Source organism: Acidovorax sp. GW821-FHT10E03 (assembly GCF_059415205.1).
The window spans coordinates 225445-281611 of the sequence record NZ_JBWKMU010000005.1 but is presented as its reverse complement, the minus strand read 5'-3'; the positions used below and the strand labels follow the sequence as shown (position 1 = coordinate 281611).

The following is a 56167-nucleotide window of genomic DNA, read 5'->3' as shown; positions in this document are numbered from 1 at the left end:
GGTGCGTCTGCGTGCCCGCCATGAAGCCCTTGCCCCACATGCCCCCGGAGCCGATGGCGATCATGCCCTGGATGATGTGGAATCCCTTGCCCAGCGGATCGCGCGTCGGGTCCAGCAGGGTGCAGATGCGCTGCTGCTGGTAGTCATGCAGCACCGACCAGCGCACGCCGTCCGCGCACAGCTGGTCGCCCAGGAGCACCAGCGCCAGCACGCCAATGCCCCCCAGCAGCACCGGCGGAAGCACCAGTTTCCAGGACAGGCCCGCGAAGAAGATCACCGACAGCCCCGCCGCCAGCACCAGCAGCGAGGTGCCCAGGTCGGGCTGCTTCATGATCAGCCCCACCGGCAGGGCCAGCAGCAGCCCCGCGGCGGCAAAGTCGAGCGGGCGCAGGGTCCCTTCCCGCTTCTGGAACCACCACGCGAGCATCAGCGGCATGGCAATTTTCAGGATTTCGCTGGGCTGGATGACGATACCGACGTTGACCCAGCGCTGCGCGCCTTTTTTGGTGATGCCGAACAGCGCCACCGCCACGAGCAGCGCCACGCCCGCCGCATACAGCGGCACGGCGAACACCATGATCTTCTGCGGCGGCACCTGGGCCACCATGAACAGGATCGCCCCCGCGATGAGCATGTTGCGCCCATGGTCCATGAAGCGCGTGCCGTGGTCGTAGCCCGACGAATACATGGCCAGCAGCCCGGCGCATGCCAGCAGCACCACCACCAGGAGCAGCGGCAGGTCGAACCCGCGAAACAGGGGAAGAAAACGCTGGGCGAGCGTGGGTTTCTCAAAAACAACGGACATCGCGGGATTATCGTGGCCCCGGGGCCCGCCCGCACCAGGCGGCGTTCACCCCGCCTGGCGAAAGGCCATCACCGCCTGGTTGCGCAGGGTGCGCAGCAGCCCGAGGGCCTTGTCGTCCACGACGATGCCCCCGGCCATGGACTGATCGGCGTAGATGAGCGCGAAGGTCTGGCCCTTGATCTGCAGCGGAAGCAGCAGGAACGAGGGTGCGTTGAGCCCCGTGCGGTACCACTCGGGCAGGCGGGACTGCATCCTGGGCTCGGTCGCGTCGTTGATGAGCGTGTCGGCGCCGCGCAGGCAGACGGCGGCGAACAGGTCTCCCTGGGCCTTGAGCGGCACTTTCATGGCACGCACGGCGGCCTCGCTGCCTTCGCCCAGGCCGAAGCGGCCGGTCAGCAGGTCAGTGCGCGCCTCGCGCAGGCAAAACACCATGCGCCGGAACCCCAGCGCGCGAAACATGGTCTCCAGGATCATGCGCAGCACGTCGTTGAGCTGAAAGCTCTCGACCATGGCGTTGGTGACATCCTGGATGCCCGCGGCCAGCACCTCGTTGACCTGCGCCACCGACACCGCGCCGCCGGCCTGGGACTCGAGCACCGCGGGCAGCGGCTGGGTTTCGCTGGCCCGCAGCTCGTGCGAGCCCAGGGGGTCGTCCTGCGGCATGGCGGCACCCGTCGGGGGCGGCAGCTTCAGCAGCCGCGCGGCGGGCGTGCCCGGGTCCACGCGCAGGTCCAGCGCCTCGGCCAGCGCCACCAGCTTGTGGCGGGCACGCAGGGTGGCATCGGAGATCGCGTCGGCGGACAACGCCAGCGTGCGCGAATAGCGCGTGCCGATCTGGCCAAGGCGCCCTTCCAGCGCGGCCGGCTCGCTCAGCAGCAGCGTGCTGGCCACCTCGTTGGCCGCCATGGCCACCCACCGCAGGCGCTCCACCCCCTGTTCCGGGGCGCGCTGCATCGGCGAGCCCAGGGGCTTTCGCATGCAGCGCTGCAGGCTCTCGGGCAGCCCCCAGACGCGGGCCACGCCCACGCCCAGGTCCTCGAACCCCAGGCCCAGCACCTGCAGCGCGGCGGCTTCTTCGCCGCCCTCCACGCGGCCCGACGCCAGCAGGCTGCGCACCTGCCGCGCCTCTTCCGGAAAATAGAACTCGCACAGCATGCGCCCCAGGTTCTGGAACATGGCCCCGATGAAAGCCTCCTCGGCCGCCTGCGCCGATGCGCACAGTTCGGCCGCCACCGAGCCGGCCATCATGGCGCGCAGGAACTCCTCGCGCATCTGGCTCGCATGGGCCTTGTCCTGCATGTGGTCCAGCAGCACCAGGCTGAGCGCCATGTTGCGCACGGCGTTGAAACCCACCAGGCTCACCGCCCGCGACACGGTGCTGATCGTGCCGCGCCCCGCATGGGCGTAGTGCACGCTGTTGACCAGGCGCAGCAGCTTGTTGGTGAGCGCCACGTCCTTCAGGATCTCGTGCGTGAGGTCGCTGATGCTGTCGTCCTCGGAGTTGGCGACGCGCTGGATGCGCGCCACCGAATCGGAGAGCGCCGGGAAATCGCTCTTGTGGCGCATGCGCCGCAGCAGGAAGTCGAGCGTGGCGTTGCTGGCCGCCGTGGGCGCGCTCGCGGGCGCGGCCCAGGCGCGCAGGGCATCGCGAAACTCCGCCGCCGAGGCGTAGCGCCCGCCCGGCTCGCGGGCCAGGGCGCGCTGCAGGATGGCCCGCAGCCCGTCGTCCACGCCCGGGCCCAGGTCCTGCGGCAACTGCAAGGCTTCATTGGCGATGTGGTACAGCGCCTGCCAGGTGTCTTTCTGGTGGACCAGCGGATGGCCGGTGAGCATCTCCACCAGCACCAGCGCCGCGGAATACACATCCATGGCGGGCGCGGGCGCCGCGCCCGCCGCGGCCTCGGGCGCCAGGTAGGCCGGGGTGCCGCTGGCCATCTGGGCATCCGGCGTGGCCTGCATGGGCGCCGCCATGCCGAAGTCCATGACCCGGGCGTGGCGCTGGGCGTCGATCATGATGTTGGACGGCTTGAGGTCGCGGTGCACGATGCCCGCCTGGTGCGCAGCCTGCAGGCCGTCGAGCACGTCCACCATCAGGGCCACGGCATCGTGGGGCGTGCAGCGCCCCTGCTGCGCCAGGTGTTCGGCCAGTGTCCTGCCCGGCACGTACTCGAAGACGATGTAGGGCTGGCGGCCCTGCACGTCCGCCTCGAACACCGGCACGATGAAGGGGTGCGCGAGGCGCCCCACGTGCCGGGCCTCGCGCAGCCAGTGCTCGAGCACCGACGGGTCCTGGTCCTGCACGGGGCGCATGAGCTTGATGGCCACCTCGCGCTGCAGGCGCGGGTCCAGCGCCAGCCACACCGTGGCCTGGGCGCCCCGGCCCAGAAGCCTTTTCAGCTCGAACCTCCCCAATGAAGCGGACGGCTTCTCGGCGGATCCCAGGGCCCAGCGTTTGGCGGTGGAAAGCGGGGCAAAATCAGTCATGGTGGGGATCAAGGCTGCGGGCTCCACCGTGTGGCGCCCATGCCACGCATCTTATGTCTGGGCCACCGCCCTTTGCAGCAGTGATTCCCCTGCCTTGTCGTTTTCCCCCTCCATGACCACCACCCACCTCCTGTACCTGCACGGCTTTCGCTCCTCTCCCCAGTCCGCCAAGGCCCGGCAGATGGCGGCGTACGTGGCGCTGCACCATCCGGGCGTCACCTTCTGGTGCCCCCAGCTGCCGCCGTCGCCCCGGGCGGCGATGGCGCTGGTGGCGCAGGGCATCGCCCACTGGCCCGGCGCGGCCATGGCGGTGGTCGGCTCGTCGCTCGGCGGTTTCTATGCCAGCTGGGTGGCGCACCACAAGGGCTGCCCCAGCGTGATGCTCAACCCCGCCGTCCACCCGGCGCGCGACCTGGAGCGCCACATCGGCGAGCAGACCTCCTGGCACGACCCGGCACAGCGGTTCTACTTCCAGCCGGAGTACATCGGCGAGCTGCGGGCGCTGGACACTTCGGACCAGCCCCCCGCCGCCCCGGAGATGGCCATCATCGCCAAGGGCGACGAAGTGCTGGACTGGCGGGAAATGGCGGCACGCTACCCGCATGCGCGGCGGATCGTGCAGGAGGGGGGCGAACACGCCCTCGCCAATTTCAGCGACCACCTGCCCCAGGTGGCGCAGTTCCTGCGCCTGGCCTGACCACCAGCGCCACGCGGGCGCCTGTGCTCAGCGGGCGCGGGACGCCCCGGCGCCACCCGCCCCCATCCAGCGGGCATGGTCGTCCGGGTAGGCGATGCGGTAGCGCTTCATGTGGAACGCGGCTTCATCGTCCTTGCCCAGCATCACGGCGCTTTCGATCAGTGCCTCGATGACGCGGGGCTCGGGAGAGTAATGGAGCAGCTCGTGGGCCAGGGCATTCATCTGCTGCGCGTTGTCCCGCGAGAGCGCCATCGTGGTGAGGCGCGCGAAGTCCAGCTGGCTCGCAAACATCACGGAAGAGGACACCCGGCCAGGGAGGTCATCCCGGTACGCCGGGGCCCTTTGCGCGCTGGGCTTGTAGAACTGGCTCACGCGGTGGTAGTCCCAGGCGGCAACGCCGCACACGGCGAGGACCGCCACGGCCACCACCAGCCCCGCAAGCCCCGCCCCCGGCGCGGGGCCGCCCGCCGCCCGCCGCGGCCAGGCCAGCAGCGCCACCGACAGCAGGGCCACCAGCTGAAAAGGCCCGTACCACAGCGGGTACTCCAGCATGCTGTGCAGCCCGATGATCGCCAGGGCACCCCAGGCCAGCTGGCGCGCGGGATCGGTCTCGCGCCACGGCCGGGCGTGCACGCACCAGGCCACGAACGCCCCGCACAGCGCCAGGGCCGCCGGCAGGCCCAGCTCCACGGCCAGGTGCAGGGGCAGGTTGTGCGCGTTGTCCAGCAGCACGCAAAAGCGCTCGCCGGGGAACAGCGTGATGTAGTGCGCATAGTCCAGCTCCCCCCAGCCCCAGCCCAGCCAGGGCTTTTGCGCGATCAGGGTGAACATGTTGGACCACAGCACCCGGCGGCTGGTGCACGCGTGCGCGCCATCGGTGAAGCGATGGAACAGCGCATCTGCACGGACGCCCTGGAACTGCCAGAGCAGCTCGGGCAGCAGCCATGCGGCCGCGAGAAAAATCGAAAGCCCGACCGCGCCCATGCGCAGCGCGCTGTCCCTGCCGGGCCCCCGCCACAGCACCAGCAGCCCCAGGATGAGCAGCCACTGCACGGCGACTGTCCGCGACGCCGTGGCGGCCTCGCCCACGGCGATCCCCGCCAGCGCTGCCGCAGCAAGCACGTTCGAGAGCGCGGTGGATGGCGGCCACCGCCCCGGGCCCGGCGCTTCCCCGCCGCGTTCCCCTGCGTGGGACGGCCGGGCATGCAGCGCCCACCACAGCCAGGCCCATGTGCCCAGGCTGAGCAAGGTCGCCTGCTGGTTGCGCTGGCGCAGATTGCCCACGGCCTGCCCGGGCACGGAGGCGTGGATCCAGGGGCCCAGGCCCACATCGCCCGCCACGTACTGGACAAGTCCGATGGCGCTGGCCACGACCGCGGCCGCGCCCAGCCCGCCCGCCAGCAGCATTCCCCACCAGGCGCGCCCTCCGCGCCGGGGTGCCTCCGCGTGCACCGACCAGGCCCCCAGCAGCAGGAGCACGGCCACGCACACCCACGACACCAGCACGGGCCAGAAATTGGAGATCGGGGAGTCGGTGAAGGCGAAGAGGAACGGCAAGACCACTGCGAGCAACGCCAGCGGTGCGGCAATGGCATCAAAAAGCATGTCGATAGAACCGTGCCATCATGAAGGACCCTGGATCATAGGGGCTGGTTTCGCACCCCGCACCCCGCGCGCCGCCGCCTGCCCGCACCTGCCCTGCCGTCCTCCCGCCTGGCGGGAGCTCCCGGGCCGCCGGTAACATCTCCACCAGGCAACTTCCTCGCACACCCCATGAGAATCGCCCTGCTTTCCGACCTGCACCTGTCCGTGCAGCCCCTGGCCCTTGCCGTGCCCGACACCGACGTGGTGGTGCTGGCCGGAGACCTGCAGCGGCCCGCGCAGGCCATGGCGTGGGCACGGCAGCTGGGACTGCCCACGGTCTTCGTGGCGGGCAACCACGAGTTCTACGGCTCGGACCTCGTGACCACCATGGCGCAGTTGCGCGCGCATGCCGAGGGCAGCGGCGTGCGGGTGCTCGAACGTGGCGAGTGGCGCCACGGCGGCGTGCGTTTCCTGGGGTGCACGCTGTGGTCGGACTACCGGCTTTTTGACTCGGCGCAGCAACGCGACGAGACCCTGGCCAAGGCCGTGGAGCTGGTGCGCGACTTCACCCGCATCCGCGTGGCGCCCGAATTTCCCCAGCCGTTCACCCCCGCGGTGTCGCAGATGCTCTTCGACCAGTCCGTCGCCTGGCTGGAAGAGCGTTTTGCCGAGCCGTTTGACGGCCCCAGCGTGGTCGTCACGCACTTCGCGCCGGCGCGCGGCAGCATTGCCAGCCAGTTCGCCGGCTCGCCGCTCAATGCCTGCTTCGTCTCCGACCTGGAGGAGCGCATCCTGCGCTGGCAACCCCGCCTGTGGCTGCACGGCCACGTGCACGACAGCTTCGACTACACCATCGGCGCCACGCGCGTCGTCGCCAATCCACGGGGCTACGCGCCCCAGGGCGTGGTGGAAAACAAGGCGTTCGCTCCCGGACTGGTCCTGGAGATCTGACAATCGGCGCCCGGCGCCCATGGGAGAATGCCGGCCATGCATGCATTGTTTGAAGAAGCCGGCAAGTTCATGGCCGGCCGTATCCTGTCCGAAGCCGACACCTCCGCCCAGGTCGAGCTCGACTCGGGCAAACGGGTCAAGGTCAAGGCCGCCAACCTCCTCCTGAAATTCGAGAAACCGGCTCCCGCCGAGCTGGTCGCCCAGGCCCAGGCCGTGGCCGAGACCATCGAGCTGGACCTGGCCTGGGAATTCGCGCCCGAGGACGAATTCGGCTTTGCCGACCTGGCGCGGGACTATTTCTCCGACAACGCCACGCTGGCCCAGCAGGCCGGTGCGCTGTTCCGCCTGTACGACGCGCCCCACTATTTCCGCCGCGCGGGCAAGGGCCGGTTCAAGAAGGCATCGGCCGAGATCCTGCAGCAGGCGCTGGCGGCCATCGAGAAGAAAAAGGCCGTCCTCGCGCAGATCGACGAATGGGCCGCAGCGCTGGGACGCGGCGAATGCCCGCAGCCGATCCGCGACCAGCTCTACAAGATCCTGTTCAAGCCCGACAAGAACGCGCCCGAATACAAGGCCGTGGTGGACGCCAGCCGCGCCACGCACACCGCGCCGCTCGATCTGCTGCAAAAGGCCGGCGCCATCGACTCGGCCTACCAGTTCCACTGGAAGCGCTTCTTGTTCGAGAACTTCCCCAAGGGCACGGGCTTTCCGGCCGTCACGGCGCCCGCCATTGCGGACGAGCTGCCGCTGTCGCCCGCGCAGGCGTATTCCATCGACGACTCGCAGACCACCGAAATCGACGATGCGCTGTCGGTGCAGGGCCTGGGTACGGGCACCGTGGTGCTGGGCATCCACATCGCGGCGCCAGGCCTGGCGATCCAGCCGGGCAGCGCCATCGACCAGCTCGGCCGCGCCCGCCTGTCCACGGTGTACATGCCGGGCTACAAGATCACCATGCTGCCCGACGACGTGGTGCAGACCTACACGCTGGACGAGGGCCGCGCCAACCCGGCCGTGTCGCTGTACGTGACCATCGACGAGGCCACGCTGGAGTTCAAGAGCTCCGAGACCAAGCTCGAGCGCGTGCACGTGGTGGCCAACCTGCGCCACGACCAGCTCGATGCGGTGGTGACCGAAGAATGGCTGTCCAACCCGGCGTTCGAGCATCAAAACGACCCCCAGCGCTTGTCCGACCTGCGCCCCCAGCTATCATTTTTGCACCGCCTGGCCAAGGACCTCAAGGCCCGCCGCGAAGTCGTGCGCGGCAAGCCCGAGAACTTCAACCGGCCGGACTACAACTTCCGCCTGGTCGGCAACAACGGTGCCGAGCCCACCGGCGACGAGCAGGTGCAGATCAGCGTGCGCCAGCGCGGCGCGCCGCTCGACCTGATCGTGGCCGAGGCCATGATCGTGGCCAACAGCACCTGGGGCAGCTGGATGGCCGAGCTGGGCGTGCCCGGCATCTACCGCAGCCAGGCCAGCATGGCGCCGGGCGTGAAGGTGCGCATGGGCACCAAGGCGCTGCCGCATGCGGGCATCGGCGTGAAGGCGTATTCATGGGCCACATCGCCCCTGCGCCGCTACACCGACCTGGTCAACCAGTGGCAGATCATTGCCTGCGCCCGCCACGGCAAGACCGCCGCGCTGGCCGCGCCCTTCAAGCCCAAGGACGCCGACCTGTTCTCCATCATCAGCAGCTTCGACGGTGCCTACAGCGCCTACAACGGCTACCAGGCCGGCATGGAACGCTTCTGGACGCTCAAGTATGTGGAGCAGCACGGCATCACCGAGCTGAACGCCACCGTATTCAAGGAAGGCCCGGGCGGCAGCTTTTTGGTGCGGGCGGACGACATTCCGCTGGTCTTCCCGGTGCTGGGCGCGCAGAACCTGCCGCGCGGCGCGCGCCTCCTGGTGAAGCTGGGCGAGGTGGACGAGATCACCCTGGACATCCACGGCACCGTGATCGAGCGCCTGGACGACCCGGCCGATAGCAGCGACGACGGCCCGGTGGAGGACGCCGAGGAAGAAGACGACACCGTGGCGGGGCCCATCGCCATCGCCGTGGATGTGAACGAGGCCGAACCCGCCACCGCTGATAATCCCACCCCGTGAACATGGCCCCCACGCTCCCCGGCCCCGTCTGGCCGCGGCCCCCCGAGGGGGCCGCGTTGGATCCGGGGGCATCCCTGAAATGAAACTGCCCGCCTTCCTTCGCACCTTCAGCACGCTGCAGCTGGCGCTGGGCGTGTCCATCGCCGTGCACGCCGCGCTGATCTCGGTGCGCTTCATCGACCCCGAAGGCTTCAACCGCGTGTTCCAGGACACGCCGCTCGAAGTCATCCTGGTCAACGCCAAGTCCAACGAGCGCCCCGACAAGGCCCAGGCCATCGCCCAGACCAACCTGGCGGGCGGCGGCGATGCCGACAAGGGCCGCGCCACCAGCCCCCTGCCGTATTCGGCGCTCACGGCCATTGGCGACGATTTCGAGGAAGCGCAGCGCAAGATGGATGCGATGCAGGAGCAGCAGGCGCAGCTGCTGGCCCAGCTGCGCAAGCAGCTGGCCACCCTGCCCGAGCCCGACCCGCGCAAGCCCAGCCAGAGCGCCGAGCAGGCCAACGAGCAGGAAAAGCGGCGCCAGCTCGTCAAGCTGCTGGCCGAGATCGAAAAGCGCATCAACGAAGAAAACTCGCGCCCCAAGAAGCGCTACATCAGCCCCGCCACGCGTGAGGAAGCCTACGCCGCCTACTACGACACGCTGCGCCGCAAGGTGGAAGACAAGGGCACCGAGAACTTCCCCGAACAGGGCGGGCGCAAGCTGTACGGCGAGCTCACGATGATCGTCACCGTCAACCACGACGGCCGCGTGCTGGAGACCGAGGTGGTGCAAGGCTCGGGCAACACCACACTCGACCGGCGCGCCGAGGCCATTGCCCGCGCCGCAGGGCCCTTTGGCGCCTTTGGCACCGACATGCGCAAGAAGGCCGACCAGATCGCCATGGTGGCGCGCTTCAAGTTCACGCGGGACCAAACCCTGGAAACCAGTGTTCGGTAACCCCCCTGAGTCGCCTGCGGCGCCTTCCCCCCAGGGCGACGCCGCCTGCCGCCTGGCAAAGCCAGTTCCGCGGCAGCCCCGGCCTGACCCCGCTCCCTGCATGCAGCCCTTGTTGTTCCCATGACACCTTCGCCTCTCGCCCCCGACCTGTACTGCGTGATGGGCAACCCGGTGGCGCACAGCCGCTCGCCCGCCATCCACGCCCGCTTCGCCGAACTGACGGGCGAGCACATCGCCTACGAGCGCCGCCTGGTGCCCATGGATGGTTTTGCGCAGGGCGTGCGCGACTTCGCGGCCCAGGGCGGGCGCGGCTGCAATGTCACCGTGCCTTTCAAGACCGAGGCGCCCGGTCTCGCCACCGAATGCAGCGAACGCGTGCAACTGGCCGGTGCGGCCAACACCCTGACCTTCCGCGCCGATGGCGGCATCTATGCCGACAACACCGACGGCCTGGGCCTGGTGGCCGACATCACGCGCAACGCGGGCATCTCGCTGGCGGGGCGCGATGTGCTGCTGGTGGGCGCCGGTGGCGCCGCTGCGGGCGTGCTGGGCCCGCTGCTGCGGGCCGGTGCGCGCCACATCACCGTGGCCAACCGCACGCTGGCCAAGGCACAGGCCCTGGTGCAATCGCACAGCACGCTCGCCTCGCTACAAAAATCAGAGCTGCTAGCGCTTATCCCACAAGCGCTAGATGCCAATTTTGATGTCATCATCAATGCCACGGCCAGCAGCCTTGCCGGTGCCGAGGTGCCGGTGCCCGCCCACGTGCTGCGCCCGGGCTGCCTGGCCTACGACATGATGTATGGCCCCGCAGCGCAGGGTTTTCTGGACTGGGCCCGGCGCCACGGCGCCGTGCCGCGCGACGGCCTGGGCATGCTGGTGGAGCAGGCCGCCGAAGCGTTCCTGCTGTGGCGCGGCGTGCGCCCGCCCTCGGCGCAGGTGCTGGCCGAACTCCAATCCGCCCTCTGACTGAACCCACGGAACAAGGACACGCTGCGATGAAAGCCGTGCTGCGCTGGCTGGGACTGGTGGTGCTCGCCTTCGTGGCGCTGCAGCTGTTCTTCGTGGTCCGCATCGCGGCCATGGTGGCCATCGACCCGGAATCCACCAGCTTCCAGCGCTCCGAGGCCTGGGCGCAGCTGTCCAGCACGGGCCAGGTGCGCTGGCGCCAGCAATGGGTGCCCTACGCGAGCATCTCGGACTCGCTCAAGCGCGCCGTGATCGCGTCGGAAGACGATGGCTTCGTGAGCCACGACGGCGTGGACTGGACGGCCATCGAGAAGGCCTGGGAGCGCAACGCCAAGGCCGAGGCCCAGGCCAGCAAGGCGCAGGCCCGCGCCCCCGACCGCCCCGTGCGCGCCCCGAAGATCCGGGGCGGCTCGACCATCACGCAGCAACTGGCCAAGAACCTGCTGCTCTCGGGCGAGCGCACGCTGCTGCGCAAGGGCCAGGAGTTCGTGCTGACGCTGCTGCTGGAGCAACTGCTCTCCAAGCAGCGCATCCTGGAGATCTACCTCAACAGCGTGGAGTGGGGCGAAGGCGTGTTCGGCGCCGAGGCGGCCGCGCAGCACTACTTTCGCAAGAGCGCCAGCAAACTCACCGCCGGCGAGGCCGCGCGCCTGGCGGTGATGCTCCCGGCCCCCAAGCGCTTCGAGAAAACACCCGGGTCCGCGTATCTGGCGGGCCGGTCGCGGACGATTCTGGCGCGCATGGGCAGCGCGGAGCTGCCGTGACGGGGCGGGCCCTGCGCCACCGCAGGGCCTGGGGGCACCTGGCCCTGCATCCGACCGGGCGGCGCGCCTAGCGCCGCCGCGCCAGCCGCACCATCACCGGCCCGTCAGGCCGCAAGGTCACGTGCAGCCTCGGCGCGCACGCGGGCGCCCCACCCGGCAACCGCAGCTGATAGCGCTGCAGCAGCATGGCCGCGAGCAGCGTCATCTCCAGCATCGCGAAGTGCTGGCCAATGCACACGCGGGGGCCCACGCCGAACGGTATCCATGCACCCTTGGGGATGGCCGGGGCATCGTCCAGAAAACGCTCGGGCACGAACCGGTCGGCCTGGGCAAACCAGCGTTCATCCCGGTGCAGCACCCAAGGCGTGATGCGCAGCATCGCGCCCTGGGGCACGGCCACGCCCCCCAGCGTGATGGGCGCGGTGGTGCGCCGGGTCATCAGCGCGGCAATCGGCGGGTACAGGCGCAGCGCCTCCTTGAGCGTGGCGGCCAGAAAGGGCAGCCGGGCCAGGTGCTCGGGGCCGGGCGTCTGGCCCGGGGGCAGCACGCTGTCCACCTCGGCCTGCGCGCGCTGCGCGGCCTCGGGGTGTTCGGCCATCAGGCGGCTCCACCACAGCAGCGTGGTGGCGCTGGTTTCGTGCCCGGCCTGGAAGCTGACCATGCACTGGTCGAAGACCTCCTGCGGCGACAGCGGCTCGCCCGTGGATTCGTCGCGCAGCGCCAGCAGCATGTGCAGCAGGTCGGTGCGCGGCGGAGCGCTCGCCGGGCCGCCCTCTTCCCGCCTGCGCGCATCGATGTGGCGCTGCACCAGCCCCCGGAGCGCCTTGAGCGCGCGCCGCTTGGCGGACTTGCCGGGCAGGGGCAGCCAGTCGGGCAGCGTGAAGGGCATGAACATTTCGCGGAACGCCGTCTCCGACAGCGTCTGCGTGGCCCAGGCGGCGTCGCGCGCATCGGCCTTTGCCGACTCGCTGAACAGCGTGCGCAGGATCACGTCCATCGCCACGCCGGTCCACAGTGTGTCCATGGGCACCAGCGCCTCGGTCTGGCCGGCGGGCACGGCCGCATCAAGCGCGCTGCGGGCGGCATCGGTCATCAGTTGCGCGTAGCCCGCCACGCGCCTGGGGCTGAACGCGGGCATCAGCATGCGGCGCTGGCGCTGCCAGGTGTCGCCCTCGGTGACCAGCACGCTCTGGCCAAACACCTGCTCGAACACGGCAATGCCGCGCTCCCAGCGGATCAGTTGGTCGGCATGGGTGACCAGCGCCTCGCGCACCAGCTCGGGCGACATGAGGTCCCATGCATCCTCATGAACCAGGCGCATGCGGGTGAGGTCGCCATGGCGGCGCTGCAGCCGCACGACAAAGCCCAGGTAGTCGGCGCGCATGTCGCGCAGCAGGGGCAGCCCCCACCAGCGGCGGGCAGGGCCGCCAGGCCGTGCGGCCTGGGCGGTGGCGGGGGGTATCGGAGCGGTCGCGGCGGGAGTGGTGGTCGTGGTGTTCATGCCGTGCATGGTGCAATGCAGCAGCCGCCGGGTATTGAACGAATTCGACATCGCCCCTGGCCTACACTCGCGCCCCATGGCAACCCTGGTCCCACCTTCCGCACGGCATCCACAGGGGCTGATCCCCTCGGGCCAGCTGTGGCTGCCGCGCGCCAGCCTGTCGGCCTGCCTGCGCGGTGCCATGGTGCGCAGCACGCTGGGCTACGCGCTCCGTGACGAGCAACGCATCAACCGCTTTCCGGCCACGCCCCTGTGCAGCCTGAGCTGGTGGTTTGAGGGTCGCAGCGAATGCCTGGTGCCCGAGCGCCCCGACACCATGCCCGGCCTGCACAGCCCGCGCGAGGCCTACCCCGGTCGCTGGGTGCTGACGGGCCCGCACACTCGGCCCAGCACCAGCTATTGCGCCCATCCCACCCACGCCATGATGGTGATGTTCATGCCCGATGCGCTGCACCAGCTCATCGGCCTGGAGCCCGAGACGCTGACCGACCGCATGGTGGACGCGCAAACCGTGCTGCCGCCCGACTGGATCGCGATGTGCGAAGCCGTGCAGCACCAGCCCGACGACGCGGCCCGCATGGCGTGCCTGGAAGCATTTCTGGAGCCCCGCTGGCAAGCCTGCCGCCCCGCGCAAGCGCTGCAGGCGCAGCGCTATGGCGACTGGGCCATGCACCTCGCGCAACGCGCCGCCGTGTCGGCCCCAGGCCGCAGCCTGCGCCAGCTGGAGCGCCGCATCAAGCGCTGGGCAGGGCTGCCGCTGCGCGAGCTGCGCGGCTTCGGCAAGGCCGAGCAGGCGTTCTTCGACACCATCGCGGCCGAGGCTGTCCACGGCACGGTGAAATGGGCCGATGTGGCGGCGGGCGCAGGTTTCTCGGACCAGTCGCACCTGTGCCGCGTTACCCGGCGCGTCACCGGCTACGCACCGCAGGCACTGTATGACGGCATCTACGGCGACGAAGCGTTCTGGGCGTACCGCATCTGGGTGTAGGTGCAGCGGGGGTGGCCGCCCGCCCGCAGTCCGCCACGGCGGCGCACGCCGCAGGGCGCACGCCACGTATCATCCCCGCCATGCTTGCCAAGTTGATGAGTCTTTTTCTGCTGGGGATCGTGCGGTTTCTCACCGGCTCCCAGGCCCGCTGGTATGGCTGCCCGCCCAAGGCCGAACAGCGTATCTACTTCGCCAACCACCAGAGCCATGCCGACATGGTGCTGATCTGGGCCGCGCTGCCCGAGGAGCTGCGCAGCATCACCCGCCCCATCGCGGCCAAGGACTACTGGACCAAGACGCCCTTGCGGCAATGGATCACCACGGCCGTGTTCAACGCCGTCTATGTGGACCGGCAGGCCACGCCCGCGCGGCCGACCGCGGCCGTGGCGGCGGAGCCCGGGGGCGCGCCCGCGGCCCCGGCCGATGCCGACACCGCCATGGCCGGCGGCCCCGACCCCTCGCCCGAAGCCCCGCCCCGCCCGCCCAGCCCCGAGGCGCTGCGCGCCGCGCTGCCCGAGTCGGACCCGCTGGCGCCGCTGGTGCGCGCGCTGGAGAGCGGCGACTCCATCGTGATCTTCCCCGAGGGCACGCGCGGCCATGGCGACGAGCCGCAGCCGTTCAAGTCGGGCCTGTTCAAGCTGGCGCAGATGTTCCCGCAGGTGGTGCTGGTGCCCGCCTGGATCAACAACGTGCAGCGCGTGATGCCCAAGGGCGAAGTGGTGCCCGTGCCCATCCTGTGTTCCGTGACCTTTGGCGCACCCGTCCAGCTCGAAGCGGGTGAAGAACGCCGTCCGTTCCTGGACCGCGCACGCCGCGCCGTGATCGCGCTGCGGGAAGTCTGACCATGACGATCCCCAAGCCCCTGCCCTCGCCTATCGCCGCGCCCCCGGGGGCGGCACGGACATGAACAACTTCCTGCGCAACCTCACCGCCACCCAGCAGATCGGGGCCCTGTTCCTGGTCGTGTTCGGCATCCTGTCCATCGTCACCGTCTGGGCCTTCGTGCGCAACCTGCGCGAGCACGCGGGCGACGATCCCGAATCCGAGGCGCGCGCGCTGGAGGCCAAGCGCTTCTGGGGCCTGCTCAAGACCTCGTGGATGATGGCCACCGTGTTCTGGGTGGGCTGGGTGCTGGGCGATACCGTGGCCACCGTGCTCTTCGCGATCGTGGGCTTTTTCGCGCTGCGCGAGTTCATCACGCTCTCGCCCACGCGCCGGGGCGACCACCGCAGCCTGGTGCTGGCCTTCTTCGTGGTGCTGCCGCTGCAGTTCTGGATCGTGGGCAGCAAGCACTTCGACCTGTTCACGGTGTTCATCCCCGTCTACGTGTTCCTGGCCCTGCCCGTGGTGAGCGCGCTGGCCAACGACCCGCAGCGCTTCCTGGAGCGCAACGCCAAGCTGCAGTGGGGCATCATGGTCTGCGTGTACGGCATGAGCCATGTGCCCGCGCTGCTGCTGCTCGACTTTCCGGGCTACCGCGACAAGGGCGCTTTCCTGGTGTTCTTCCTGGTCTTCGTGGTGCAGACCTGCATGGTGGTGCAGCATCTCCTGGGCCGGCGCTTTCCGCACAAGCCCGTGGCGCCGCAGGTCAGCCAGAGCTTCCAGTGGGCGAGCTGGCTGGCGGGCGTGGGCGTGGGCGGGCTGGTGGGCACGCTGCTCACCTTCATCACGCCCTTCAAGCCCGGGCAGGCGCTGGGCATGGCGCTGCTGGCCTGCGTGGCGGGCAGCCTGGGGCACCTGGTGATGAAGGCGCTCAAGCGCGACCGTGGCATCACGAGCTGGGGCATGCAGGGCATGTCCGTCACCGGCGCGGGCGGCCTGCTCGACCGGGTGGACGCCCTGTGCTTCGCGGCGCCGGTGTTCTTCCATTCGGTGCGCTGGTACTTCGGCCTCTGACAATAAAATCGGCCACCAGCGCTTTACCAACAAGCGCCGGTAGCTATCAAATAAATAGCAAATGCGCATTCTCGGCATCGACCCCGGCCTGCAGACCACCGGCTTCGGCGTGGTGGACATGGACGGCCACCAGCTCAGCTACGTGGCCAGCGGCACCATCCGCACCACCACGCTGGCGCTGGGTGACCTGCCCGGGCGCCTGAAGATCCTGTTCGACGGCATCACCGAGGTGGCCGCGCGCTACGAGCCCGATGTGGCCTCGGTCGAGATCGTGTTCGTCAACGTCAATCCACAGTCCACCCTGCTGCTGGGCCAGGCGCGCGGCGCCTGCATCACGGCCCTGGTGGCCAGCAAACTGCCCGTGGCCGAATACACCGCGCTGCAGATGAAAAAGGCCGTGGTCGGCCATGGCCGCGCGGCCAAGAGCCAGGTGCAGGAGATGGTGCGCCGCCTGCTGCGCCTGCCCGGCCTGCCGGGCACCGATGCGGCCGACGGCCTGGGCATGGCCATCACCCACGCGCATGCCGGTGCGGCCATGGGGCGGCTGGGGGAAGCGGCCACGCTCAACCGGCGCCAGCATGCGATGTACAAGGGCGGGCGCAGCTACTGACCCCGGGCGCCCGCAAGACGGCGCCCCGCTGCGGCTTCGACCGGCCACCCGCCGGAATGCCGGCGTGCCACAGGCAAAAAAATACCGCGCCCGAAGGCGCGGTATAGCCCCACCAGGGTTTCTGCGGCAATGACAGGGTCAGGCCACCTGCGTCTTGAGCCGGTCGGCACGCTCCTTGGGCGAGGGGTGCGTGGACAGGAAGCTGGTGGAATCCCCGCCCGACATGGCGGCGAGCTTTTCCAGGGCCGTCACGCAGGCCGCGGGCTGGTAGCGCTTGGCCTTCATGAAGCCCATGGCGTAGTCATCGGCCTCGCGCTCATTGCCTTGCGAGTGCTGGGCGCGTACCACCTTCTCGAACAGGTCACCCAGCTGCGAGCTGGCGATGGCACCGGCCTTGCCGTTGCTCGACGCCACGGCGTTGCGCAGCGCGCTGGTGCGCAGGGCGGTCTGGATGCGGGCCTTGGTGTGGCCGGCCTTGACGTGGCCGATCTCGTGGCCGATCACGTAGCGCACCTCGTCGTCGGTGAACTTGTCCATGAGGCCCGAATACACGCGGATCGTGCCGTTGGCCATGGCGAAGGCGTTGATCTCGGGCGTGAGGTAGACCTTGAAATTCATCTTGAGGCCGTCGTGCGTGCCCAGGCCCGAGGTGAGTTTGGTGAGGCGGGTGGCGTAGGGGTTGCCTGCCGGGGCCACCTTGTTCTGGCGGTCCATCTCGGCGGACATCTGGTCGAACGTGCTCTTGAGTTCCTCGTCCGACAGGCTCTCGGACTTGGCCAGGTCCTTGCCCGCATCCAGCATCTTGCCCAGGTCGAACTGCGCCCACACGGGCGATACGGCGCTCACGCCGGAAGCCAGGGTCACAAGCGTCAACAATTTACGGCGGTCCATCGGGGTTCCCTCTCTGACGTCAGTCAGTTGATTGATCTTGGTCTGATTGTTTTTTTGCGCAACCAACCGCAAGCAGTGGTGGGCGCGCGCCGAAGGATAGCCACGCCAGTGCCGTTTCCGGCCCCTGGTGATGTCTGCAGATGTAAGAACTGTGTGCCGATGCTGGCGGCGGGCGCGGCGGCGCTGATGGCCGCAGCCATTGCCGTGCCAGAACAGCCGGGAATGTGAAAAAACGCTCCAGGCGCTTACTGGTCAATCACATCACGCTGCACAAAACATAGCATTCGACGGTATTGGTCAGCCGCTGTGCCGCGCCCAGTCATGCGGCTGCCCCCGGGATTCAGCGCCCCAGGCCCCGCTTGAGCTCCTTGAGCAGCAGCAGCACCTGGTTGGATGCGTGGCGGCAGCTTCCGTTGAGCAGCTGCACGGCCTTTTGCTGCTCCCCCGCCTGGAACAGGGTCACGACATCGGCCGCCTGCTGGTGGAAGTACTTGTGCCGCGCCACCAGCATGTCGAACGCCGGAAAGTGCCCCAACCGCACGCGCCCCGTGCCGTAGAGCCAGCGGCCCAGGTCGCAGCGGTCGTCCTGGCAGATGCGGTCGGGCCGCATGACCTCCTGCGAGCGGCCATTGATCATGTCCTGCAGCTGCAGGCGCCAGCGCTCGTGGCTGGCGATGGCCGCGTCGATGTCGATCTCGGTCATCAGCATGGAGGCGTATTCGGCGTCCAGCACCAGCTCGCTGCCGTTGTCTTCCATGGCCCAGGTGGTGTCGGGGCTGGCAGGGTCTTGCTCCCGGATCTTGAACAGGCGGCTGAAAAAACCCATGCTTGGTCCCAGTAAAGGCCTCGTGCGGGAAACCGGAAATCGTCCCGGCAGAAATGCCTTGAAACATTTTGTGGGTGCGGCGCATTTTTGGCTACCAAAAAATCGCCTCTCCGCGCACGCGGCCCAGGGCAACCCTTCAGCCGCTGCCAGCTCTGGCACCCGGCCTGCACGAATGTGGTGGCCGCCGGACAATGCACCCATGACTTCCACCGCCACCCGCCCCGCCCTGTCCATGCTCGACCTGGTCGCCGTCCGCGAAGGCGGCACCGTCGCCGACGCGCTGCAGATTGCCCTGCGCACCGCGCAGCACGCCGAAAAACTGGGCTTTGCCCGCTACTGGCTGGCGGAGCACCACAACATGGCGGGCATCGCCAGCTCGGCCACCGCCGTGCTGGTGGGGCACATCGCGGGGGGCACCTCGCGCATCCGCGTGGGCTCGGGCGGCGTCATGCTGCCCAACCACGCGCCGCTGGTGGTGGCCGAGGCCTTCGGCACGCTGGCCGAGCTGTACCCCGGCCGCATCGACCTGGGCCTGGGCCGCGCGCCGGGCACCGACCCCACCACCATGCGCGCATTGCGCCGCAGCCGGGTGGAGACGGCCGACGACTTTCCGCAGGACGTGGCCGAGCTGCAGCGCCTGCTGGCACCGGCAGAACCCAACCAGCGCCTGATCGCGATGCCCGGCGCAGGCACCAATGTGCCCATCTGGCTGCTGGGCTCCAGCCTGTTCTCGGCGCAACTGGCGGCGGAGCGCGGCCTGCCCTATGCCTTTGCCTCGCACTTCGCGCCGCGCCTGCTGCACCAGGCCATCGACCTGTACCGCAACCTGTACCGCCCGTCCGCCGCCTGGCCCAAGCCCTATGTGGCGATCGGGGTGCCCCTGATTGCAGCGCCCACGGACGAGGAAGCGGAGTTCCTGGCCAGCAGCACCTACCAGCGGGTGCTGGGCATCCTGACGGGCGACCGCCGCCGCCTGCTGCCACCCATCGAAAACTACGCCGCGCGCCTGCAGCCGCAGGAACGTGCGGCCATCGGAGACTTTCTGGCCGCCGCCGTCATCGGCGGGCCGGACACCGTGCGATCGGGCCTGGAGCAACTGAGCGAGGCCACGGGCGCCGATGAGCTCATGCTGGTGAGCGACGTGTACGACCCGGCGCTGCGGCTGCGCTCGCTGGACATCGCGGCGCAGGCCCACGGCACCCTGCGGGCCACAGGCATGCCTCTGCCAGCCTGAATCACCACACACCCCTGTCGCCCAGGCTTCACCGCGCCAGATATCCGCCATCCACCGGGTAATACGCCCCGGTCACAAATGACGCCTTGGCGGACGCCAGCCAAGCCACCAGCTCCGCCACCTCTTCGGGCTGCCCCAGGCGGCCGATGGGGTGCGCGCCCACCAGCATGGCATTGACGCCTGCGTCCTGCTCCAGACCGCTGATCATCGGCGTGTGGATAAAGGCGGGCCCCACGGCATTGATGCGCACGCCATGGGCCCCGTATTCAATGGCTGCCGCCTTGGTCAACCCCACCACACCGTGCTTGGCGGCCGTATAGGCCGGCGCCGTGGCAAACCCCACGGAGCCCAGGATGGACGCCATGTTGATGATGGCGCCACCGCCGTTCTTGAGCATGGCCGCGATCTGGTACCTCATGCCGTAGAACACGCCCGACAGGTTGATGTTGATGACCTGCGTCCAGCCCTCCAGCGGATAGTCGGCCGTGGGCGCCTGCGGGCCGCCGATGCCAGCGTTGTTGCAGGCAACGTCCAGACGGCCATAGTGGGCAACCGTGCGGTTGACCAGCGTTTCGCAGTCTGCGGGCTTGCCCACGTCGGCGGCCACAAAAATGGCGTCGCCGCCCGCCGCACGCACCAGCGCAGCCGTTTCCTCGCCCGCCGGCACGTTCACATCCGACACCACGACCTTGGCGCCTTCGCGCGCCCACACAAGCGCAATGGCACGCCCAATGCCCGACGATGCCCCCGTGACCAACGCCACCTTGTTCTTCAGCATGAAAGACTCCTGGTTCATTCAGAACACCTGCAACCCGATGCCACAGGTCCGTTTTTTTCATTCTGCGCGCCCGGGGTGCCGGCGCCTTGACCTGGATCACGCCTCCGACAGCGGGACCCACGGCGCGGCAAGTGGCCTCGGGTAGCGGCTACCATCTCGGACTGCAGGGCATTTCTGCCTCCACCCACCGTTGTGTGATTTCCTGACGCCCACGCCTTACCGCCCACGCCCGCATGCCCGCTTTTTCCTTTGAAGCCCTGGACGCCCAGGGCCAGACCCGCAAGGGCCTCATGGAGGCCGACACCGCCAAGGCGGCGCGCAGCCTGCTGCGGGCCCAGGCCCTGGTGCCGCTGGCCGTGGAACTGGTGCAGACCGGACAGTCGCTGGACGGGAGCGCCGCCAGCCTCGGCCAGCGGCTGTTCACCCGGCCGGTGTTCGGTGCCACCGCGCTGGCCATCTGGACGCGCCAGATCGCCGGGCTGGTGTCGTCCGGGCTGCCGCTCGAACGCGCCCTCACCGCCTTGTCGGAAGAGGCCGATGACGAGCGCCAGCGCCACCTGGTGGCCGCGCTGCGCGCCGAGGTGAATGCCGGCGCCACGTTCGCCCGCGCGCTGTCGCAGCACCCGCGCGAGTTCTCGGACATCTACTGCGCCGTGATCGGCGCGGGCGAACACAGCGGCAACCTGGGCCTGGTGCTGGAGCGCCTGGCCGACGACCTGGAAGAGCGCCAGGCGCTCAAGGCCAAGCTGGTGGGCGCTGCGCTTTACCCGGCCATCGTGACCATCGTGGCCATCGTGATCGTGCTCTTCCTCGTCGGCTACGTGGTGCCCCAGGTGGCCAGCGTGTTCGCGGGCACCAAGCGGGCGCTGCCGTTCCTCACGGTGGCCATGCTGGGCATCAGCGCTTTTGTGCGCAGCTATGGCTTGATGGTGCTGATTGCTTTTGTCTTGATGGTTTTTGGCGCACGCTGGGCACTGACCATTGGGCATATCCGTGAAAAATTCGATGCCGCCTGGCTCAACCTGCCCCTCGTGGGCAAGCTGGCGCGCGGCTACAACGCGGCGCGTTTTGCCGGCACGCTGGCCATGCTGGCGGGCGCGGGCGTGCCCATCCTGAAAGCCCTGCAGGCCGCCGCCGAAACCCTGAACAACCGCGCGCTGCGCGCCGACGCGCTGGACGCGCTGGTGCTGGTGCGCGAAGGCGCGCCCCTGGCCTCGGCGCTGGCGCAGAAAAAGCGTTTTCCCGGCCTGCTGTCGATGTTCGCGCGCCTGGGCGAGCAGACCGGGCAGTTGCCGGTGATGCTGCAGCGCGCCGCACGGCAGCTTTCCACCGAGGTGCAGCGCCGCGCGATGGCGCTGGCCACCATCCTGGAGCCTTTGCTCATCGTCGGCATGGGCATGATCGTGATGCTGATCGTGCTGGCCGTGTTGCTGCCCATCATCCAGCTGAATCAGTTTGTGAAGTGACTTTATGGCCGTGACCCTGGACGACAAGCTGGTGGTGGCGATCTCCTCGCGCGCGCTGTTCAACTTCGAGGAAGAAAACCGCGTCTTCGAACACGAGAGCGATGACCGCGCCTACGTGGAGCTGCAGCGCCAGCGCCTGGACGTGCCCGCCGCACCTGGCGTGGCGTTCTCGCTGGTGCGCAAACTGCTCGCCTTCAACACCTCGGAGCACCAGCGGGTGGAGGTGGTGCTGCTCTCGCGCAATGACCCGGTCAGTGGCATGCGCGTGTTCCGCTCCTGCAACGCCCATGGCCTGCCGACCATCCAGCGCGGCGTGTTCACCCAGGGGCGGGACCCGTTTCGCTATCTGCGTCCCCTGGGCGCGCACCTGTTCCTGTCGGCGAATGAGGCCGATGTGCGCGAGGCCCTGCACCTGGGCTACCCCGCCGCGCGGGTGGTCACCGAGTCGGTGCGGGCCGGCGACGCGAACCCGCAGGAAGTGCGCATTGCCTTTGACGGCGACGCCGTGCTGTTCTCCGACGAGGCCGAGCGGGTGTACCAGGCCGAGGGCCTGGCCGCGTTCCAGCAGCACGAGACCGACAAGGCGGCCCTGCCCCTGCCCGACGGCCCCTTCAAGCCCCTGCTCGCGGCGCTGCACCGGCTGCAATCCGCCGGAGAATTCGGCGGCGCCACCGGCATGCGCATCCGCACGGCCCTGGTCACGGCGCGCAGCGCACCCGCGCACGAACGCGCGATCCGCACGCTGATGGACTGGAACATCGACGTGGACGAAGCCATGTTCCTGGGCGGCCTGCCCAAGGGCGAGTTCCTGCGCGAGTTCGAGCCGGACTTCTTCTTCGACGACCAGACGGGCCATGTGACGTCGGCAGCGCGCCATGTGCCCGCGGGACATGTGAACAGCGGCATCTCCAACCCCCTGCGTGCCGGGGGCGGCTGAGGCAGGGGGTGGCGATGGTCCGGGCTCTTGCCGCGAAAAGTTCTGCAAAGTCCTGCAACGCCGGGTGAAAGCCTGCAAAGCCCCGGTTGCAATCCGCCGGCGGCCCACCAACTGTGCCAACATCGTCCCCCGAACCCCACTGAAGGAAGATGTGTTGCGCAAGAGAATTTCCCTGGCCGCCTGCCTGATGGGCGCCGTGCTGGCCACCATGGGCTCCGCCGCGCTGGCCCAGGCCCCTGCCGCACCGCCGCCAGAGCCTGCGGCGAGCGCGCCCGCCGAGCCCGGCACGGGGCAGACCAAGGGCGAGATCAAGGCCATGCGCGATTTCAAGATGCTGGACTTCAACGGCGACGGCAAGCTCAGCCGCACCGAGGTCAAGCTCTTTCCCCGCCTGGCGGCCGCGTTTGACGAGGCGGACACGGACGGCGACGGCTACGTGTCGTACGAAGAGGTTCGCGTCTTCGCCGCCAGATACCGCGCGGAGCGGGACCGCAACAAGGCAGCCCAGGCCGCCCGCCAGCCCGCCTCCGGCAGCCAGCCCTGAGCCCGCCCGGGTGGACGGCTGACCATCCCTCTCCCGCAGGCAAGCGCGCAGCGCGGGCAGCCAGATCCGGGGTCAAATAGGTGTTTTGCGCTTGCTGGATAAGCGCCTTCAGCTATATTTTCAGGAGCATCACCCCGCAGGCGCCGCTGGGGGTGGAAAGCCGATCCGCACAAGGGACGGGCTGCGGGCGGCAGCATTGCGCGCCACCGGCCAAAAAAATGCAAAAGAAGCAAGGAACAGCCACTGCGGGCAGCGCGGTACCGGTGCCACCGGCCCAGCACGCAGCGCAGGCGGCGGCGGGCTAGAGGCCGCCCGTGCGCTTGATCTTGGGGTCCGAGTACGTCAGCGGCTCGTTCTTGACCTGCTGGGCCAGGCGCTCCTGCAAGGTCATCCGGTTGATGTCCTGCGCCACTTCCACCGCACTGCCGCTGGCCCGCCACATCGACTGGATGAGCTCCAGCAGCTGCTTGTAGATTGGCTCCTTGGGCGGCTCTGGCGGTTCTTCCACGGTGTCCTTTTTTTTCACCTCGGTCCAGTCCCGGTTCGCCACGTCGGGCGCCGACGGCTTGTCGGGCTCGCGCACGATCGCGCCCTCGCCCATCCGGTCCATGGACTCGACGGGGTTGGATGCGTTGATGGGACGCACCGGTGGCGCGCCAGAGGCGCCAGTGGAATACAAATCAGCGCCCTGAGGACGCCAACTCGGCGATCGATCGACAGGTGGCATTTGCATGGCAATGGCCCGTAGTTGAGATGAATGACAGAGGGTCTTTTGGCCTCTTCGTACATTCATTACGGCAAAAAGAAGGGGAAATTTAGGTCTTTTTCAGCGATTGCCTAAAATTAAGGGTTTTCACCTACCTTTGTCGCGATTTTCAGGCCGCCAAAGGGCCTGATGAATGGCCGGGCACGCGGATTGAACACGCAGGCGGTGGCAACCACGCGGGTTGCGTGTTGCTTTTTGGGGTGGAATGCCGCCGGCAGGCGCCAGCGGCGGGCCCGAAACGCCCACCATGGGCTACCGGCGATCCTGTGCGGGAAGGGCCCCGGCATGGCGGGGCTGGCGCGTCAGAGGAAGCGTTCGAGCAGCCGGCGCGAATGCCGGTCCAGCGCGGTGGTGTCCTGGACCCGGAACTGGACCCCGTCCCCGCCCGCGATCAGCAGCCGGGTGCGCCCCCCCAGCCTGCGGATGTCTTCCTCGGCCTTGAGCACCAGCTTGGCGGGTCCGCGATCGGTCTCCACATCCCAGGTGCTGGGGGTCGAAAAGCTCGACACGGCAACGATTTTTTCAATAGTGGGCACAAACTCGCGCACTTCCAGCTCTTCTTCGATGAGCTGGCGCGCGGTGGCCTCCAGCTGGTCGAGCCGGTCGATCCACAGCAGCTCGTGGCCATCCGAACCGATCAAGGAGAGCCCGTGCGCCGGCGCGGCAATGGGGAAGGCCCGCACGGGGGTGATGCTTTCGTGGACGGTGCCATCGGGCAGGGTCAGGACCAGCCGGCCGTGCGGGTTGCGGGCCAGGGTGAATTCAGGCTGCGACACCAGGGTGAAGGTGGTTGTGTTCATGGCGGTTCCCACGGTGGCGGTCACGAATTGCCGGCCGGGTGGGCCGGGTGCAGCAGGCTGCTGTCGATGATGACGCCGGCGGCCTGCGCGTCTTCCTCGGCGCGGCGGGCCTGGGCTTCGTACAGCCGCCAGTAGGCGCCCTGTTTCTCCATGAGTTCGTCGTGGGGGCCCACTTCCACCACCTCGCCGCGGTCCATCACCACCAGGCGGTCGGCCTTGCGCAGGGTGGACAGGCGGTGGGCGATGGCGATGGTGGTGCGGCCCTGCACCAGGTTGTCCAGTGCCTTCTGGATTTCCTTCTCGGTCTCGGTGTCCACGGCCGAGGTGGCCTCGTCGAGGATCAGGATGCGCGGGTCGATCAGCAGCGCACGCGCGATGCTGATGCGCTGGCGCTCACCGCCCGACAGGCCCTGGCCGCGCTCGCCCACCAGCGAGTCGTAGCCGTGCGGCAGGCGCAGGATGAACTCGTGCGCGTGGGCCGCGCGGGCGGCCGCCACGATCTCCTCGCGCGTGGCCTCGGGCTTGCCGTAGGCGATGTTCTCGGCGATGGTGCCGAAGAAAAGGAAGGGCTCCTGCAACACCAGGCCGATGTGGCGCCGGTAGTCGGCCACGGCGAAGCGGCGGATGTCCACGCCATCGACCTGGATGGAGCCGTCGCTCACGTCGTAGAAGCGGCTGATCAGGTTCACCAGGGTGCTCTTGCCCGAGCCGCTGTGGCCCACCAAGCCGATCATCTCGCCGGGGCGGATATCCAGGTCCAGCCCCTTGATGACCGCGCGGCTACCGTAGCGGAAACCCACGTTGCGCATGGCGATGGCGCCCTGCACCTTGTCCACCTTCACCGGCTGGGCCGGGTCGGGCACGTTGCTCACGTGGTCCAGGATGTCGAAGATGCGCTTGGCGCCGGCCGCCGCCTTCTGCGTGACCGAGACGATGCGGCTCATGGAGTCGAGCCGGCTGTAGAAGCGCCCGATGTAGGCGATGAAGGCCGTGAGCACGCCCACCGTGATCTGGTTGCGCGAGACCAGCCAGATGCCGAAGGCCCAGACCACGAGCAGGCCGATCTCGGTGAGCAGCGACACCGTGGGGGTGAACAGCGACCAGGTCTTGTTGAGCTTGTCGTTGACCTCCAGGTTGTGCTGGTTGGCATCACGAAAGCGCTGGGCCTCGCGCTTTTCCTGGGCGAAGGCCTTGACCACGCGGATGCCGGGGATGGTGTCGGCCAGCACGTTGGTGACCTCGGACCAGACGCGGTCGATCTTCTCGAAGCCGGTGCGCAGGCGGTCGCGCACGGTGTGGATCATCCAGGCGATGAAGGGCAGCGGCACCAGCGTGACCAGGGCCAGCCAGGGGTTGATGGAGAACAGGATGGCCGCCGTCATCATGATCATGAGCACGTCGGTCACGAAATCCAGGGCATGCAAGGAAAGGAAAACGTTGATGCGGTCTGTCTCCGAGCCGATGCGCGCCATCAGGTCACCGGTGCGCTTGCCCCCGAAATAGTCGAGCGACAGGCGCAGCAGGTGCTCGTAGGTGGTGGTGCGCAGGTCGGCGCCGATGCGCTCGGACACCAGCGCCAGGATGTAGGTGCGCGCCCAGGACAGGCCCCAGGCCGCCAGGGCGGACAGCAGCAGGCCGCTCAGGTACAGCAGCACCAGGCCCGGTTCGATCTGCTTGCCGTTCTGGAACGGGATGAGGATGTCATCCATCAGCGGGATGGTGAGGTACGGCGGCACCAGGGTGGCGGCGGTGGAGGCCAGCGTCAGCCCGAAGCCGGCCGCCAGCTGCTTGCGGTAGGGCCGGGCAAAGCGCCACAGGCGCAGCAGCACCCAGGTGGAGGTCTGGGGCGGCTGGGCGCGGGCACAGGCCGGGCACTCCTCCGTATCGGGGGGCAGCGGCGTGTGGCAGGTGGGACAGGTGGGCTCGTCGGCCTCCTCGGCGGCGTCCGCCTCGCCCCGCGCGCTTTGCTGCTCGAAACGCTGCACCAGGCGCAGTGCCTGGGCATGCTGTGACAGGGTGAAGCGCCACAGGGCCAGGCGCGCCCGCGCATCGTGCAGTTCCAGCGAACCCACGCCCCCGTGGTCCTGCAGGCGCAGGGCCAGGCCGTCGCCCAGGGGCCAGCCGCGCCAGGCGGTGGTACCCGGATCGCAGGCCAGCAGGCGCTCGGACGTCACCACCACCCAGCCCGCCGCGAAACGCAGGGCCGTGCTCAGGTCAACCTGGAGCGCTGCCAGTACGTTCTCTTTGGGAGCGAGCATGGCCCGCAAATCGGCCCCCACGGGGCCGGAAAAGACACCCGAGGCGTCCACAGAATGGTGATGTTGCATTTTTGGTTGGTATTTCCGCCCCCGGCAGCCTGCGGTGACCGATCTCGCGAAAGCGCGAATTCTCCCCCATACTGCGCCCCACGGCGCGGCGGCGTCCCGCTGTAACGTGTGCGGCAGTCATCTGGCTGACACCGCATCCCGGCTCCAGTCTGGCGCACAATCATCGTCCACAAAGTCACCTTTTCCCAGCAAGGCCCGCAAAAGGCCGGAAACACACCCGCTGCAATCCATGGCGAAACTCAACGATATCCAACTGCTTCGCATCAACTACCTGCGCGGCCCCAATATCTGGACCTACCGGCCCGTGCTGGAGGTCTGGCTGGACCTGGGGGAACTGGAGGACCATCCCTCCAACCTCCTCCCCGGCTTCAACGAGCGCCTCACCGCCTGGCTGCCCGCGCTGATCGAGCACCACTGCGGCGTGGGCGAGCGCGGCGGGTTCCTGCAGCGCCTGCAGGAAGGCACCTGGTGCGGCCACGTGCTGGAGCACATCGTGATCGAGCTGCTGAACCTGGCGGGCATGCCCACCGGCTTCGGCCAGACCCGCAGCACCTCGCAGCGCGGCGTGTACCGCATGGTGTTCCGCGCCCGCGACGAGCAGGTGGCGCGCATGGCCCTGGCCCAGGGCCATGGCCTGATCATGGCGGCGATCAACGACGAGCCCTTTGACGTGCAGGCCGCCGTGGCCCGCGTGCGCACCGAGGTCGATGACCAGTACCTGGGCCCCAGCACCGCCTGCATCGTGACGGCCGCCACCGACCGGGGCATCCCGCACATCCGCCTGAACGACGGCAACCTCGTGCAGCTGGGCTATGGCGCCAGCCAGCGCCGCATCTGGACGGCCGAGACCGAATTCACCAGCGCCATCGCCGAGGGCATCGCGAGCGACAAGGACCTGACCAAGAGCCTGCTCAAGTCCTGCGGCGTGCCCATTCCCGAAGGCCGCGTGGTCAACAGCCCCGAGGAAGCCTGGGAAGCGGCCGAGGACATCGGCCTGCCCGTGGTGGTCAAGCCCTCCGACGGCAACCACGGCCGGGGCGTGACGCTGGACCTGCGCAAGAAGGAAGACATCGAGGCGGCCTACCACGTGGCCTACCCCGAGGGCAGCGACGTGATGGTCGAGAGCTTCATCCCCGGCGACGAGCACCGCCTGCTGGTGGTGGGCGGCAAGGTGGTGGCCGCGGCGCGCGGCGAGGTGGTCAGCATCACCGGCAACGGGCGCTCCACCGTCAAGGAACTGATCGACACCCAGCTCAACTCCGACCCGCGCCGGGGCTATGAGGAAGAGTACCCGCTCGAAATCATCGACCTGGCGACCGACACCAAGGTGCAGCTCGAGCTCAAGCGCCAGGACCTCGACGCCAGCTCTGTGCCCGCCGCCGGCCGCCAGGTGGTGGTGCAGCGCAACGGCAACGTGGCCGTGGACTGCACCGACGACGTGCACCCCGAGGTGGCCTACATCGCCCAGCTGGCCGCCAAGGTGGTGGGCCTCGACATCGCCGGCATCGACATGGTGGCCAGGGACATTTCCAAGCCCCTGCACGCCCAGGGCGGCGCCATTGTCGAGGTCAATGCGGGCCCGGGCCTGCTGATGCACCTCAAGCCCGCCGTGGGCGCGCCGCGCCCGGTGGGGCAGGCGATCGCGGAACACCTGTTCCCGTCCGAGGACGGCGATGGACAGGCCGGCCGCATTCCGGTGGTCGGCGTGGCCGGCACGCGCAGCACCTCGACCATCGCACGCGTGGTGGCGTGGCTGCTGCACCTGGGTGGGCACCACACGGGCCTGGCCTGCCGCGAAGGCCTGTTCCTGGACCGCCGCTGCGTCGAGACCACGGACTGCGCCCACTGGGAAGCCGCCCACCGCCTGCTCATGAACCAGATGGTGCAGGCCGCCGTGATCGAAAGCGACGCGCGCACCATCCTGCGCGACGGCCTCGCCTACGACCGCTGCCAGGTGGGCGTGGTGACCGACATGGACGGCGTGGAAACCCTGGCCGAATTCGACGTGCACGAGCAGGACCAGATGACCAAGGTGATGCGCACCCAGGTCGACGTGGTGCTGGCCGAGGGCGCCGCCGTGCTGAACGCGGCCATCCCCCAGGTGGCAGACCTCGCCCCGCTGTCGGATGGCGCCGTGGTGCTGTACGCCCAGGACGCCACGCTGCCCGTGATCGTGGAGCACCGCGCCACGGACAACGGCCGCGCCGTGATCGTGAAGAACGGCCGCGTGGTGCTGGCCACCGGCAGCGCCGAGCACGTGCTGGGCTCGCTGTCGGACCTCACCTTCGGGCGCAACGCCGTGGTGCCGGACACCGATGCCCTGCTGGCCGCCATCGGCGCGGCGTGGGCGCTCAACATCGCCCCCGACCTGATCGGCGCGGGCATCAAGACCTTCGAGCCCGACCTGCCGGCGCCAGTGGGCCTGCCTTCCTGATCCGCCCGTAGAGAACCGAACGCCCGCGACTTGAACGGGGCCCGCGAGCCCCGAACGATTACTGAAAGAGACCCCATGGATGTATCCCGCACCCGGGCCCTGCGCGGCCCCAACCTCTGGAGCCGCCACATGGCCATCGAGGCCGTGGTTGCCTGCACCGAAGCCGAACGCGCCGTGGGCCAGATGCCCGGATTCGAAGCGCGGCTGCGGGCCCTGTTCCCCGCCATCGGCGTCCTTCATGCCGAAGGGAGCACCGACATTTCCCTGGCGCACGTGCTGCAGACGGCCGCGCTGAACCTGCAGGCCCAGGCCGGCTGCCCCGTGACCTTCGCGCGCACCACCGCCACCACCGACGCGGGCGTGTACCAGGTCGTGGTCGAGTACAGCGAAGAGGCCGTGGGCCGCCAGGCGTTCGAAGACGCCCAGCAGCTCATCCAGGCCGCGCTCGGTCACGGCGGCTTCGATGCCGATGCGGTGATCGCCAAGCTGCGCGAGCTCGACGAAGACGAGCGCCTGGGCCCGAGCACCGGCTCCATCGTGGATGCGGCCGTGGCGCGCGGCATCCCCTACCGGCGCCTCACGCGCGGCAGCCTGGTGCAGTTCGGCTGGGGCTCCAAGCAGCGCCGCATCCAGGCCGCCGAGGTCGACTCGACCAGCGCCGTGGCCGAATCCATCGGCCAGGACAAGGACCTGACCAAGCGCCTGCTGCATGCGGCCGGCGTGCCCGTGCCGCTGGGCAAGCCGGTCGAGACGCTCGACGAGGCCTGGGAAGTGGCCCAGAAGGTGGGCCTGCCCGTGGTCGTGAAGCCGCAGGACGGCAACCAGGGCAAGGGCGTGACGGTGAACATCACCGACCGCGCGCAGCTCGAGGAAGCCTTCCGCACCGCGGCCGAATACGGCACGGTGATGGTCGAGCGCTTCCTGCCGGGCCACGATTTCCGCCTGCTCGTGGTGGGCGACCAGCTCGTGGCCGCCGCGCGCCGCGAGCCGCCCCAGGTGCTGGGCGACGGCCAGCACACGGTGCGCGAACTGGTCCACCAGGTCAACCTGGACCCGCGCCGTGGCGAAGGCCACGCGACCTCGCTCACCAAGATCCGCCTGGATGACATCGCCGTGGCCCGCCTGGCCATGCAGGGCCTGACGCCCGACTCGGTGCCGCCCAAGGGCCAGCGCGTCATCCTGCGCAACAACGCCAACCTGTCCACCGGCGGCACCGCCACCGACGTGACCGACGACGTGCACCCCGAGGTCGCCGCGCGCGCCGTGGCCGCGGCGCAGATGGTGGGCCTGCACATCTGCGGCGTCGACATGGTGGCCGAAACCGTGCTGCGCCCGCTCGAAGAACAGGGCGGCGGTTTCGTCGAGGTGAATGCCGCCCCCGGCCTGCGCATGCACCTGGCACCCAGCTACGGCAAGCCGCGCAACGTGGGCCAGGCCATGGTGGACAAGCTGTACGCCCATGGCGACGACGGCCGCATTCCGGTCGTGGCGGTCACGGGCACCAATGGCAAGACCACCACGGCGCGCCTGATCGCCCACCTGTTCACGGCCCAGGGCCTGCGCGTGGGCATGACCAACACCGACGGCGTGTACGTGAACGGCCGCCAGATCGACAGCGGCGACTGCAGCGGCCCCAAGAGCGCGCGCAACGTGCTGCTGCACCCCGAGGTGGACGCGGCCGTGTTCGAGACGGCGCGCGGCGGCATCCTGCGCGAAGGCCTGGGCTTCGACCGCTGCCAGGTGGCCGTGGTCACCAACATCGGCGCGGGCGACCACCTGGGCCTGAACTACATCACCACGGTGGAAGACCTCGCCGTGCTCAAGCGCGTGATCGTGCAGAACGTGGCCACCACGGGCTATGGCGTGCTCAACGCCGCCGACCCCATCGTGGCGGCCATGGCGCCCGCCTGCCCCGGCAAGATCATCTTCTTTGCGAGCGACCGCCACCACCCCGTGATGGCCACGCACCGCGCGCAGGGCCACCGCACCGTGTACGTGGACGGCGACTCCATCGTGGCCTCGGAAGGCTCGTGGCGCGAGACCATCCACCTTCGCGACGTGCCCATCACGCGCAACGGCAAGATCGGCTTCCAGGTCGAGAACGTCATGGCCTCCGTGGCCGCCGCCTGGGGCGTGGGCATGCCCTGGCAGACCATCCGCCGCGGCCTGTCGGGCTTCGTGAACGACAGCGACAACGCGCCCGGCCGCTTCAACATCATGGACTACCGGGGTGCCACCGTGATCGCCGACTACGGCCACAACCCCGACGCCATGCGCGCCCTGGTGGGTGCCGTGGACGCGCTGCCCGCCAAACGCCGCAGCGTGGTCATCAGCGGCGCGGGCGACCGCCGCGACGAGGACATCCGCGACCAGACCGTGATCCTGGGTGCCGCGTTCGACGACGTGATCCTATACCAGGACGCCGCGCAGCGCGGCCGTGCCGACGGCGAAGTGATGGCCCTGCTGCGCGAAGGCCTGGTGGGCGCATCGCGCACCACGCACGTGGAAGAGATCCGCGGCGAATTCATCGCCATCGACGCCGCCCTGGCGCGCCTGCAGCCCGGCGACCTGTGCCTGGTGCTGGTGGACCAGGTGGAGGAAGCGCTGGCCCATCTGGCACAGCGCTGCGCCGACGCCGGGGCCACGGCGTGACGAAATCATCCACCGCCACCAGCCTGCGCCGTGCCCGCCGCTGGGCCATGGCGGCGGCGTGCGCACTGGCCGTGGTGCTGCCGGCGCTGGCGGCCACGGGCGAGAAGATCGGCACGGTGGACACCGCCTTCCAGTGGCTGGGCCGCGACCACGACATCATCGTGGAGGCCTACGACGACCCCGGCGTGCAGGGCGTGACCTGCTACGTCTCGCGCGCGCGCACCGGCGGCATCAAGGGATCGCTGGGCCTGGCCGAGGACCGGGCCGAGGCCTCCATCGCCTGCCGCCAGGTCGGGCCCATCAGCTTTCCGGAGCCGCTCAAGAAGCAGGAAGAAGTCTTCAGCGAACGCATGTCCATCCTGTTCAAGCGCCTGCGCATCGTGCGCATGGTGGACGCCCCGCGCAACACGCTGGTGTACCTGACGTATTCAGAAAAGCTGGTGGACGGATCGCCCCAGAACAGCGTGACCGCCGTGCCCGTGGACCGCGCCACGGCCATCCCGCTGCGCAAGTGACACGCAGTCACCGTCCGTCGCCGTAGCGGGACGTACGTCACCACCAACAGAAAAGGGGCTTTGAGCCCCTTTTCTTTTGATAAAAACAGCCTCTACCGCTTGACTGGCAAGCGCGAACAGCTATTAATCCAATAGCATCACCTCATCCAGCCTGCTGCGCCGCAATCTGCCGCAGCGCCTGCTCGAACACCTCCACCGGCTGGCCGCCCTGGATCAGGTGGCGCTCGTTGATGATGATCGCCGGCACCGAATGGATGCCGCTTTGCAGGTACAACTGCTCCCGCTCGCGCACCTCGTCCGTGAAGCGATCAGATGCGAGCAGTGCACGCGCCTCGGCCACGTCCAGCCCCACCTCGCCCGCCACACGCGCCAGCACCTCGTGGTTGCTCGGGTCCTGCCCGTCGGTGAAGTAGGCCTTGAACAGCGCCTTCTTCAGCGCGGGCTGCACGCCCTTCTCTTCGGCCCAGTGCAGCAGCCGGTGCGCATCGAAGGTGTTGTAGATGCGGCTGCGCTTGTCCATGCTGAAGGTAAAGCCCAGCTCCGCGCCGCGCGCCGCGATGGCCTCGCGGTTCTTCTGGCTCTGCGCGGGCGTCGCGCCGTACTTTTCTTGCAGGTGCTCGCCGATGTCCTGCCCCTCCGGGCCCATCTGCGGGTTGAGCTCGAATGGCTGAAAGTGCAGGTCCAGCGCCACCTCGTCCTTGAGGCGGTCCGCCGCCTGCTCCAGCGACCGCAGGCCGATGATGCACCAGGGGCAGGAGACATCGGAGACGAAATCGATCTTGAGGGTGGTGGGGTTGGGCATGGGAGGGCCTTGGGAAGGGAAGAAGGACGGGATGGTAGGCGGGGTGGGATAACCGTGGTGGGAGGGGGTTTACTGAGCAGGTCAGCGCCGCCGACTGCGAAGCGATCAGTGATGTCGGCCCCCTGAGCTCACGGTCCAGGTCACGCGGCGGTCATGCATGCGCCAGTGACTTCTCGGACCCAGCGGCCGGTTGCAAAGGGCTGCAGGCCCTGCCATCCAGCCGGTACGTTCACCATGCCTGAACGTCCGCTGACCCGGGCCAATCCAGCGTGAACCTGCATGCGGCCTATTGAACCCGCAGCACCTCAAACTGCTGTCGGATTGGAGCGACCTGTATCGACACCTCATCCCCCTCGCATTTGCCCAGCATGGCCCTGCCCAGTGGGGCTTCGCTGCTGATGACCTGAACGGGCTGGGCGCCGTTGACCAGCTTCATGCTGCCCCCATCCGGACCGAGAAAGAGCTGCTGCCGCTTGTCGTCGGAATCGACCAGGCAAACCAGTGCGCCGAGCTGTATACCTTTGCTGGCGTCGTAGGGTCGCGGGCGGAATTGGCGCCAATTGGCCATCGCCTGGCGGATGGCTTCGGCGCGCCGGGCTTGGCCGGTGGCCAGGTAGGCGGCTTCGAGTCCCAATGTGTCGTATTTGTTTTCGGCGATGTTTTCTTCGTGGGTCGCCGTTTCATGGGCCGCACGCACTGCCTGTTCGGCTTGCAGCAGGTCTTCGGCGAGCCGTTCCAGCACCTGCTGCCGCAGCAAGAATTTATCCATGATGAAGGGTCGGCATCTCGAACAAGCGGGGGTGGGTCTTGATTGCGAAGGGCTCCGGGCTCCACCAGCCTTGGACGCTTCTGTTGGCTGCGGGTTGACTTCAGCCCTGGGCACTGTCCTGTCGTCCATTTCGGTGCATCGAACGGCAGGAGCTGGCCGATGGTACCCATTCGCGAAAGTGGGGCGCATGCCCGCAACCCGCCTGAAGCTGCGGCCCGCCAAAGCCGAGCGATCTCTAGGCGCGTCCCCTCAACTCCGTCTTCAACACCTTCCCATAACTATTCTTGGGCAACCCCTCCACCCACCGATACACCTTCGGCCGCTTGAACCGCGCAATGTGCTCTCCGCACAGCGCATCCAGCACCGCATCCCCCACCGGCCCGCCCTCGCCCGCCACAAGATACGCCACCACCACCTCGCCCCACTCGGCATCGTGCTGGCCCACCACGGCCACCTCGCGGACCTGGGGGTGCAGCAGCAAAACCTCTTCCACCTCGCGCGGGTAGATGTTGCTGCCGCCGGAGATGATCACGTCCTTCGACCGGTCCTTCAGGGTCAGGAAGCCATCGGCATCCAGCACGCCCAGGTCGCCGGTGTGCAGCCAGCCGCCCTGCAGCGTGCGCGCGGTGGCGTCGGGGTTGTTCCAGTAGCCGGGCATGACGGTGTCGCCGCGCACCAGCACCTCGCCGGTCTCGCCCGTGGGCAGGGGCTGGCCTTGGGCGTCGGCCACGCGCACCTCCACCAGCGACTGCGCCACGCCGACCGAGGCCATGCGGTCGGCCCAGCGGAGGTGGGTGGTGTCGGCCAGGTGCGCGCGTGACAGCGCGGTGATGGTCATGGGGCTTTCCCCCTGGCCGTAGATCTGCACGAAGCGATCGTCGCCCATCACGGCCATGGCGGCGCGCAGATCGTCGGCATACATGGGGCCGCCGCCGTAGATGATCGTTTTGAAGCCCGACACGTCGGCACCCGCGGCGCGCACGTGGTCCACCAGGCGGTGCACCATGGTGGGCGCGGCAAACAGGGTGAGCTGGCCCACCGATGCGGCCAGCTGCACCAGCTCGGCGGGGTCGAAGCCGCCGGACACCGGCACCACGTGCCGCCCGCCGCGCAGCACCTGGGCGTAGTTGTACAAACCCGCGCCGTGCGACATGGGCGCGGCGTAGACCATGGCGTCGCCGGGCAGCACGTCGTCCACGTCGGTGAAGTAGCAGGCCGTCATGGCCAGCAGGTTGCGGTGCGTCTGCATCACGCCCTTGGGCCGGCCGGTGGTGCCGGATGTGTAGAACAGCGATGCGATGTCCTCCGGGGCGCGGTCGTGCACGTGCATGGGCGCATCGTGCTGCACGGCGGTATCGTAGGCGGCGCAGCCCAGCACCAGGGTGGCTGCGGGGTCTGCGCCCGCCTCGCGCGCGGCGGGGTGCAGGGCCTCGGACACCAGCGCCACGCGCGCACCGGAGTCGGCCAGCACGTAGGCCAGCTCCTTGGCGTGCAGCTTGTAGTTGACGGGCACGGACACGGCGCCGGCCCACACGATGGCGTGCAGCGCCTCCAGGTACTCGGGCGCATTGGCGGCGTAGATGGCCACGCGGTCGCCGGGCAACACGCCGTAGCGTGTACGCAGGCTGGCGGCCAGCGCGGCGGTGCGTGCGCCCAGCGTTTGGTAGTCGAAGAGCACACGGTCGCCGTGCAGCACGGCGGGCTGGTGGGCATGCAGTTGCGCGCTGCGGCGCAGCAGGTGGGCGATGTTCATCGGACGCCCCGCGCGCCGGGGATGGCGGTGCCTGCCCTGCTGGTACTGCCCGTACTGCCCGTACTGTTTGTATTGCTTGCCCTGCTGGTCGTCGCCGCTTGCCGCATGCCTTGCCTCCTTGCCATGAGACAGCCACTGTACGCAAGAGAGGCCCGGGCGCACAGTCGCTCCACTACGCAAGGGGAAACCCGGGTGGGCCGCAGGGCTGGCAGCCGGCGCCGCGATGCACCTGGTTACCAGATGCCCGCAATTCCCCACAAGCCGTGGCGTTGAAAGCGCGCACCCTAGACTGCACCTGACTCCGCACGCCGCCCCACCGCCTTCTGGCACGGGCAGCGTGACAGCCCCCTCCATTTCATGGCCTTGCAGGCCCGCACCGCATGACTCCAGAACAGCAAAAATCCATTCTCACCATCGCCTTGCTGGCCGCGTTTGCGGACGGCACCAAGGACGACGCCGAGCGTGAAGAGATCCGCCGCATCGCCCAGTCGCTGGCGGGCGACAGCGGCATGGCCGACCTGCCGCGCATTTACCAGGACGTGCTGCTCAAGCGCACCACGGTGCAGGCCGCAGCCGCCGCGCTGACCGACCCCGGCCACCGCCAGCTGGCCTACGAGATGGCGGTGTGCGTGTGCGACGTGGACGGCCGGCAGACGCCGGCGGAGGCGCAGTTCCTGGCCACGCTCAAGTCCGCGCTGCAGCTGGGCGCGCAGCAGACCGCCGCCTTCGAGCACGAGGCCGATGCGCTGGTGGACGCGGCCGAGAAGGCGCCACCCTCGGCCGTGCCCTGGGGGGTGGCGGGTGCTGCCACCGGTGCTGCGGCCTATGCAGCCGCCGCGTCGGCGCCTTCTTCTTCGTCGTCTGCATCCGTGCCGGTGCCCGCACCCGCAGGCCCGGGCGATGCCGAGCTGGACAAGTCCATCCTGAACTACGCGATGCTCAACGGCGCTCTGGAGCTGCTGCCGCAGTCGTGGGCGTCGATGGCCATCATCCCGATGCAGGTGAAGATGGTCTACGGCATCGGCAAGGCGCATGGCGTGGAGCTGGACCAGGGCCACATCAAGGAGTTCATCGCCGCGGCGGGCGTGGGCATGACGTCGCAGTACCTGGAGCAGTTTGGCCGCAAGCTGCTCGGCGGCCTGCTGGGCAAGGTGGCGGGCCGCACCATTGGAGGCGTAGGCAGCGCGGCCACCGGCATGGCGTTTTCGTTTGCCACCACGTATGCGCTGGGCCAGGTGGCCAAGCGCTACTACGCGGGCGGCCGGGTGATGAGCACCGCCATGCTGCGCGACAGCTTTCAGAATCTGCTGGGCCCGGCCAAACAGATGCAGTCGCAGTACCTGCCGCAGATCCAGCAGAAGGCCGCCACGCTGGATGTGGGCAAGATCATGGCCATGGTGCGCGGCGCCTGACCCACGGGGCCCGGCAAGATTGCTATATTTTTAATAGCATTCAGCGCTTGACAGGCAAGCGCTAGCGGCTCATTCAAGGCCCGATCCCGGGGCCCGCCGCATGCGCGCAGGGGCGCCGGCGCGCGGCGCGGGCCCGACGGCGCTGCAGCCGCGCCACGCGCGCGCACAGGCCCTGTGGCGCCAACACCGGCCCATGACAGAATCGGCCCATGCTCGACCACACGGATCCTGTCGCCTCCATCATCCCGGCCATGTCGCTCGATTCACCGTCCGACAACGCCATGACGGCGCTCTCCCGGCTGGCGCTGGGGCCCGTGAACACCGCGTACTACCTGGCCGTCTTCGAGCGCTTTGACAACACCGGCCGCACCACCACCACCTGGAACTGGGCCGCGTGCCTGGCCACGCTCAACTGGATGCTGTTTCGCCAGTTGTGGAGCGCCGCGCTGGTCTACGTGGCGGCCGCCGAGGGGCTGGCGCTGATCGTGTTCGGCGTCGGCCGCTCCTTCCTGCAGTGGCCGCCGGGCGTGGAACTGGGGGTGCTGGGCGCCTTCGCCGTCCTGGCCTTCGCGGTGCCCGGCCTGTATGGCAACGCCATCCTGTATGCCGACATCCGCAAGCGGGTGGCGCGCGCGCTGGCCGCCTCCCGCACCCTGCCCGAGGCCAGCGCGCTGCTGGAGAAGCAGGCCAGCTCGCGCAAGCGGCTGCAGGCGCTGGTGCTGGCCAACCTGGTGCTGGCGGCCGCGGCGGCGCTGGCCTACCTGGCCTGGGCCCCTTCGGCCACCAGGCCCCTGGCACTGGAACCGGCGGTGACCGTCGCCCAGGCCACCGCGACAGCCGCGTCCAGGCCCGGCGCGGCGGCGTCTTCTGCACCAGCACCAGCACCAGCACCAGCGCCCGCCCCCGCACCGGCACCGGTACCTGCATCCACGCCCGCTGCCTCGGCCCCCATGCCGAGCACCTCCGCCGCCGCGTCCACGGCGGCGGCACCGCCCGGGGCACCAGCGGCCGCGCCGGCAGGCAAAACCCCGCCACCGGCCACCCAGGCAGCGCCCGCCACCGCGAGCCCTTCCGTACCCACGGCCCCCACGGCGCCGCCGGCCGCCAGCGCGCCAGTCTCCTCGCCGGCCACCAAGGCCACCTCCAAATCCCCGGCCAAGGCAGCACCCGGCGCGGCCAGCACACCGGCGCCCGCCGCCGAGCCAGCAAGCCGCGCGGCCTCCACCGCGAAGCCTTCCAAGGCGGCCAAGGCACCACCCGCCCCAGCCGCTGCTCCAGCGGCCTCCACCACCCAGCCCACCGTGGGCACCGCGGCGGGCTACTACATCAACGTGGGGCTCTTTGCCGACGAAGCCAACGCCCGCAAGGCCCAGGCCCGGCTGCTCAACGAAGGGCTGCCGGCCTTCCGCCAGGAGCTGAACAGCGCCAAGGGCCGCCGCATCCGTGTCCGCGTGGGGCCCTACGAAAGCCGCGCGCAGGCCGACGCGGCGGCCGGGTCGATCCGGGCGATGGCGCTGGAAGCCGTGGTCTTCAGGCAATAGACAAATAAATAGGCGCGGGCCCGCGCGCAGCGGCCCACCCCGGCGCCGGGCGCGCCGTCCTACGCACCGGGCACGCTGGCGCCGACGCCCGCAACCCAGGCGCACCGGTAGGCTGCATGCACCACACCGCCGCCGCCATGAACCGCACGCTCCGCCCTGCCCTGCATCTCTCCACGCGCCGCCTGGCCACCATCGCGGCCGTGGCCGCGGGCGCGTTGCTGGCCACCGCCTGTGCGCCATGGCGCATCTGGACGGTGGCGGAGCTGGCCCGTGGCGCGCGGCCCTTCACCGCACACCCCGCCCAGCCGGACAAACGCCTGCTGGTCGTGGGCGACAGCACCGCCGTCGGCACCGGGGCCAGCACGCCCGCGCAAAGCCTGCCGGGCCTGATCGGCCAGCAGCACCCGCGGTGGCGCATCGACAACCTGGCGGCCAATGGCGCACGGTTTGCCGACGTGGCCGCGCAGCTGGAGCGCGCGGACGGTGGCTACGACATGGTGCTCGTGCTCGCGGGTGGGAACGACGTGATCCGCTTCACGCCCGCGGACACGCTGCGCGCCGAGCTGCAAAGGACCATGTCGCTGGCCCTGCAGAAAGGGCGCCGCGTGGTGCTCATGCCCTGCGGCGACGTGGGCCATGCACCGTTCTTCGCGCCGCCACTGTCCTGGGTCATGTCGCGCCGTTCGAAGCGCCTGCACGCCCTGGCGCAGGACGCCGCCGCGGACCACGGCGCGCACTACGTGCGCCTGCTCAGGCCCCGGGACCAGGACCCCTTCGTGTCCCGGCGGGACACCTTGAATGCCGCCGACGGACTGCACCCCAGCAGCGCGGGGTACCAGGAGTGGTACCGCGCGCTGGTGGCCCAGGGCGGACTGCCCGCGCCCTGACGGCACGCGCGGGCGCCGCGCGCACCGGATGCAGGCCGCGCCCGCCGGGGCGGCCCGCGTCAGCGCGCCCCGTCGATTTCCGCCAGCCAGTCCTGGACCTGCCGGATGACCCAGCGCGGATCGTCCAGCGGCAGATCGTGCCCTGCGCGGGGGTGCAGCACCACGGGCACCCGCCACGCGCTGGCCACGGCCTGCGAGCACTGGCTGCGCACCAGGCCGTCCCCGTGGCTCGCCAGCAACAGGATGCGCGCCACGGGCCCCACCCGGGGCGCACGGTAGCGGGCCGCCGCCACCAGCTGGCGCAGCGCATTGGCGGCCCGCACCGGGCGGCGCGCGCGCACGGCGGCCCAGTCCCGCACCACCTGCTGGCGCTCAGGCGCGCTGTTGCTGGTCAGGCGCAAGACCACCTGCTCGATCTGTTGCGGCGCGCCGCCCCACAGCGCCAGGCGCAGCAGCGCCGCGTAGTTGCGCGGCCGCAGGCGGTGATAGAAGGGGCTGAAAGGGCGAAAGCTCGTGTTGATCAGCACGCAGCCCGCCACCTCCGCGGGGGCCACCCGCGCCCATTCGGTCGCCACCATGGCTCCCAGCGACACGGCCAGCAGGTGGTAGGGCGGCGCGATGCCGCGCCCGGCCAGCGCCTCGCGGCATGCCCGCACCATGGCGGGCACCGACAGCGGCGAAGGCTGGCGGTGGAGCTGGCCGTTGCCGGGCAGGTCGAGCGGCAGCACCCGGTCCCGGGGCAAGGCTCGCTCGAAATCCGCCAGGAAGTCCCCCCAGTGGGCGGACTCCCGCGCCAGGCCCCTGAGCAAGATCCACTGGCGCATGGGCGCAGGCCTTCAGTACCACGCGGCCAGGGCGTCCGCCCTGCGCTGCGCGCGCTGCCCCGGTGCGGGCACCCAGCGCCCGTGGCTGCAGGCCGCGCGGGCCAGGAAATCGAGCAGCGACAGATGGCGCCGCAGCACGCGCTGCTGCCGGTGGTCGATGAGCGGGTTGAAGATGCCGTTGCGCGAGAACAGCTGGCGCGGGTTCTTCTTGATCCACAGCCAGGAGCCCATCTCCAGCGTCAGCGGCAGGAACGTGTGCGCGGGCACGTCGCGGCAGGCCTGCAGGTACAGGTGGTCCCACAGGTCGCCGTGCGCCAGGTACTGCGCGCTCTGCGGCTCGATGACGTACGGGTGGTGGCTGTGGGCCTGCAGGAAGATCTCCTGCAGCGCGTGCAACTCGGCCAGGTGCGGGATGGGCTTGCGCGTGTGGGCAAATGGGAACCACAGGCGGTCCCGGGCGCCAAATCCCGAATGGCAGTCGATGGCGATGCTGAAAGGCCGCGCCAGCAGCTCCTCGGACGCCACCTCGCACAGGGCCTGGCTTTCCGGCTCCATGGCATCGCCCGCGCGCCCCCGGTACCAGGGAAGCCCCGCGCTCACCCGCTGCCCGCCGATCCACGGCGGTACCCGGTCGGTGGCGTCCACCGGCGCGTTGCGCATCAGGTCCACGCCGCGCGGATTGGCGCGCGTGGCGGCCCACATGCCGCCCGGATTGACGATGGGCATGAAGACCATGCGCATGTGCTCGAGCTGGCGGTGCAGCGTGGTGTCCCACTGCAGCCGCATCACCACGTTCTGCAGGTAGGCCAGGACCACCTCGGCGCCGATGCGCTCCAGGCCATGCACGCCACCGAAGAACCCGACCGCCGGAACGTCCGGCGCCGGATTGCCCAGGCCAATGGCATGGATCGGAAAGCAGTGGCCCGAGGCCGTCTGCACCTGCCGCACCACCCGCACCTGCAAGTGGGACGCACCGAGTTCGATGATCTTTTCGAGCGCCAGCAACTCGGGCAGCGTGTTCATGGTGGGTGGCAAGGGTGGCGCGAAACCGGGCGACAGGGCGACAGTGCAACGAAGAGCGAGCATATGCCCGGCCCGCAGGCACCGGCAACGCCATCGCGCGCCCTGTATGAATTCAGCGAAACGACGCGGAACTGTCACACAAGCGCGTTAACTTGCCCGCAGACAACCTGTTCAAAGAGGCACACGATCATGCTCTGGAGATGGCTCGGACTGCAGCGGCTGCTGGATGAACTCTTCGATGCCCCCGGCTGGCCGAGCTTCGACCTGCCCCGCACCGATGGATGGGCGCATGAAGACGCAGCAGCCACGGCGCAGGACTGAAGTGCGCCGCCTGGCCGTGCTGTGCGGCACCCTCGGCTGCGCGCTGGCCTGGGGCCTGGTGGAGCTGCTGGCGCTCCAGCGCCAGCGCTACCACCAGTGGCGCCAGCGCCACCAGACGCCGGCACACCGTTGACGGCGGCCCGCGGCAGCGCCCGCACGCGGCGGCGGCGGGCATGCGGCCGGCCCCACTGGCACCGCTTCGGGCATGCCTTTCACCCGCTGTTTCAGAAGCCTCTGGCGCAGGCGGGTCTTCACATTTGCGGGGTGTGCCGCAGTCGCACCTAAAATTGCGCACCTTCCCTTCAATGGGGGGAGGCACACTGCAACTCTGAAGCAAAGAAGAATCATCATCATGGCAACTGCAAAGAAAACCCCAGCGCCCGCAAAGAAGACCGTCAAGGCGGCAGCTCCAGCTGCTGCGAAGAAGGCAGCACCCGCCGCCAAGAAGGCAGCGGCACCCGCGAAGAAAGCCGCCGCTCCAGCAGCGAAGAAGGCCGCCGCCCCCGTGGCCAAGCCGGTCGCCGTGGGCATCAAGCCGATCAAGACGGCCTTCAACAAGACCACGCTGATCGCCCACCTGGCCGAGCAGGCTGGCGTGGAACCCAAGGCCACCAAGGCCGTGCTGGCCGCGCTGGAAGCGACCATCCTGGGCTCCGTGCACAAGAAGGGTTCCGGCGAATTCACGCTGCCCGGCCTCATGAAGATCGGCCTGCAGCAGATTCCCGCCAAGAAGAAGCGCTTCGGCAAGGACCCTTTCACCGGTGAAGAGCGCTGGTTCCCCGCCAAGCCCGCCGCGGTGAAGATCAAGACCCGCGCACTGAAGAAGCTCAAGGACGCAACGGCCTGATAAATCAGCCCGCGCTCCCCAGCGACAAGGACCAGATGCCTCCGGGCGTCTGGTCCTTTTTCTTTGGGCGGCTCAATTGCGCTCCGGTGGACTCAGTTGGGCTGGCAATGCCCCGTGGCGCCGTCGCAGCCCAGGCAGTCCACCTGCAGCACCAGGCCCGCCACCAGCGGCCGCAGGCCCACCTCGGCCGCGCGCAGCTCCAGCTCGTTGCGCAGCTGTGCGCCGGGCAGCGTGGCCGAGCGCTCGCACCGGCGGCAGGCAATGCGCACGTCGGCCGACGGCGGCGGTGCAAAGGGCCGCAGGCGATACACCGTGTGGCGCCGGTCGCTGCGGTCGTGCAGCAGCACGCCCAGGGCCTGCAGCTCGTGGATGATGCGGTACACCGTGCTGGTGCTCACGTGCGTGCCGCGCAGCAGCATCTGGTGAAAAGCCTCGTCCGCACCCATGCCCGCGCTGCCCGCGGAGTGGATCACCTGCAGCACGCCGATGCGCGCCGTGGTGGGGCGCAGGCCCGCCGTGCGCAGGCGCTGCAGCATGGTCACGGGCTCATTGATGCTTGCGTTCATGGCTGCGCCATGACGGCCACGCGGCGCACGCCAGCGTCGGCATCGGGCTGCCAGCCCCCGCCCAGCGCGCGGTACAGCGCCACCTGCGCCTGCCATTCGGCCTGGTGCAGCTGGGCCGCCATGTCCTGCGCGGCATAGAGGGTACGCTGCGCATCCACCAGCGTGAGCAGCGTCTCGGCCCCGGCGCGGTAGCGCGACTGCGCCAGGGTAGCCGCCTGCTGCGCCTGCTGCACCACCTGTGCCTGCGCCATGCGCTGGGCCTGCGTGCCCGCCACGGCCTGCAGGGCTTGCTCCACGTCGCTCACGGCCGCCACGATGCTGGCGCGGTACTGCGCCAGCAGCTCGGCCTGCCGTGCCTGGGCCGCATCGCGGTCGGCGGCCAGGCGCCCGCCGTTGAAGATGGGCGCCGCCAACGCGGCGGCCAGGCTGTAGAGCGGGTTGTCGAACACGCGGGGCAGGTTGCTGCCCCCGGTGCCCAGGCTGGCGCTCAGGCTGATGCGCGGCAGCAGCGCCGCGCGGGCTGCGGCCACGTCAGCGTGGGCGGCCTGAAGCCGCGCCTCGGCCCGCGCAATGTCGGGCCGCCGCACCAGCAGGTCGGCGGGCGACCCGGCAGCGGGCGCCAGCGCCTGCGTGGCGGGCAATGCGCTGGCCTGCACCACCGGCCACTGCGCCTGGCCCAGCAGCGCGGCCAGCGCCGTGTGCGCGCCCGACACCTGCTGGCGCCGTGCCTCCAGAACCTGCCGCTGCGTGGCCACCAGGCCGCGCTGCTGCGCCAGCTCCAACTGCATGGCGGCCCCGGCGCGCGCACGCGACTCGACCACGGCCAGCACGCGCTCGGCGCTGTGCAGGTTCAGTTCGGCAATCGCCAGGCGCTCGCGCCCGCCCACCAGCTGCAGCCAGGCGTGCGCCACCGCCGCCGTCAGCGTGATCTGCACCGCGCCGCGGTCGTGCACGCTGGCCGTGCGCAGGGCCTGGGCACTGGCGCGCTCGGCACCCAGGCGGCCCCAGGCATCGAGCTCATAGCTGGCGACGAGTGCGGCGCCGATCTGGTTGCCGGCCACCTCGGCCTGCCCGCCGGCACGGGCCTGGCGGCGGGCGTCGAGCGTGCCGGTCACGGCGGGCAGCAGGCTGGCGCCGGCGGCCCGCGCCACGGCATCGGCCTGCCGCACCCGCGCGATGGCGGCGGCGAGGTCCGGGCTCTGCGCGTGGGCGGCGTGGATGAGCGCGTCGAGCTCTGCGACACCGAGCGCAGAGACACCCGTCGCCACCCCCTGCGCGGGCGGCACCGGGCTGGCCCAGTGCACGGGCAAGGCGGGTGCTGCAGCGGCATCTTCAGGCGGCGGCTGCACCGCGGCGCAGCCACTGAGAAGCAGCACACCGGCGGCAAGACAGGACACAGAGGCAATACAAGTGCGCATACCAACCATCACAATCATTCGGAAGCCAGGGCCACCACGGGGTCGAGCCCGGCGGCGCGGCGGGCGGGCATGTAGCCGAACACCAGGCCCGTGGCCACGGCGCAGGCAAAGGCACCGCCCATGGCGGTGAGCGAGAAGATCACGGGCACGCCCGACACGATGAGCGCCGCGCCCACGGCCAGGCCGATGGCCAGGCCCGCCGCGCCGCCCACCAGCGTGACGAGCACGGCCTCGGTGAGGAACTGGCGCAGGATGTCGCCCTGCCGCGCGCCGGTGGCCATGCGGATGCCGATCTCGCGCGTGCGCTCGCGCACCGTCATCAGCATCACGTTCATCACTCCGATGCCGCCCACCACCAGCGACACGGCCGCGATCAGGCCTAGCATCATGGTCATGGCGTTGCGCGTCTGCGCCTCGGCCTGCAGCTTGGCCGCCGCGTTGCCGATGCGAAAGTCCTCGCGCCCGTGGCGCGACAGCAGCAGGGCGTGCATGGCCTTCTCGGCCGCCTGCACCTGCTCCACCGACGCGGCAGCGACCACGGTGTAGTCGGGCTGGGTCTGCACGCGGTACACGCGCGCGCGGCCCGACTGGTAGGGGATGAACACCATATCGTCGTAGTTCTGCGCGCCCGAGTCGGCGCCGCGCTCGGCCATCACGCCGATCACCTCGAACGGTGCGTTGCCGATCAGCAGGTGGCGGCCCAGCGGGTTCGGGTGGTCCGGAAAGAACTGCGCGCTGGCCTTGTGCCCCAGCACCACCAGCGGCGCCAGGTCGCGGTCTTCGGCCGCGCTGTAGTAGCGGCCCTGGGCCACCTTCCAGTGGTGCACGCGGGGCATATCTTCGCTGGCGGCGAACACGTAGATCTGCCGCTCGACGTTGCCGTGGCGCACGGGGATGGGATCGCCGATCACGGGCATCACGTGGCCGATCTCGGGCAGGCGGGCGATGGCCTCCAGGTCCTCTGCGGTGATCTCGCCCTGCGGCCCGCCCTCGCGCGGGTGGCTGGCGCCCAGGTACATGATGGTGGTGCCCATGGAGCCCATCTGCTCCACCACGCGCTGCTTGGCGCCCTCGCCCACGCCCATCATCACGATGACCGACGCCACGCCGATCACGATGCCCAGCAGCGTGAGCCCGGTGCGTGCGCGGTTGATGCGCATGCCGCGCCAGGCCGAGCGGGCGGCCTCGGCCAGTTCGGCCCAGAAGGCGCGTCCGGAATTTTTGCTACTATTTTTATAGCTGATTGCGCTTGCTGGTTGCGCGGTAGAGGCATTTTTTTCTTCCAACGTGCCTGCCACAGCCGCACCGCTGTCCGCCACGATCTCGCCGTCGCGGATCTCGATCACGCGGCGCGCCTGGGCGGCCACTTCGCGGTCGTGGGTGATGAGCACGATGGTGTGGCCCGCATCGGCCAGCTCGTGCAGCAGCGCCATCACCTCGGCGCCGCTGTGGGTGTCCAGCGCGCCGGTGGGCTCGTCGGCCAGGATGATGCGGCCGCCGTTCATGAGCGCCCGGGCAATCGACACGCGCTGCTGCTGCCCGCCCGACAGCTGCGTGGGCCGGTGGTGCAGCTTGTCGGCCAGGCCCAGGCGCGTCAGCAGTGCGGCTGCGCGGCGAGTGCGCTCCTCGCGCGGGGTGCCGGCGTAGATGGCGGGCACCTCGACGTTCTCGCACGCCGACTCGGCGCGGATCAGGTGGTAGCCCTGAAAGACGAAGCCGAAGGCCTCGCGCCGCAGCCAGGCCAGCTGGTCGGCGTCGAACCCCGCCACGTCTTCGCCCTGGAAGCGGTAGCTGCCGCTGCTGGGCTTGTCCAGGCAGCCGAGCAGGTTCATCAGCGTGGACTTGCCCGAGCCCGATGCGCCCACGATGGCGACGAATTCGCCCGCGTGGATGGACAGCGAGATGCCACGCAGCACCTCCACCTCGGGCTGCTCGCCACCGCCGTAGCGGCGGCGCACGCCGCGCAGCTCGATCAGCGGCACACCAGGGGCGTCATGCAAGACGCCGTGCAGGGTGTCGTGTTGGATGCCGGTGCCTGCGGTCACAGCTTGAACCTTTGCGGGCCGCTGCGCGCAGGGCGCTCGCCGGTCACCAGCTGCTCGCCCTCTTGCAGGCCCGAGCGCACCTCGGCCAGGTGGCGGCTTTTCACGGCGACGACGACGGCGCGCTGCTCCACCACGCCATCGGCGCGCAGCACGCGGGCGCTGTGGGTGGCTGCTGCGGCCTTCTCGCCAGCGCCGGCACCAGCGCTGTCACCGTCGCCCTCCGCATCAGCCGCCTTGCCACCAGCCGCCTTGCCGCCGGCCGGGCTGGCAGGGATTGCCAGGGCCGACAGCGGCACGGCGATCACGCCCTGCGCCTGCGCGGTGACGAAGCTGGTCTGCGCGGTCATCTGCGGCATCAGCTCGCCGTCGGCGTTGTCCACGTCGAACAGCACGGTGTACGACACGGCCTTGCTCGCGGCGGCCTGCGCGTTGGCGCCGCCCGCGGCCTTGGCCTCGGGCGTGGGCGGCGCGGGCAGCACCTGGCGCACGGTGCTGCGCCAGCGGCGCCCGGCGGTGTCGGCCTGCCCACCCAGCGTGGTGAAGTACACCGGCAGGCCGGCCCGCACCTGGCGGATGTCGGCCTCGGAGACTTCGGTCCACACCGTCATGGTCGACAGGTCGGCCACGCGCAGGATGTTGGGCGTCTGGTAGGTGGCGTTCAGGGTCTGGCCCTCGCGCGCTTCCAGCGCCACCACGGTGCCGGCCATGGGCGCGTAGATGCGGGTGTAACCCAGGCGCGCCTCGTCGGCCTTCAGGCTCGCCTGGGTCTGGTCGATCTGCGCCTTGAGGTGGTCGATGCGCGCCGCGGCTGATGCCAGCGCGGCCTCGGCCGTCTGCAAATCTTCCAGCCGCGTGGCGCCTTCACGCTCCATCTGCTGCTGGCGGGCCTGCTGCTGCTGGGCCAGGCGGTGCTGGGCCTGCTGCTCGGCCAGTTGCGCCCGCAGGCCGGCGAGTGCGGCGCGCGCGCCGTCCACCGTGGCCTGCTGCACGCTGGGGTCTATCTCCACCAGCAACTGGCCCTTCTTGACCTCGGTGCCGGGCTGCACGTGCAGGCGCGTTATCTGCCCCGACACCTGCGCGCCCACGTCCACATAGCGGCGCGGCTGCAGCGTGCCGATGGCGCTGACCGTGGCCTCGATGTCGCCGCGCGCCACGGGCACGGTGTCGTAGACCATGGCGGGCTGCCGCGTCCACCACCAGGCGCCGGCGGCGATGGCACCCGCTAGCACCACCAGGGCGCCCACGCTCAGGGCTGTGCGTGCGGTGCGTGTATGAGAGGTCGGGGCCATCAGCGGGGCACCTCGAAGCTGAGCGTGGCGGTGTGGCGCACGTCGTCGTATTTCTTGCCGTCCACGGTGACCGAGCCGTTGACCTTGGCGCTCACCTCCAGCACGTAGAGGCCGGGGAACGGCGTCTCCAGTTGCACCGTGCCATCGGCCGCCGGGGCCAGCGTGCGGCGCCAGCCGGCGCTGGTGTCCACGTTCACCTGCGACGCCGCCACGGTCTGCCCCTTCCACACCAGCTTGAAGGTGTTGCCGCCCGGCGTGGTGGGCACCAGCTCCAGGTCGTTGGCGGCGCGGGTTTCAGTGCGGCCGCTGCGGGCCTGGTAGTAGGTGACCGCGCCGTGGCCGGTGATGTGCAAGGTGCTCAGGCGCAGGTCGTCCCCGCCCGGCACGGTGATGTCGATGTGGCCGGCCTGCGGCGCCACGGGCAGGTCCTTGCCGTCGGCCAGGTAGGCGCGCGGCGCCTGGAGGGGCGGCAGCGCCGCGCTGCGGCGGGGCAGCTCGCCGGCGTAGGCGCGGGCCTGGGCCCCGTCGCGCTGCAGCCACACATAGTCGGCATGGGCGTGGCCCGCCCAGGCGCAGGCGGCCAGCGCAAGCAAGGCACCGGCGGCGGCGGAAGGTGAGGCAAAGAGTGAAGACATGGCTGGGTCGAAAAACGAAGATGAAAAAAACGCAGGCCGCCAACGGCGCAGGCTGCAGGGCCCGCGCACTGCACCTACTGCCTATGACCAACGAGACGGAAAAAAGGGCACGCTGTTCGGGACTTTTTTTGCCAACGCCCCCCAAAGCGGCGCCGCCGGTGCCTACAGCCCGCCAACGGCCCCCACAAGGCACACGCCCGCCACCAGCACCGTGGCCGCCGACACCCGCACCGCCAGTTGCGGCGCGTAGGTCAGCAGCACACCCACCAGCAGGCCGCCCGCCGTGAGAAGGCCGCACCAGGCGGTCAGCCCCACGGTGGCGCCCCAGGCCCCGATGCAGGCGGCCAGGGACAGCGCCAGCAACAGGCTGCCTGCCCAGCGCAGCACCCGGCGCCGTGTGCGCGGCACCTCGCTGCGGCCGGTGACCTGTTCGTGGTGGCGGTCCATGGCCAGCGCCAGGCCCGCCATGCCGCTGAACGACAGCGTGAGCGCGGCCAGCGGTGCGGCCCAGATCGCCGCCGTCATGCACCCCCCTTCAGCGCCCAGAGCGCAGCGGCCAGCACGGCCGACAGAACGGCCAGGCCCATCCAGGCGCGCAGTGCGCTGCGTGCGCTGAAGGCCCAGATCACCGCCGCCGCATACACCGCAAAGCTGAGCAGGGTGGCCGTGAGCAGCGCGCTGGCGCGGCTGGTGTCCGACACGCGGGGCAGCCCCACGGCCAGCACCGCGGTGAACAGCGACGCCAGCGCATAGCCGCCCAGGGCCGCCGCCAGGGCGCGGCTGGCCACCATCAAGCGGTAGCGCGCGGCAGAGCCTGCGTGTGCGGTGGCCATGGCGGCTTACTGCGCGACGAAGGTCAGCGTGGTCGTGTAGCCCAGCTTGGCGACCTTCTGGCCGGCAATGACCACATCGCCCACGGCAGGTGCCTCGTGGGTGCTGACGAGCACGTAGCGGCCCTTGCCGTTCACCGGCACGTCGACGCGGCCGGCCGCATCGGTCTTGAAGCCCTTGGTCCACTTGTCGGGCGTGATCACCGTGACGGTCTTGTTCGCCACGGGCTGGCCCTTGAACACCAGCGTGAAGGTGTTGCCACCCGCCGTGACGGGCACCAGCTCGTAGTCGAGCACGGCCTGCGTCTCGCTGCGGCCGGCGCGCGCGTTGAACACGGCGGCCTGGAAGCTGCCGTCCTTGGCCTTCCAGGGCTTCCAGACCTGGTCGTTGGACAGGCGCACGTCGCCGGCAGCGGCCACGTCGGCCTCCAGGAATTCCTCCTTGGCGGTGAGCTTGGCCGTCTGCTGGCGGTCGGTGGTGAAAACCTGGGTGGTGGCGGCCAGCTTGGCCACTTCGGCGCCCTTGTCGTGCTCGCTGTCGGCATCGCCCACGTACACACGCACCGGGCCGGTGGCATCACGCTCCAGCCACAGCTGGTGGGCAGTGGCGGACAGGGCGATGCCGGACAGGGCGACGGCGAGCAGGGTTTTCTTGAACATGGAGACTCCTTTGAAAATCGAGAAGAAGAAAGAAAAAAACGGGAAAGAAGCACTGCGGCGCGCTAGAGGGCGGCACCGGCGACCACGGCACCACGGGCGCGCGCGGGCGCCACCGCAGCGCGCTGCCGGCGGTGCACGCGGCGGGCCGCGACCGCAAAGCAGGCGCCCAGCGCCAGCATGGTCAGGTCGAACCCGGCCAGCACCCAGTCGCCCGCAGGCAGAGTGACGCCCAGGTGGCGGTCGGTGGTCAGCGCATTGATCAGGGGCAGCAGCGCGAAGGCGGCGGCGGCCAGCCACAGCGATTCGAGCCACGCGCGCAGCGGCGTGCGCAAGGCCGGGTACAGCAGCAGCACGCCCCAGGTGATGAAGAGCACGTGCGCCTCCCACTCGCGGCGGGTGGCGAAGTCCGCCGGGATCAGGCGGTTGGCCCAGAAGTACGCGGCCACGGCCACGGGCAGGCCGGCCACGGTGCCGATGTTCAGGCACTCCACCAGCCGAAAGCCGAACTCGGGCTTGCTGCCCGTACGGGCCCGTTTGTCCTGTTGGGTGCGGCGCTTGGCGGTCCAGAGCACGAGGCCGGTGGCGATCATCGCGCAGCCCAAGAGGCCACTCGCAAAGTAGAGCCAGCGCAGCATGGGCCCTGCAAAGCGGCCTTCGTGCAGGGCCAGCAGGACGTCCTGCGTCTCGCGGGCCGCGCCGTCCTCGGCCTTGGGCGGCAGGGCCTCGCCCGTGCGGGCATGAAAGCGCAGCCGGTCGCTGCCGGCAATCTGCCCGCCCGCCACGCGCACCAGCTGCACGTCGGCATCGGCGCGCCCGGGCTGCTGCACACCCACGCGCGCCACCTGGCCCGCGCCCCACTGCGCCTCGGCCCGGGCCACCAGCGGCGCCAAAGCGGTGAGCGGCTGCGCGGAAACAGTGGCATCCACAGCGGCCGGTCGCTGCAGCAGGTCGTCGTAGAACACCTGCGCGTTCCCCGCATAGTGGCTGGCCGCCAGGCCCGCCGGCATGTACTGGAACAGGAAGAACACCAGCCCGCTGTACGTGATCATCAGAAAGAACGGCAGCGCCGTCACGCTGATGATGTTGTGCGCGTCCAGCCATGAGCGCTGGCCCTTGCCCGGCCGGAAGGTGAAGAAGTCCACGAAGATCTTCTTGTGCGTGATGACCCCCGTCACCACGGCCATGAGCATCAGCATGGTGCACACGCCCACCAGGCGGATCGCCACGTCATACGGCACGTAGTGCAGCATGTAGTGCATGCGGTACAGCAGGTGGCCGCCGCCGGTCTTGCGCACCACGGGCTCTGCGGCTGCCTGGCCCGTGGCAGGGTCCAGGGTTCGGCGCACGAAGCGGCCGCGCGCGCCGGGCTTGCCCTCTGCGGACGGCTCGCGCCAGCTCACGCTCAGTGCACTGCTGCCGCGCTGGCCGGGCAGCTGCACCGACCAGTCCTGCGACTGTGGCGGCGCGTTGGCCTGCAGGTAGGCCTGCGCCAGCTCCACCGCCCGCTGCGGGTCCACCTTGGCGGCATCTGTCGCCAGGGGCAGCTCGGGGCGCATCCACCGGTCGATCTCGTGCGCGAAGTAGCCGGCCGTGCCCGTCACGAACACGAAGAACAGCACCCAGCCGACCACCAGCCCGACCCAGGTGTGCAGCCAGGCCATGCACTGGCGAAAGCCTTCTTTCATGGCAGATCACTCCGGTTGCAGAGATGCGATGGCATGCATCACTCCCTGCCGGCAAAAACTGGCGCAACACAGGCCAGGGCTCCCGCGCAAGGGCCGCCCCGCCGCGCTGGGAGCGTCCCCCTTGCAGGGGGAAGGCGCAAAGCGACTCAGGGGGCGCATCAGAACCGCACGTCCAGCGCCACCTGCAGGCTGCGCGGCGCGCCGTAGTACGAGTTGCCGACCGAGGTGTAGTACACCTTGTCGAGGGCATTGCGCAGGTTGGCCGTGACGGCCACCGTGTCGGTGATGGCGTAGCGCACCATGAGGTCGACCACCGCATACGCGGGCTGCGTGAACCGCACGCGCGCGGCGCCCTGGTTGTCGCGGTAGATCTGGTTCTGCCAGCGCAGGCCGCCCCCCACGGTCAGCCCCTTGCCGATGCCCGCGATGCGGTAGCTGGTGAACAGCTTGGCCGTGTTCTGCGGCACGTCGGTGAGCAGGCGGGTGCGCAGGCGGTCCTGCGTGAGGTTGCGCGAGAAGCCCGCCGCGACCTGCCAGCCCGGGCGCACCTCGCCCGTGGCCTCCACCTCGAAGCCGCGCGTGCTGGTGCCCGAGACGGCCTCGTAGGCCTGGCTGCCGTCCGGGGCGAACACGTTGGGAATGGCCACGCCCAGGTTGTCCTGCCGCGCCTTGTAGATGGCGCCCGAGACGTTGAGGCGGTCGTTCAGGAACGCGCCCTTCACGCCCAGCTCGAAGCTGTCGCCCGTCTGCGGGTCCATGTAGTCGCCGTTGGCCAGGCGCAGGCTTTGCGGCGTGAAGATGGTGGTGAAGCTGGTATAGGCCGACCAGTTGCGGTCGATGTCGTAGACCAGGCCCAGATACGGGGTCACCTCGCCGCTTTCGTAGCGGTTGTTGGCGGTGGTGGCGCCGGTGGAAAAGCGGGTGCTGGTCTGCGCGCGGCTCCAGTCCACCACGCGCGCGCCGGCCAGCATGGCCAGCGCGTCCGTGGGCTTGAAGCGCACGGTGGCGTAGGCGCTGTTCAGGCGTTCGTCCGAGGTGTTGCGGCCGATGCTGGGGTTGGCCGGCGCGGCGGGCGAGGTGCCGTCCCAGGTGAAGATATTGCCGATGGCGCTGCTCCAGCCCGCGTGCGTCCAGTTGGTGTATGACGGCGCGTCGTAGCTGGTGCGCGACATCTGCGCGCCGAAGGCCACGTCGTGCTTGCGGCCCAGCAGGTCGAAGCGGCCCGTGGTCTGCACATCCAGGCTGTCCTGGCGCGGCGTGGCGCTCCAGCGGCCGGCCCACAGCGTGACACCCGCGCCCGTCTCGCGCACCGGCGCGCCGCCGCTGGCGTAGCCGATCAGCTCGTCGTAGAAGTTATTGGTGCGGGTGGCCGTGGCCTTGACCTTCCAGTCGTCGCTGAAGCGGTGCTCCAGCGCCGCGAACACGGAGGTGTAGTGGCGCTTGGAATACGCCCAGGGCGGCGCGGCCGAGGCCGAGCGGCTCCACTGCGTGCGCGTGCCGTCGGAGTAATAGGCCGGCAGGCCGCCGCGCGCGTGGCCCGTGGCGTCGTGGTGCTGCACCGACGCGCCGGCGAACAACTGCGTCTGCGCCGTGAGGTCGGCCTCGACCGCGCCGTAGAGCAGCTTCTTGCGCTCCTTCAGGCGGTCGATGTAGGAGTCGTTGTCCTGCGCGGCGGCCACCAGGCGGCCCCGCACGCTGCCCGACGCGTTGATGGGCCCGGCGATGTCCGCCTCGGTCCGCACATGGTTCCACGAGCCCGCCTCGGCCCGCACGGAGGCCTGGAAGTCGGCCGTGGGCCGCTTGCGGATCATGTTGATGGCCGCGCCCGGCGTGCCGATGCCGTTCATCAGGCCCGAGGCGCCGCGCACCACTTCCACGCGGTCGAACATCGCCATGTCGTTGGTCTGGAAGATGCTCGAGTAGTTGGAGTCCGTCTGGCGGACGCCGTCGATCATGTAGGTATTGACCGAGAAGCCGCGCGAATAGATGGGCGAGGTGTCCGAGCCCTGGTTGCCGCTCTGGCTGAAGACCAGTCCGGGCGTCTGCGCGACCACGTCGGACAGCTGCGTCAGCCCCTGGTCTTCCATGCGCTGGCGCGTGATGACGCTGACCGACTGGGGCGTCTCGCGCAGCGACAGGCCCAGCGGCGTGGATGTGCCCGCCTGGCGCGTGGTGTAGGAGCCGCTGTGCTCGGTGAGCGCGCTGGGCTCGGCCTGGGCCTGCACCCGCACTTCGGCCAGGCTGGTCTCGCCTGCTGCACCCGCAGCACCCGATGACGCCGCCGCGGGCGGCCTGCGCACCACGATGCTGGTGCCTTCGATCACGCCCACCAGGCCCGAGCCCGCGAGCAGCCGGTCCAGCGCCTCGCGCACCGTGAGCGACCCGTTCACGGCCTGGGCCGAGCGCCCCGCCACCAGCGCGGGCTGGACCATGAGCTCCATGCGTGACTGGCGCGCCAGATCGTTGAGCGCCTGGGCCAGTGGCTGCGCGGCAATGCTGAGCGCCACGGCGGGCTGCCCGGCGGCGGGCGCCACCTGGGCGCTGGCGCCCATGGCCGCCAGGCTGAGTGCGACGGCCAGGGCCAGCGGGGCGGGCCGGAATCGGGTGCGGGGCATGTGAGAGATCTCCCTGGAAACGGATGTTGGAATGAATATTTGAATAAGACGCCTTCTCATGTAGACGCAGGCCGAAGCCATCCCCCTAGGTCGGTGGGCCAAGTTTTTTGAAAAAAGATGCGGGGCCCTGTGCAGGGCAGGCGGGGCGCGCAGGGCCCACAGGCGCGCAGACCCATCCGCCGGCGGCGGACGGCCAGCAACGGCCTGCTGCCGGCCGCTACCGGGGGTGGCTACTGAGGCTGAGGGTGGGGAGCAGCCACGATCTCGGTGACCGCGCCGTGCGCGCGCAGTTGCACAGGCAGCACGCTGGGCAGGGACCGGGTGAAGTTATCGAGCCGCCGCGGGTCGAACGTGCCGGTCAGGCGCAGCGCGCCCACGCCGGGGTCGCGCACCACCAGCTGCGTGGAGCCGTACCGGGCGAATTCGGCCAGTGCCTGCGACAAGGGCGTGTCGTCAAAGCTCACCCGCCCATCGCGCCAGGGTGCAATGCCCGCAGCGGGCACCGCGGCGATGGCGGTCAGGCGGCCATCCGCAGCGCTGCGCACCTGCTGGCCTGCGGTCAACTCCACCACCTCGGGCCCGGCGTCGGCAGCGCGGGCCACGCGCACGCGGCCCTCTTCCACCGCCACGCGCACACCGGCGTCGCCCGGCACGCCGGGTGTGTAGCGCACCGAAAACCGGGTGCCCACCACCGTGATGCGCAGGGGCCCCGCCAGCACGTCGAACGGCCGCGCGGCATCGCCCTGCACCTTGAACACGGCCTGGCCTTCCGGCAGCACCACCTCGCGGCGCAGGCGGCGAAAGGTGACGTCCAGGCGGGTGTTGGTGTCCAGGCGCACGGTGCTGCCGTCGGGCAGGTGCACCTCGGACTGCTGGCCCAGGCCGGTCGCCAGGGCCTGCTCATACACGGGCTGTTGCTGCCAGTGGTGGTAGCCCATGACCGTGGCAGCAGCCACCAGGCAGACCGATGCGGCCATGGCGGCGCCCTGCCCCCAACCCCAACCCCAGCTCCAACCTCGCGCGCGTGGGCGGTCCGGTGCGCCGGCACGATCCTTGTCCTGCAGCAAGCCGGCCCGCAGGTGCTGGACCGCCGTTGCGGGCAGTGCATCGAGCGCACGCCACTCCTGCTGCCAGCGCGCCAGCGCCGCCGCATGCCGCGGGTCGGCGTCGCGCCACGCCCGCAGGGCCTGCAGCGTGGCGGCATCCGGTGCGCCCTGGCTGCGCACGAGCCAGTCCAATGCTTCACTGTCGATGCGGTCGATAGAGTCGTCCGGCAGGGGCATGGGAGGCTGCGCGCTCATGGCTGGTCCTCCCCCTGCGCGGTGGCGCGGCACGCGCGGCAGGCCACCATGGCGCGCTGGATGTGCTGCTCCACCATCTTGCGCGAGATGCCCATCTGCGCGGCCACCTCGGCCTGCGACAGCCCGTCGAACTTGTGCAGGATGAACGCCTCGCGGCAACGCAGCGGCAGCGATTCGATGGTGGCGATCATCGAAGCCACACCTTGCGCGGAGATGAAAGCAGCCTCGGGTTCGCACACGGCGGGCGCGGGCAGGTCGCTAACGTCGGGCAGGCTGTCGTCGGCATCGGTGTGCAGCGTGCCCCGCGCCACATGGCGGCGGTGCTGGTCAATGAGCAGGTTGCGCGCGGTGCGGTACAGCAGCGCGCGCGGCTGGGCGACGGCGTCGCCGCTGCGCTGCAGCGCCAGCACGCGCGCATAGGCCTCGTGCACCAGGTCTGCCGCCGAGTCGCGGCTGCGCACCATGCGGGCAAA

At 69.8% G+C, this 56167-nt stretch carries 50 protein-coding genes (2 of these 50 running past the window's edge); 23 read left to right on the top strand and 27 right to left on the bottom strand.

What is annotated here, in order from left to right; all coding sequences use genetic code 11:
* A protein-coding gene (rodA, locus tag AC07OD_RS11070; RefSeq protein ID WP_492806940.1) for a rod shape-determining protein RodA crosses the window boundary here: on the bottom strand, window positions 1–805 show its 5' portion. The gene continues 368 nt to the left of window position 1, outside the view; the window shows 805 of its 1173 coding nt (coding positions 1–805); the start codon lies at window positions 803–805; its stop codon lies off the left edge, out of view.
* A gap of 45 nt (window positions 806–850) precedes the next feature.
* On the bottom strand, window positions 851–3289 hold the full coding sequence (locus tag AC07OD_RS11065; protein ID WP_494596637.1) for a protein kinase domain-containing protein: 2439 nt from the start codon (window positions 3287–3289) through the stop codon (window positions 851–853).
* Between the two features lie 112 nt (window positions 3290–3401).
* Between AC07OD_RS11065 and AC07OD_RS11060 the strand changes: the two genes are divergently transcribed.
* Window positions 3402–3986 carry a YqiA/YcfP family alpha/beta fold hydrolase gene (locus AC07OD_RS11060; RefSeq protein ID WP_218339699.1) on the top strand — a complete coding sequence of 195 codons (585 nt, stop codon included), beginning with the start codon at window positions 3402–3404 and terminating at the stop codon, window positions 3984–3986.
* A 27-nt stretch (window positions 3987–4013) separates the two neighbouring features.
* Here the strand turns inward: AC07OD_RS11060 and AC07OD_RS11055 are convergent, their stop codons facing one another.
* Window positions 4014–5591: a Wzy polymerase domain-containing protein gene (locus AC07OD_RS11055; protein WP_494596634.1), complete on the bottom strand. Its 1578-nt coding sequence runs from the start codon at window positions 5589–5591 to the stop codon at window positions 4014–4016.
* Between the two features lie 168 nt (window positions 5592–5759).
* Here AC07OD_RS11055 and AC07OD_RS11050 point away from each other — a divergent pair, with 168 nt between their 5' ends.
* The 5 genes from AC07OD_RS11050 (at window position 5760) to mtgA (ending at window position 11306) form a co-directional block, all read left to right on the top strand.
* The gene (locus AC07OD_RS11050; protein WP_494596632.1) at window positions 5760–6521 is read left to right on the top strand and encodes a metallophosphoesterase; all 762 of its coding nucleotides are present in this window, start codon (window positions 5760–5762) and stop codon (window positions 6519–6521) included.
* A gap of 36 nt (window positions 6522–6557) precedes the next feature.
* The gene (locus tag AC07OD_RS11045) at window positions 6558–8633 is read left to right on the top strand and encodes a ribonuclease catalytic domain-containing protein (protein ID WP_494596630.1); all 2076 of its coding nucleotides are present in this window, start codon (window positions 6558–6560) and stop codon (window positions 8631–8633) included.
* A gap of 79 nt (window positions 8634–8712) precedes the next feature.
* The gene (locus AC07OD_RS11040) at window positions 8713–9573 is read left to right on the top strand and encodes a TonB family protein (RefSeq protein ID WP_218296082.1); all 861 of its coding nucleotides are present in this window, start codon (window positions 8713–8715) and stop codon (window positions 9571–9573) included.
* A 120-nt stretch (window positions 9574–9693) separates the two neighbouring features.
* Entirely contained in the window at window positions 9694–10542 is an 849-nt protein-coding gene (gene aroE / locus AC07OD_RS11035) for a shikimate dehydrogenase (protein WP_494596628.1), read from the top strand.
* A gap of 29 nt (window positions 10543–10571) precedes the next feature.
* Complete coding sequence (mtgA, locus tag AC07OD_RS11030) at window positions 10572–11306, top strand: monofunctional biosynthetic peptidoglycan transglycosylase (protein ID WP_218296084.1); 735 nt, start codon at window positions 10572–10574, stop codon at window positions 11304–11306.
* 67 nt (window positions 11307–11373) lie between these two features.
* Here the strand turns inward: mtgA and AC07OD_RS11025 are convergent, their stop codons facing one another.
* Window positions 11374–12807, bottom strand: a complete 1434-nt coding sequence (locus AC07OD_RS11025; RefSeq protein ID WP_494596625.1) for a cytochrome P450 — start codon at window positions 12805–12807, stop codon at window positions 11374–11376.
* Window positions 12808–12883: 76 nt separating this feature from the next.
* Between AC07OD_RS11025 and AC07OD_RS11020 the strand changes: the two genes are divergently transcribed.
* The 4 genes from AC07OD_RS11020 (at window position 12884) to ruvC (ending at window position 16301) form a co-directional block, all read left to right on the top strand.
* On the top strand, window positions 12884–13795 hold the full coding sequence (locus AC07OD_RS11020) for a helix-turn-helix domain-containing protein (RefSeq protein ID WP_255594768.1): 912 nt from the start codon (window positions 12884–12886) through the stop codon (window positions 13793–13795).
* An 80-nt stretch (window positions 13796–13875) separates the two neighbouring features.
* Window positions 13876–14637 (top strand): lysophospholipid acyltransferase family protein, encoded by a 762-nt coding sequence (locus AC07OD_RS11015; protein ID WP_218339704.1) that lies wholly within the window; start codon window positions 13876–13878, stop codon window positions 14635–14637.
* A gap of 61 nt (window positions 14638–14698) precedes the next feature.
* Entirely contained in the window at window positions 14699–15691 is a 993-nt protein-coding gene (locus AC07OD_RS11010) for a phosphatidate cytidylyltransferase (RefSeq protein WP_218296088.1), read from the top strand.
* Window positions 15692–15752: 61 nt separating this feature from the next.
* Entirely contained in the window at window positions 15753–16301 is a 549-nt protein-coding gene (gene ruvC / locus AC07OD_RS11005) for a crossover junction endodeoxyribonuclease RuvC (RefSeq protein WP_494596621.1), read from the top strand.
* 138 nt (window positions 16302–16439) lie between these two features.
* On the opposite strand, the gene AC07OD_RS11000 is transcribed toward ruvC, so the two are convergent.
* Both AC07OD_RS11000 and AC07OD_RS10995 read right to left on the bottom strand, forming a co-directional pair.
* On the bottom strand, window positions 16440–17192 hold the full coding sequence (locus AC07OD_RS11000; RefSeq protein WP_218296090.1) for a M48 family metallopeptidase: 753 nt from the start codon (window positions 17190–17192) through the stop codon (window positions 16440–16442).
* A gap of 340 nt (window positions 17193–17532) precedes the next feature.
* On the bottom strand, window positions 17533–18018 hold the full coding sequence (locus AC07OD_RS10995) for a CZB domain-containing protein (RefSeq protein ID WP_218339706.1): 486 nt from the start codon (window positions 18016–18018) through the stop codon (window positions 17533–17535).
* 199 nt (window positions 18019–18217) lie between these two features.
* Here AC07OD_RS10995 and AC07OD_RS10990 point away from each other — a divergent pair, with 199 nt between their 5' ends.
* Entirely contained in the window at window positions 18218–19252 is a 1035-nt protein-coding gene (locus AC07OD_RS10990; protein WP_494596618.1) for an LLM class flavin-dependent oxidoreductase, read from the top strand.
* Window positions 19253–19280: 28 nt separating this feature from the next.
* On the opposite strand, the gene AC07OD_RS10985 is transcribed toward AC07OD_RS10990, so the two are convergent.
* Window positions 19281–20030: an SDR family NAD(P)-dependent oxidoreductase gene (locus AC07OD_RS10985; protein ID WP_494596616.1), complete on the bottom strand. Its 750-nt coding sequence runs from the start codon at window positions 20028–20030 to the stop codon at window positions 19281–19283.
* A gap of 233 nt (window positions 20031–20263) precedes the next feature.
* On the opposite strand from AC07OD_RS10985, the gene gspF reads away from it, so the two are divergent.
* From gspF to AC07OD_RS10970, 3 genes are all read left to right on the top strand, one after another.
* On the top strand, window positions 20264–21496 hold the full coding sequence (gene gspF / locus AC07OD_RS10980; protein ID WP_218296094.1) for a type II secretion system inner membrane protein GspF: 1233 nt from the start codon (window positions 20264–20266) through the stop codon (window positions 21494–21496).
* 4 nt (window positions 21497–21500) lie between these two features.
* Window positions 21501–22433 (top strand): 5'-nucleotidase, encoded by a 933-nt coding sequence (locus tag AC07OD_RS10975; RefSeq protein ID WP_494596613.1) that lies wholly within the window; start codon window positions 21501–21503, stop codon window positions 22431–22433.
* 154 nt (window positions 22434–22587) lie between these two features.
* Window positions 22588–22977, top strand: coding sequence for an EF-hand domain-containing protein (locus AC07OD_RS10970; protein ID WP_255591038.1), 390 nt, complete (start codon window positions 22588–22590; stop codon window positions 22975–22977).
* A gap of 301 nt (window positions 22978–23278) precedes the next feature.
* Here the strand turns inward: AC07OD_RS10970 and AC07OD_RS10965 are convergent, their stop codons facing one another.
* From AC07OD_RS10965 to AC07OD_RS10955, 3 genes are all read right to left on the bottom strand, one after another.
* Entirely contained in the window at window positions 23279–23710 is a 432-nt protein-coding gene (locus tag AC07OD_RS10965; protein WP_218296096.1) for a hypothetical protein, read from the bottom strand.
* 335 nt (window positions 23711–24045) lie between these two features.
* Window positions 24046–24543 (bottom strand): cyanophycin metabolism-associated DUF1854 family protein, encoded by a 498-nt coding sequence (locus tag AC07OD_RS10960; protein ID WP_494596611.1) that lies wholly within the window; start codon window positions 24541–24543, stop codon window positions 24046–24048.
* Window positions 24544–24563: 20 nt separating this feature from the next.
* Window positions 24564–26870 (bottom strand): cyanophycin metabolism-associated ABC transporter, encoded by a 2307-nt coding sequence (locus tag AC07OD_RS10955; protein WP_218296098.1) that lies wholly within the window; start codon window positions 26868–26870, stop codon window positions 24564–24566.
* A 229-nt stretch (window positions 26871–27099) separates the two neighbouring features.
* Here AC07OD_RS10955 and AC07OD_RS10950 point away from each other — a divergent pair, with 229 nt between their 5' ends.
* The 3 genes from AC07OD_RS10950 (at window position 27100) to AC07OD_RS10940 (ending at window position 32471) form a co-directional block, all read left to right on the top strand.
* A complete protein-coding gene (locus tag AC07OD_RS10950; protein WP_369643343.1) occupies window positions 27100–29304 on the top strand; it encodes a cyanophycin synthetase in 2205 nt (734 codons plus the stop codon).
* Window positions 29305–29379: 75 nt separating this feature from the next.
* Window positions 29380–31956, top strand: a complete 2577-nt coding sequence (cphA, locus tag AC07OD_RS10945; protein WP_218296100.1) for a cyanophycin synthetase — start codon at window positions 29380–29382, stop codon at window positions 31954–31956.
* A gap of 47 nt (window positions 31957–32003) precedes the next feature.
* Complete coding sequence (locus AC07OD_RS10940) at window positions 32004–32471, top strand: CreA family protein (protein WP_255594789.1); 468 nt, start codon at window positions 32004–32006, stop codon at window positions 32469–32471.
* Window positions 32472–32613: 142 nt separating this feature from the next.
* On the opposite strand, the gene AC07OD_RS10935 is transcribed toward AC07OD_RS10940, so the two are convergent.
* The 3 genes from AC07OD_RS10935 to AC07OD_RS10925 all read right to left on the bottom strand — a co-directional run bounded on the left by AC07OD_RS10935 (window position 32614) and on the right by AC07OD_RS10925 (window position 35795).
* Window positions 32614–33273, bottom strand: a complete 660-nt coding sequence (locus tag AC07OD_RS10935) for a DsbA family oxidoreductase (protein ID WP_218339713.1) — start codon at window positions 33271–33273, stop codon at window positions 32614–32616.
* Between the two features lie 286 nt (window positions 33274–33559).
* The gene (locus AC07OD_RS10930) at window positions 33560–34042 is read right to left on the bottom strand and encodes a GreA/GreB family elongation factor (protein ID WP_369643345.1); all 483 of its coding nucleotides are present in this window, start codon (window positions 34040–34042) and stop codon (window positions 33560–33562) included.
* A 235-nt stretch (window positions 34043–34277) separates the two neighbouring features.
* The gene (locus AC07OD_RS10925) at window positions 34278–35795 is read right to left on the bottom strand and encodes an AMP-binding protein (protein ID WP_494596607.1); all 1518 of its coding nucleotides are present in this window, start codon (window positions 35793–35795) and stop codon (window positions 34278–34280) included.
* A 380-nt stretch (window positions 35796–36175) separates the two neighbouring features.
* Here AC07OD_RS10925 and AC07OD_RS10920 point away from each other — a divergent pair, with 380 nt between their 5' ends.
* The 3 genes from AC07OD_RS10920 (at window position 36176) to AC07OD_RS10910 (ending at window position 39635) form a co-directional block, all read left to right on the top strand.
* The gene (locus AC07OD_RS10920) at window positions 36176–37207 is read left to right on the top strand and encodes a YcjF family protein (RefSeq protein WP_494596605.1); all 1032 of its coding nucleotides are present in this window, start codon (window positions 36176–36178) and stop codon (window positions 37205–37207) included.
* Window positions 37208–37416: 209 nt separating this feature from the next.
* The gene (locus AC07OD_RS10915; RefSeq protein WP_494596603.1) at window positions 37417–38748 is read left to right on the top strand and encodes an SPOR domain-containing protein; all 1332 of its coding nucleotides are present in this window, start codon (window positions 37417–37419) and stop codon (window positions 38746–38748) included.
* Window positions 38749–38885: 137 nt separating this feature from the next.
* Window positions 38886–39635, top strand: coding sequence for an SGNH/GDSL hydrolase family protein (locus AC07OD_RS10910; protein WP_494596601.1), 750 nt, complete (start codon window positions 38886–38888; stop codon window positions 39633–39635).
* Window positions 39636–39694: 59 nt separating this feature from the next.
* Here AC07OD_RS10910 and AC07OD_RS10905 read toward each other — a convergent pair whose 3' ends face one another.
* Together AC07OD_RS10905 and AC07OD_RS10900 are read right to left on the bottom strand one after the other, a co-directional pair.
* Entirely contained in the window at window positions 39695–40459 is a 765-nt protein-coding gene (locus tag AC07OD_RS10905) for an alpha/beta fold hydrolase (protein ID WP_218339721.1), read from the bottom strand.
* 12 nt (window positions 40460–40471) lie between these two features.
* On the bottom strand, window positions 40472–41482 hold the full coding sequence (locus tag AC07OD_RS10900) for a M14 family zinc carboxypeptidase (protein WP_369643350.1): 1011 nt from the start codon (window positions 41480–41482) through the stop codon (window positions 40472–40474).
* Between the two features lie 189 nt (window positions 41483–41671).
* On the opposite strand from AC07OD_RS10900, the gene AC07OD_RS10895 reads away from it, so the two are divergent.
* From AC07OD_RS10895 to AC07OD_RS10885, 3 genes are all read left to right on the top strand, one after another.
* Complete coding sequence (locus AC07OD_RS10895) at window positions 41672–41803, top strand: hypothetical protein (RefSeq protein ID WP_255591040.1); 132 nt, start codon at window positions 41672–41674, stop codon at window positions 41801–41803.
* Entirely contained in the window at window positions 41772–41936 is a 165-nt protein-coding gene (locus AC07OD_RS10890) for a hypothetical protein (protein ID WP_218296109.1), read from the top strand. Before AC07OD_RS10895 ends, AC07OD_RS10890 begins: the two co-directional genes overlap by 32 nt.
* A gap of 219 nt (window positions 41937–42155) precedes the next feature.
* On the top strand, window positions 42156–42650 hold the full coding sequence (locus tag AC07OD_RS10885) for an HU family DNA-binding protein (protein WP_218296110.1): 495 nt from the start codon (window positions 42156–42158) through the stop codon (window positions 42648–42650).
* A 92-nt stretch (window positions 42651–42742) separates the two neighbouring features.
* Here the strand turns inward: AC07OD_RS10885 and AC07OD_RS10880 are convergent, their stop codons facing one another.
* From AC07OD_RS10880 to AC07OD_RS10825, 12 genes are all read right to left on the bottom strand, one after another.
* A complete protein-coding gene (locus AC07OD_RS10880) occupies window positions 42743–43216 on the bottom strand; it encodes a transcriptional repressor (RefSeq protein WP_218296111.1) in 474 nt (157 codons plus the stop codon).
* Window positions 43213–44592: an efflux transporter outer membrane subunit gene (locus AC07OD_RS10875; RefSeq protein WP_494596599.1), complete on the bottom strand. Its 1380-nt coding sequence runs from the start codon at window positions 44590–44592 to the stop codon at window positions 43213–43215. Before AC07OD_RS10875 ends, AC07OD_RS10880 begins: the two co-directional genes overlap by 4 nt.
* Before the next feature lie 56 nt (window positions 44593–44648).
* A complete protein-coding gene (locus tag AC07OD_RS10870) occupies window positions 44649–46616 on the bottom strand; it encodes a MacB family efflux pump subunit (protein WP_494596728.1) in 1968 nt (655 codons plus the stop codon).
* A gap of 59 nt (window positions 46617–46675) precedes the next feature.
* Window positions 46676–47968, bottom strand: coding sequence for an efflux RND transporter periplasmic adaptor subunit (locus AC07OD_RS10865; protein ID WP_494596597.1), 1293 nt, complete (start codon window positions 47966–47968; stop codon window positions 46676–46678).
* Window positions 47968–48603: a hypothetical protein gene (locus AC07OD_RS10860; protein WP_494596595.1), complete on the bottom strand. Its 636-nt coding sequence runs from the start codon at window positions 48601–48603 to the stop codon at window positions 47968–47970. The genes AC07OD_RS10865 and AC07OD_RS10860 overlap by 1 nt, the downstream gene beginning before the upstream one ends.
* 162 nt (window positions 48604–48765) lie before the next feature.
* Window positions 48766–49128, bottom strand: a complete 363-nt coding sequence (locus AC07OD_RS10855; protein ID WP_494596593.1) for a DUF3325 domain-containing protein — start codon at window positions 49126–49128, stop codon at window positions 48766–48768.
* Window positions 49125–49436, bottom strand: a complete 312-nt coding sequence (locus AC07OD_RS10850; protein WP_494596591.1) for a DUF3649 domain-containing protein — start codon at window positions 49434–49436, stop codon at window positions 49125–49127. The genes AC07OD_RS10855 and AC07OD_RS10850 overlap by 4 nt, the downstream gene beginning before the upstream one ends.
* A gap of 6 nt (window positions 49437–49442) precedes the next feature.
* Window positions 49443–50093, bottom strand: coding sequence for a nickel uptake transporter family protein (locus AC07OD_RS10845; RefSeq protein ID WP_056423072.1), 651 nt, complete (start codon window positions 50091–50093; stop codon window positions 49443–49445).
* Window positions 50094–50155: 62 nt separating this feature from the next.
* The gene (locus tag AC07OD_RS10840; protein WP_494596589.1) at window positions 50156–51778 is read right to left on the bottom strand and encodes a PepSY-associated TM helix domain-containing protein; all 1623 of its coding nucleotides are present in this window, start codon (window positions 51776–51778) and stop codon (window positions 50156–50158) included.
* Between the two features lie 158 nt (window positions 51779–51936).
* A complete protein-coding gene (locus AC07OD_RS10835; protein WP_494596587.1) occupies window positions 51937–54393 on the bottom strand; it encodes a TonB-dependent siderophore receptor in 2457 nt (818 codons plus the stop codon).
* Window positions 54394–54623: 230 nt separating this feature from the next.
* Window positions 54624–55694, bottom strand: a complete 1071-nt coding sequence (locus tag AC07OD_RS10830) for a FecR family protein (RefSeq protein ID WP_494596585.1) — start codon at window positions 55692–55694, stop codon at window positions 54624–54626.
* A protein-coding gene (locus AC07OD_RS10825; RefSeq protein ID WP_494596583.1) for an RNA polymerase sigma factor crosses the window boundary here: on the bottom strand, window positions 55691–56167 show its 3' portion. It continues 36 nt past the right edge of the window; the window shows 477 of its 513 coding nt (coding positions 37–513); its start codon lies beyond the right edge, outside the window; its stop codon occupies window positions 55691–55693. The genes AC07OD_RS10830 and AC07OD_RS10825 overlap by 4 nt, the downstream gene beginning before the upstream one ends.

Excerpts from the sequence above, each read along its gene's own strand:
- AC07OD_RS11065 (WP_494596637.1), bottom strand. The coding sequence starts at position 3,289 with ATGACTGATTTTGCCCCGCTTTCCACCGCCAAACGCTGGGCCCTGGGA.
- AC07OD_RS11060 (WP_218339699.1), top strand. The coding sequence starts at position 3,402 with ATGACCACCACCCACCTCCTGTACCTGCACGGCTTTCGCTCCTCTCCC.
- AC07OD_RS11055 (WP_494596634.1), bottom strand. The coding sequence starts at position 5,591 with ATGCTTTTTGATGCCATTGCCGCACCGCTGGCGTTGCTCGCAGTGGTC.
- AC07OD_RS11050 (WP_494596632.1), top strand. The coding sequence starts at position 5,760 with ATGAGAATCGCCCTGCTTTCCGACCTGCACCTGTCCGTGCAGCCCCTG.
- AC07OD_RS11045 (WP_494596630.1), top strand. The coding sequence starts at position 6,558 with ATGCATGCATTGTTTGAAGAAGCCGGCAAGTTCATGGCCGGCCGTATC.
- AC07OD_RS11040 (WP_218296082.1), top strand. The coding sequence starts at position 8,713 with ATGAAACTGCCCGCCTTCCTTCGCACCTTCAGCACGCTGCAGCTGGCG.
- aroE (WP_494596628.1), top strand. The coding sequence starts at position 9,694 with ATGACACCTTCGCCTCTCGCCCCCGACCTGTACTGCGTGATGGGCAAC.
- mtgA (WP_218296084.1), top strand. The coding sequence starts at position 10,572 with ATGAAAGCCGTGCTGCGCTGGCTGGGACTGGTGGTGCTCGCCTTCGTG.
- AC07OD_RS11025 (WP_494596625.1), bottom strand. The coding sequence starts at position 12,807 with ATGAACACCACGACCACCACTCCCGCCGCGACCGCTCCGATACCCCCC.
- AC07OD_RS11020 (WP_255594768.1), top strand. The coding sequence starts at position 12,884 with ATGGCAACCCTGGTCCCACCTTCCGCACGGCATCCACAGGGGCTGATC.
- AC07OD_RS11015 (WP_218339704.1), top strand. The coding sequence starts at position 13,876 with ATGCTTGCCAAGTTGATGAGTCTTTTTCTGCTGGGGATCGTGCGGTTT.
- AC07OD_RS11010 (WP_218296088.1), top strand. The coding sequence starts at position 14,699 with ATGAACAACTTCCTGCGCAACCTCACCGCCACCCAGCAGATCGGGGCC.
- ruvC (WP_494596621.1), top strand. The coding sequence starts at position 15,753 with ATGCGCATTCTCGGCATCGACCCCGGCCTGCAGACCACCGGCTTCGGC.
- AC07OD_RS11000 (WP_218296090.1), bottom strand. The coding sequence starts at position 17,192 with ATGGACCGCCGTAAATTGTTGACGCTTGTGACCCTGGCTTCCGGCGTG.
- AC07OD_RS10995 (WP_218339706.1), bottom strand. The coding sequence starts at position 18,018 with ATGGGTTTTTTCAGCCGCCTGTTCAAGATCCGGGAGCAAGACCCTGCC.
- AC07OD_RS10990 (WP_494596618.1), top strand. The coding sequence starts at position 18,218 with ATGACTTCCACCGCCACCCGCCCCGCCCTGTCCATGCTCGACCTGGTC.
- AC07OD_RS10985 (WP_494596616.1), bottom strand. The coding sequence starts at position 20,030 with ATGCTGAAGAACAAGGTGGCGTTGGTCACGGGGGCATCGTCGGGCATT.
- gspF (WP_218296094.1), top strand. The coding sequence starts at position 20,264 with ATGCCCGCTTTTTCCTTTGAAGCCCTGGACGCCCAGGGCCAGACCCGC.
- AC07OD_RS10975 (WP_494596613.1), top strand. The coding sequence starts at position 21,501 with ATGGCCGTGACCCTGGACGACAAGCTGGTGGTGGCGATCTCCTCGCGC.
- AC07OD_RS10965 (WP_218296096.1), bottom strand. The coding sequence starts at position 23,710 with ATGCAAATGCCACCTGTCGATCGATCGCCGAGTTGGCGTCCTCAGGGC.
- AC07OD_RS10960 (WP_494596611.1), bottom strand. The coding sequence starts at position 24,543 with ATGAACACAACCACCTTCACCCTGGTGTCGCAGCCTGAATTCACCCTG.
- AC07OD_RS10955 (WP_218296098.1), bottom strand. The coding sequence starts at position 26,870 with ATGCAACATCACCATTCTGTGGACGCCTCGGGTGTCTTTTCCGGCCCC.
- AC07OD_RS10950 (WP_369643343.1), top strand. The coding sequence starts at position 27,100 with ATGGCGAAACTCAACGATATCCAACTGCTTCGCATCAACTACCTGCGC.
- cphA (WP_218296100.1), top strand. The coding sequence starts at position 29,380 with ATGGATGTATCCCGCACCCGGGCCCTGCGCGGCCCCAACCTCTGGAGC.
- AC07OD_RS10940 (WP_255594789.1), top strand. The coding sequence starts at position 32,004 with ATGGCGGCGGCGTGCGCACTGGCCGTGGTGCTGCCGGCGCTGGCGGCC.
- AC07OD_RS10935 (WP_218339713.1), bottom strand. The coding sequence starts at position 33,273 with ATGCCCAACCCCACCACCCTCAAGATCGATTTCGTCTCCGATGTCTCC.
- AC07OD_RS10930 (WP_369643345.1), bottom strand. The coding sequence starts at position 34,042 with ATGGATAAATTCTTGCTGCGGCAGCAGGTGCTGGAACGGCTCGCCGAA.
- AC07OD_RS10925 (WP_494596607.1), bottom strand. The coding sequence starts at position 35,795 with ATGAACATCGCCCACCTGCTGCGCCGCAGCGCGCAACTGCATGCCCAC.
- AC07OD_RS10920 (WP_494596605.1), top strand. The coding sequence starts at position 36,176 with ATGACTCCAGAACAGCAAAAATCCATTCTCACCATCGCCTTGCTGGCC.
- AC07OD_RS10915 (WP_494596603.1), top strand. The coding sequence starts at position 37,417 with ATGCTCGACCACACGGATCCTGTCGCCTCCATCATCCCGGCCATGTCG.
- AC07OD_RS10910 (WP_494596601.1), top strand. The coding sequence starts at position 38,886 with ATGAACCGCACGCTCCGCCCTGCCCTGCATCTCTCCACGCGCCGCCTG.
- AC07OD_RS10905 (WP_218339721.1), bottom strand. The coding sequence starts at position 40,459 with ATGCGCCAGTGGATCTTGCTCAGGGGCCTGGCGCGGGAGTCCGCCCAC.
- AC07OD_RS10900 (WP_369643350.1), bottom strand. The coding sequence starts at position 41,482 with ATGAACACGCTGCCCGAGTTGCTGGCGCTCGAAAAGATCATCGAACTC.
- AC07OD_RS10895 (WP_255591040.1), top strand. The coding sequence starts at position 41,672 with ATGCTCTGGAGATGGCTCGGACTGCAGCGGCTGCTGGATGAACTCTTC.
- AC07OD_RS10890 (WP_218296109.1), top strand. The coding sequence starts at position 41,772 with ATGAAGACGCAGCAGCCACGGCGCAGGACTGAAGTGCGCCGCCTGGCC.
- AC07OD_RS10885 (WP_218296110.1), top strand. The coding sequence starts at position 42,156 with ATGGCAACTGCAAAGAAAACCCCAGCGCCCGCAAAGAAGACCGTCAAG.
- AC07OD_RS10880 (WP_218296111.1), bottom strand. The coding sequence starts at position 43,216 with ATGAACGCAAGCATCAATGAGCCCGTGACCATGCTGCAGCGCCTGCGC.
- AC07OD_RS10865 (WP_494596597.1), bottom strand. The coding sequence starts at position 47,968 with ATGGCCCCGACCTCTCATACACGCACCGCACGCACAGCCCTGAGCGTG.
- AC07OD_RS10860 (WP_494596595.1), bottom strand. The coding sequence starts at position 48,603 with ATGTCTTCACTCTTTGCCTCACCTTCCGCCGCCGCCGGTGCCTTGCTT.
- AC07OD_RS10855 (WP_494596593.1), bottom strand. The coding sequence starts at position 49,128 with ATGACGGCGGCGATCTGGGCCGCACCGCTGGCCGCGCTCACGCTGTCG.
- AC07OD_RS10850 (WP_494596591.1), bottom strand. The coding sequence starts at position 49,436 with ATGGCCACCGCACACGCAGGCTCTGCCGCGCGCTACCGCTTGATGGTG.
- AC07OD_RS10845 (WP_056423072.1), bottom strand. The coding sequence starts at position 50,093 with ATGTTCAAGAAAACCCTGCTCGCCGTCGCCCTGTCCGGCATCGCCCTG.
- AC07OD_RS10840 (WP_494596589.1), bottom strand. The coding sequence starts at position 51,778 with ATGAAAGAAGGCTTTCGCCAGTGCATGGCCTGGCTGCACACCTGGGTC.
- AC07OD_RS10835 (WP_494596587.1), bottom strand. The coding sequence starts at position 54,393 with ATGCCCCGCACCCGATTCCGGCCCGCCCCGCTGGCCCTGGCCGTCGCA.
- AC07OD_RS10830 (WP_494596585.1), bottom strand. The coding sequence starts at position 55,694 with ATGAGCGCGCAGCCTCCCATGCCCCTGCCGGACGACTCTATCGACCGC.